Raw genomic sequence first — 56007 nt, forward strand, 5'->3', positions numbered from 1 at the left:
GCGACGGATCGACAAAAGATTATTGACCTGCAAAACCGGAATACGTGAGCTACCATCCGTACGGCCGGCAATCTCAAGCCAGTTCAAGCCGGTCAGATAGCTTGGCGCAGGCTCACCGAATGTCACCACGCGATGCTGGTCAATTTCCTCAATGGAATTCAATTTTCCATGCTTGGAAACATATCCTGCCGATGCATAGACATGCATGTGCACAGTAAACAGGCGACGTTGAATGAGATCCGGCTGTTGCGGCTGACGCAGACGAATGGCGCAGTCCGCGTGACGCATGGTCAAATCCAGCTCCTCATTATCGAGGATAAGCTGCAACTGAATATCCGGATAAAGCTCAACGAATTCCTGAATGCGTTCGATCAGCCAGCCGGAGCCAAGACCAACCGTTGTGGTCACACGCAGGCGACCTGTTGGCTTTTCCTTGCTTTCGGCAAGCTTGGAGCGAACATTTTCGAGCTTCATCAGCACGTCATGTGCCGTCCGGTAGAGCGTTTCGCCCTGTTCCGTCAGAATGAGTCCGCGCGCATGTCGATGAAACAGCGGAACGCCGACATCTTGCTCAAGTGCGCTCACCTGACGCGAAATAGCCGACTGCGACAGATGCAATGTCTGCGCGGCATGGGTAAAAGACCCTGCTTCCGCAGCAGCATGGAAGATGCGCAGTTTATCCCAGTCGAGCGGTGCGACCACCTTCTCCCCCTCTCATTACTCCGCAGCTTCGTGCAGCGGTTCCTGTGCAGCCAACCAGCGCTCTGCTTCCAGAGCAGCCATGCAGCCCATACCCGCAGCCGTGACTGCCTGCCGGTAAATATCGTCTGTGACGTCGCCAGCAGCAAAAATGCCAGCAACATCTGTGGCCGTTGAATCGGGTGCAGTCCAAAGATAACCGTTTGGCTTCTGCTTGAGTTTGCCTTCAAACAAAGAAACAGCCGGCGCGTGACCAATTGCGATGAAAACGCCATGCGCATCATGAACAGTCGTCTCCCCCGTAACAACATTCTTCAAGCGCACACCGGTCACGGTTGCGCCCATCGGCGGCTTGGCTTCAGTGCCGACAATCTCATCGATGACACTGTTCCAGACCACTTTCACATTATCGCGTGACAGCAAACGATCCTGCATGATCTTCTCAGCACGGAAACCTTCGCGGCGATGAACAACCGTCACGCTCTTGGCGATGTGCGAGAGATAAAGTGCTTCTTCGACAGCCGTATTGCCGCCGCCAACAACCACAACATCCTTGCCGCGATAAAAGAACCCGTCACAGGTCGCGCAGGCTGAAACACCACCACCCATGAAGGTCTGTTCGCTTTCAAGGCCCAGCCACTTGGCCTGCGCACCTGTGGCAATGATCAGCGCATCACAGGTGTAAACTGTGCCAGAATCACCGATCAGACGAAACGGACGCGACGTGGTCTCAACTTCAGTGATAATGTCGTAAAGAATCTCGGCGCCAACATTCTGCGCCTGCGTTGCCATCTGGTCCATCATCCAGGGCCCCTGTACGGGTTCAGCATAGCCTGGATAGTTTTCCACATCGGTTGTGATCATCAACTGACCACCCTGCTGAAGACCAGTGATGATGATCGGCTTGAGCATCGCACGCGCTGCATAGATTGCGGCAGTATAACCCGCCGGACCTGAGCCGATAATAATAACGGGCGCGTGACGCTGTGACATAAGGGTAGTTCTCCGGTCCCAAAAATCGATTTAATTCGCGGACGTCAAGCTTGCGAGAATCGCTTTCGCACTCGATTTGGCTAGTGCCCTGATATTGTGTCCAAGGTAGGTCCACCAACCCGCATTTGCAAGGTTGGCTGCATGTTTGCCGCCCTTCGCCCACAGCTTGTGACCTTTCGGAACGGCTATACGCCACACCCGCATTGCAGCGGGCAGTTTCCCGCGTTAAACACGCTGAATAAATCACTGCTTTCAAAAAGCTGGAGCCTACCGCTATCTATAAGACAGTCGCCAATATCTGCGCGCGTTTCGGCCTCGTAATGGCTGTGGCAATGCTGCTGCCAGCGGCCGTCGATCTGCGCGACGGCAGCGATGACTGGCTCGTTTTCGTGCGTTCTGCCGCAGCAACCGGCGCTTTGTCTGCCCTGATTCTGCTGGCCACGCACAATCACAACACCCGCTTCACACCGCGGCTTGGTTTTTTGCTGACCGTCTGCCTGTGGGTGACTGGCGGCTTCCTCGGTTCGATCCCGCTTTATTTCTCCCATCTGCCAATCAGCTATGCCACCGCTTTCTTTGAAGCGATGTCAGGCATCACATCAACCGGTGCCACTGCTCTGACAGGTCTTGATGACATGCAGCGCGGCATCATTCTGTGGAGATCACTTCTTTGCTGGATCGGCGGTATCGGCTTTATCGGGCTTGCGCTTTTGCTGCTGCCATCGCTGCGTGCAGGAGGGCTTGCGCTTTTTCATATGGAGAATTCCGACAAATCGGAAAAAATTCTTCCACGCATGAACCAGATCGCTCTGGGCATCATCACAGCTTATCTAAGCCTGACAACCGCTTGTACAATCGCATATTTCGCAGCAGGCATGAGCATATTTGATGCTGTGAACCATAGCATGACGACGATCGCCACGGCAGGCTTTTCTACGCATGACAGCTCTTTCGGATTTTACCACGACAACCACCTGATATTGCTTATATCAACTGTGTTTATGGCCTTATCAGCGCTACCGTTTATTCTTTACATTAAAGCTTTCATGCCACGTCGAACGGATTCGCTCATTGACCCCCAGGTGAAGCTGTTTCTGGCCATTGTTATTGGTTTCAGCTTTATTCTGGCAATTGTGCTGCGCCTTGGTTCACATATTCCATTTGGAAGTGCTCTGATCACGGCATCTTTTAATTTTGTATCCGTCATTTCCACGACCGGCTTTACAACGGAAGACTATTCGCTGTGGGGACCGCCGGCAATCGGCATTTTCTTTCTTGCCTCGTTCCTTGGCGGCTGCGCTGGCTCCACTTCCGGCGGTATAAAAATGAATCGCCTGATCATTTTGTGGAGTCTGACGCAAGCGAACCTCGTGCGGCTGATCACGCCCCATGCGGTCATTAAAATCCGGTACGGTTCATCGGAAGTGTCCGGCGAGATCGCCCAGAACGTTCTGCTCTATCTGTTTCTTTATATCGCTTCTCTTGTCATCGGCGCCGTCTTGCTGGCGTCCCTCGGACTGGATTTTATTTCCGCCTTCACCGGCGCGTTGACTGCCCTGTCAAATGTCGGGCCCGGTCTGGGCGATACAATCGGACCAGTGGGCAACTATTCCACCATTCACGATCCCGCGCTTTGGGTGCTTTCATTCCTGATGCTCGCGGGGCGTCTTGAGCTTGTCACCGTATTTATCCTGTTCACACGCACTTTCTGGATGCGCTAACAGCGCTTTAAGCAGTTTACATCCGGTCGTTTCTTTTGGTATGAGCAGGATTACATTGCGCTATAGCGGCGCTGAGTGTTTTATTATTACGCCTGAATGAAATTTCATTGCGCGCGGAGTTTTATATGCCGATCAAGGCCGATCTGGACGAAATCGATTGGAAAATCCTTCGGGAGCTCCAGAATAACGGGCGCATCACCAATGTCGAACTCGCTGAGCGGGTTGGAATTTCCGCCCCTCCCTGCCTGCGCCGCGTCCGCAAACTTGAGGAAAGCGGTGTCATTCGTGGTTACCGCGCCATCCTTAACGGCAATGCACTCGGTCAGGATCTCGTCGCTTTCTGTTCGGTGGGCCTGCACCGTCAGGCGGATGCCGATTTAAAAGCCTTTGCAGAGAAAACCAAGCAGTGGCCGCTGGTACGCCGCGCGTGGATGGTGTCGGGTGAATCCGACTTTTTGCTGCATTGCGTTGCGCGCGACCTTAACACGTTCCAGACCTTCGTCATCGAAGAGCTGACGGCTGCGCCCAATGTGGATTCGGTCCGCACAGCCTTGACCATTCGTCCGGTTAAGGACGAGCCACTGATGATTCTCTAAATCTATTTGGCGTTAAACACCCGCTCGTAAACCGCGCTGATTGCTTGCGCTTCTTTTTCGAGCGGAAACGCTTCACGCACGTGGGCCAGCGCGTTTTCGCCATCGCGTTGAGCCATAGCCGGATCGGCAAGATAAGGTTCAATAGCATTGCGCAAAGCATTGCCGTCACCTGCCGCAACAAAACTGCCCGTACCTTCCACGATCATTTCGGCATAGGCACCGGCATCGCTTGCAACGACAGCCGTTTGTGAAGCCATGGCTTCCAGCGGCGTGAGGCCAAAACCTTCGTTGCGCGATGGCGCCACATAGAGTGTAAGCCGCCGATACCAGATGCGCACATCCGGCACCTCACCAAGAATGCGGATGCGATCCTGCAAACCAGCAGCCGTAATACGCGCTTTCAAATCATCTTCGAATGCCTGATGTTCAGTCGTCGTACGCCCGGTAATGATTGCCGTCCAGTCAGGATATTTTGGCAACAGCGCAATCATCGCATCAACGAACAAATCCGTGCCTTTTGAATGACGCACCCGGCCAAAACAGCCAACTGCATATTTACCCGGCAGCCCGGATGCGCTGAACTGGTCATCATCGCCGAGCGGCGGATGAAACCGTTTAAGATCAACGCCATGCATGATCACATCATGCGGCACTTCGAGAAAACGTCCCGAACGACCACTGGTCGCAATCACCGCATTCATGCGGCGAATCAGCCATTTGGTGAAAGCTTTGTGATGTCGCTGTGCAGCAGACGTAAACACCAGCCTGAGCTTCATGCGCAGCACATCGCGCATGAAGATGCCTGCCAGCATTTCGATATTGCGACGTGCGTGCCAGATACGGAAACGTCGCCTCGCAGGCCTTTTCCAAAAGGAGAAAAGCGCTGACCAGCCTAAATGCGGCAGGCTGTCAGGCAGTCCCGGCCCCATTGTCGCAATGCCCAATCCCTTCGCGCGCTGCAAAGGGATAAGTTGCACGATGGTTGAGGTCACGCCCGAAAGGCGACGCTTGAAATTAGGCGCAACGACCTCAACCTGATCAACGGGAACCGTTACCTCAGACATCAAACAAACTTGAAACTGATGATCTCGTAAGAACGCGAGCCGCCCGGTGCATTGACTTCAATCGTGTCACCTTCACCCTTGCCGATCAGCGCGCGCGCGATTGGCGAGGAAATCGAAATACGGCCTTCCTTGACGTTGGCTTCCTGATCGCCAACGATCTGATAGACCTTCTCTTCTTCGGTGTCTTCATCGATCAGCGTGATGGTTGCGCCAAACTTGATTTTATCGCCGGAAAGCTTGGTAACGTCGATCACTTCGGCGCGGCCAACCAGATCTTCAAGCTCGTTGATACGGCCTTCATTCAGGCTTTGGGCTTCTTTTGCAGCGTGATACTCAGCATTTTCAGAAAGATCGCCATGCGCGCGCGCTTCAGCAATCGCCTCAATGATCCGAGGGCGCTCAACTTGCTGACGCGTGCGCAGTTCTTCCTTGAGGTTTTCGAAACCGCGAGGGGTCATCGGGAACTTTTCCATACCCAGTCCAGTCCTTTCCATCGCCCGTCGCACTCCCCTCCGGGATTAAATGCGACGGCAGTTTGATTGCCCGCCTGATCTTGCCTCACACATTGAAGCAAAATCACCGTCCGAAAGGTAAAAATACCCGCCGGCACACAAAAGAAAACGGTCCCCGAAGCACAGGCTTCGGAACCGTTCAAAGTGATGTTGATGAAACTATAGCATTTTCACAAATCATTTCACGAACAAAAATTTTAGCCTGTTAATTGTGCGGGAAACATTGCGCTATTTTGCAGAAATCGGCCAGCTTGCAGGCCACTTTTCAGGCCCACCCGCATAATTGCCGTCACAATCACCTTTCGACCGCTCTTCAACAAGCACAAAGCGCACCTTGCCTTCGCCATCATCGGTGGCTTTCCAGACATCATAGGTTCCGCAATCACCCAAGCCCCTGCCCTTGAAAAACGCGGTCACTGTCTTGCTTGCCTGCGACCAGTCGATATTCCATGACTGATCGACCGTGCTTGGCCCATCATCCGAAATGGTTGGCAACGCGATTGGAACCACCTGATTCTCATACTGGCTATAGAAGACATAAGGCTGATTATAAGCTCCCGGCGAGCCGCATGGCATTGCAATCATGCTCAACCCATCACCTATCTTCGCTTTAAAACCGCCACCTGTGTCAAAGGATGACCCGCCAGACGTGCCACATACACCTTTTTCATCGGTAAAATCTGGCCGGATTTTCTTTGGCAACTGTTCGGGAGTTGTGATCAGCGAGACATCGGGCGCAGGCGGCGCAGGCTTTTTGCCTTTGGCCTGCAGGGCCGCGACTGTGCCATTTCGCGCCTGCTGCTCATCAAGATAAATAAGACCACCGACAAAACCGGACAGCGAATAGCTGTAAGTCTTATTTCCAAGTTGCAGCGTCAATTTCTGCCCCGCCTTCATGGCATCCATCAGCTTGGCAACATCCGCCGCATTATCATAATCGAACTGATCATCATTGGGCTTGAGTGCGGAAACAGCGGCGGAAAGAGCTGGCTTGCCATCAACCGCAATGACGAATTGCCCGGAGGCAGGCTTCGAATCAAGATTGGACAAGCGTAACAAGGGCTGCGCGCCGACTGCACTGCTGCGATACAGATTGAACGAGGGGGCGCCTTGCGTTGTACTGTTAAGCGTAAGCGTGCAATTGGACGCATAATCACACAGAACCCAGCTATCGCGAATCTGTTTGAAAGCGGCCGAGGCTGAACCGGGATTTGCAAAAACGAGAGCCAGTGCAGCGCCTGTAAGAACTGACCTATGATTAAATAGACAAGAAAACATGCTGCCCTTCCGAAAAAGCTTTGCCACACTCGCAACAAGAGGAAATCCCTTGCCGCAGCGTCAGGCTAATGCCTATAGCATATCCACGAAGGGATGATGAGCCAAGCTGTCATCCTTGTTTCTTATAGACATGAGGCACTGATGACACGCGTACAGGCTAATATGCTCCTTCTTCTGGCGGGCGTCATCTGGGGCATGGGCTTTGTCGCGCAATCAACTGCCATGGCAAGCATCGGCCCGTTTCTGTTTATCGGTGTTCGTTCTGCCATTGCCGCATTGTCGGTTTTGCCATGGTCGATTGCTGAAGGCAGGCGCTCGCCGCATAAGCTTGATCGTTCGAATTATCTTTATTTCATGCTTGTTGGCGCAACGCTCTTTACTGGTCTTGTGCTCCAGCAAATCGGCCTGATTACCACCTCTGTCACCAATGCCGGTTTTCTGACCGGGCTGTATGTCGTGATGGTGCCGGTGCTCGGCGTCATCATTTTCAGAAATTGGCCGCATCCCATTGTCTGGCCAAGCGCGGTGGCATGTCTTGCAGGTATTTTTCTGCTTTCCGGCGGGCAGCTAAGCGCCCTCAAACACGGAGATTGGCTCATCATCATCGGCGCGATATTCTGGGCGATGCAGGTTCTGCTGATCAGCCGGGCCAATCGTTCCGGGCGCCCCATCACGCTAAGCTGCGTTCAGTTTGCCACTGCGGCCGCCGCTGGCCTTCTGATTGCCGTTGCTATCGAAGACATCAACTGGAATGCCATCGCCCTGACATGGAAAGAACTGCTGTTTACCGGCGTCTTCTCATCTGGCGTCGCATTCACGCTGCAAGCCATCGGCCAGCGCTACACGACGTCAGCGCAGGCTGCGATTTTCCTGTCTTCCGAAGCAATCTTTGCAGCAATGTTCGGCGCAATCTTCCTCGGGGACCGGCTGACCTTCATCGGCTTCATCGGCTGCGGCCTGCTATTTACCGCAATGCTGGCGGTGGAACTGGTCCCGATGTTCTGGAAGCGCAAAACGGAACCAGCTCTGAGCGCAGCAGAGTAATCAACCCCGGAAGATGAGGGCCGCACCACCGGCAATCAGCGCAAAGCCAAGCAGGTGATTCAAGGTGAAGGCTTCTTTGAGATAAAAGACCGAGAACAAGCTGAAGATCACCAGCGTGATGACTTCCTGCATCGTTTTAAGCTGTGCGGTCGAATACACTTCATGCCCGATGCGATTTGCAGGCACAGCCATACAATATTCAATCAGCGCGATACCCCAGCTGATAAGAATGACCGTTACGAGCGGCGTGCTGGTAAATTTCAGATGCCCGTACCAGGCAAAAGTCATGAAAATATTGGAGCCAATCAGAAGCAGAATCGGCAGAACGCTTGGTGACATGAGTGCTGACATGAAAAAAACTTTGGGGACCGGAAGGACACTGTCGCGGCTTGGCCCGAAACCGCAAGATACTGTTAGCAGAGTGTTATAGAGATTTCGCCAATCTTATGACCATGAGACGCCTGATTATCGCCACAGCCCTTAACAGAAGCGCTGACTGTTCGTTTACGCTTATGGTCTAATATGTGTTGGAGCCAGTTCCAAACTGAAAGGCATGGACATGAGTTTTGCGTTGTCCAACCGCTTTCGTCGCTATGCACGCCCGGCAAGCTTTATATTGCTGGTGCTTATGGCTGGCTGTTCCGGTGATCGTCCTCCCCGCCCGCAGGCTGACATTGGCAGCGCCGATATCATTGTGCCGCCTGCCCCGGTTCCTTCCGCCCAAAGCCCGCGCGAAGCACGCGTCGTCGGACTTGCCGAAGAAATCGAAACCAATGCCAACGAGATGACGACCCATAGCCAGCCACACTATGCTGGCGATTATGGCTTTGCTTCGCCTATCCAGAACCCGGTCAGTACGGCTGAAAACATTTACACCCTATCAAATTCAGAAGCCGCCTGCCGCACCCGGCTCAAGCGGCTTGGTGTCGTCTTCACTGAAAAGTCGCCCATCAATCAAGGCGGCACATGTCGCATCGACAACCCGATTGAAGTCAGCGGCTTCAACAGCGGTTCCATCGCCTTCAAACCCGCAGCCACGCTCAATTGTCAAGTCACTGAAGCCTTTGCACGCTGGATCAAGGGCGACCTGCAACCTTCGTCCCGCCTGCGTTACCTCTCAGGCATTAATACCATTCACAACGCGGGCGGCTATTCCTGCCGTACCATGAACCACCGTCGCGGCGCCAAAATGTCGGAACATTCCCGCGGCAACGCCATCGACGTCACGAAAATTGTTCTCAACAATGGCAAAAGCATAGCCGTGCGCAAACCCGGCTTCTTCTCCTTTAGGGAGAAAGGTCTGCTCAACAGCGTTCGCTCCGATGCCTGCAACTATTTCACCACAGTTTTAGGCCCCGGTTATAACCGCGAACACGCGGACCACTTCCACTTCGACCTCATGCAGCGCCGAAGTGGATATCGCGCCTGCAAATAGCAACAGGCCCTGTTGGTGTCACTCTGCCGGAACCGGCGTTGGCTGTCCGCTCTTGTCGAGCGCCACCATGACGAATTCGCCATGCGTCACAAGATCCATCTCCTCGGCGAGATAGCGCTGCGCCCATGCTTCAACACGCAGCGTAATTGATGTGCGTCCAACACGGATGATTTCCGTATAAACACACAGAACATCACCGATTTTGACCGGCTTTGCGAAAGACATTTCACGCACGGCAGCAGTAACCACACGTCCCTTGGCGCGTTCAGCAGCACGAATGCCACTGGCCGTATCCATCTGCGCCATAACCCAGCCACCGAAAATATCACCAGCCGAATTGGTATCTTTTGGCATAGCCTGCGTGCGCACAGTCAGCATGCCCTTAGGCGCATTGAAATCGTTCATCGATAGGTCCCTTGCGAGTCTGAAAAGAGTCGGCTGCGAGTATGCTGCAAGCCTGTCGCAAGGGAAAGTGCATCATCAACACCTCTGCCATGCAAATCAAAGACAACAGCGATTTGGTGCGCATCCCGAAAAGCGTGAAACGACTTTCGGACAAAGATGTGCGTTAAAACAAAGCATTAGAGCGCTGATCTAATTCAATGAGATCCAAACATGCCCTAAAAGATAAATTTTTAACTATTAAACATAACAGCATAAAACTAAATATCATTAAGTAAATTTATAGCTTTAATGGTATATATACATGCACAGAGATTGAACATGGGGCAAATAATGAGATTTCTTATTAAATCAACTATTGCTACATTAGCCATTCTGTTTGCAACAAATGCGGAAGCCTCCAACGGTCTTGCAACCGCAAATATAAACCTGCGCACGGGTCCCGGAACGCAATATCCGTCTATGGGGCGCATTCCAAACGGTGTCATCATCGGCGTCGCAGGTTGTACGAGTGGCTACGGCTGGTGTCGCGTCAATTATCGCGGTCTCGATGGATGGGCTTCCTCTCGCTATATCGCTGTTCAGACAGGCGGCGGAGGCTACACCACCAACGACAATTTCGGATCAACTGCCGCAGCCATTGGCATACCACTGATTGCAGGTCTCGTAATCGGCTCAGCCATCAATAATGATGGATGGAATAATGGCCCCAATTGGGGTCCACGTCCCGGTTGGGGGCCGCGCCCCGGTTGGGGCCCTGGCCCAGGCTGGGGACCGGGTCCGTATCGTCCGGGTCCAAACTGGCGCGGACCAAACCAGTGGGGACCACCGCGTCCACACTGGGGCGACCATCCTGGCTGGCGCGACCATCCCGGTTATCATCCTAATTTTTATGGTCCCGGTGATCGCTGGCGCCCACGCGGGCCACGGTGATTGCCACCTCCTGACAGCCTGATGTCAGGAGCAACATAAAATTGCGATATGGCGCACCGGATTTGTTCCATATTTGATCCGGGCGCCCTTTTCATTTGTGTTGCGAAATTCCATATTGGGAGCATGGCCTCCTCAAAAGACAAATACACTCAGGATTCACATGACGAAACGCGCGGTTTTGGCGAGGCGCCACAACGCGATTTGTCAGGCACACCCTTTTCTGGCTCAATCTCCGATTGGGCCAAAGAGATTGGCGATGAGGCAGACAAGCCTCAGCCCAAAGCAAAGGCTGCGAAGGCACCGAAAAAAGTGCCTGAGCGCAGCAAGGAATCATCGCGCAGTGCGCGCGGCACCTCCATGGGCGGCGCCGCTTCGGCGAAAGAACGCGCCGCCGCCGGTCTCAATCCTGTCGCTGGCCTTGATATCAGCCTGGAAGAGGCCACAGCGCTCAACCCGACCGGGGCGACCGCGACCGTTAAAGCGTTGTCCGACCTCATCGAATCCGGCAATCCGCTGTTTAAGAATGGTGAGTTGTGGACACCGCACCGCCCAGCCAGACCGCCAAAGTCGGAAGGCGGCATTGCGATCCAGATGGAATCGAGCTTCGAGCCATCCGGCGATCAGCCAACGGCCATTCGCGATCTGATCAGTGGTTTGGAAGATCAGGACCGCACGCAGGTGCTGCTTGGCGTCACCGGCTCGGGTAAAACCTTCACCATGGCGAAGGTCATTCAGGAAACGCAGCGCCCCGCGCTCATTCTCGCGCCGAACAAGACACTTGCAGCGCAGCTTTATGGCGAGTTCAAAAGCTTCTTCCCGAACAATGCCGTCGAATATTTCGTTTCCTATTACGATTACTATCAACCGGAAGCCTATGTGGCGCGGTCCGATACCTATATCGAAAAGGAATCGACCGTAAACGAACAGATCGACCGGATGCGCCATGCCGCAACCCGCGCCCTGATCGAGCGTGATGATGTGATCATCGTGGCGTCTGTCTCCTGTATTTACGGTATCGGTTCGGTCGAAACCTATACGGCCATGACGTTCGAGATGAAGATTGGCGACCGGCTCGACCAGCGCCAGCTTCTCGCCGATCTCGTGGCGCAGCAATATAAACGACAGGACATCAATTTTGTGCGCGGCTCATTCCGTGTGCGTGGCGATACGATTGAAATCTTCCCGGCCCACTTGGAAGACCGGGCATGGCGTATTTCGCTGTTTGGCGATGAAATCGAAAGCATCGCCGAGTTTGACCCGCTGACCGCCCAGAAAACCGGCGATCTGCAATCGGTCAAAATTTATGCGAATTCGCACTATGTAACACCCCGCCCAACACTCAATCAGGCGATCAAGTCCATTCAGGAAGAGTTGCAGCACCGCCTCGCAGAACTGACCCGCGCCGGTCGTCTGCTGGAAGCGCAGCGTCTTGAGCAACGCACGAATTTCGACCTTGAAATGCTCGAAGCCACCGGCGTTTGCAACGGCATTGAAAACTATTCGCGCTACCTGACAGGGCGCAAACCGGGCGAACCGCCACCGACACTGTTTGAATATATCCCGGATAACGCGCTGGTTTTCCTCGACGAAAGCCATGTTACGATTCCGCAGATTGGCGGCATGTATCGCGGCGACTTCCGTCGTAAAGCGACGCTGGCCGAATATGGCTTCCGCCTGCCTTCCTGCATGGACAACCGCCCGCTGCGCTTTGAGGAATGGGACGCCATGCGTCCGCAGACCATTGCGGTTTCGGCAACGCCGGGCAAGTGGGAAATGGAAGAAGCGGGCGGCGTCTTCGCCGAGCAGGTCATCCGCCCAACCGGATTGATCGACCCGCCGGTCGAAGTCCGCCCGGCGAAAAATCAGGTTGATGATGTGCTGGGCGAAATTCGCGAGACTGCACGCAAGGGCTATCGAACGCTCTGCACGGTGCTGACCAAGCGCATGGCCGAAGACCTGACCGAATATCTGCACGAACAGGGCGTTCGCGTGCGTTACATGCACTCGGACATCGACACGCTGGAACGCATCGAAATCATCCGCGATCTGCGCCTTGGCGCGTTCGACGTGCTGGTGGGCATCAACCTGCTGCGCGAAGGCCTTGATATTCCCGAATGTGGTTTCGTTGCCATTCTCGATGCTGACAAGGAAGGTTTCCTGCGTTCGGAAACCTCACTTGTCCAGACCATCGGCCGTGCGGCGCGTAATGTTGACGGCAAGGTCATTCTCTACGCCGACAACATCACCGGCTCCATGCAGCGCGCGATGGATGAAACCAGCCGCCGCCGCGAAAAGCAGGAAGCTTACAATCGTGAGCATGGCATAACGCCTGCTTCGGTAAAGAAGAATATCTCGGATATTCTGAATTCGGTTTACGAGCAGGATCACGTCCGCGCCGATATTTCAGGCTTTGCCGAAGAAGGTGCGATGATGGGCAACAATCTTGCCGCCCATCTGGAACATCTCGAAAAGCAGATGCGCGATGCAGCTGCTGATCTCGACTTCGAAAAGGCAGCGCGCCTGCGGGATGAGGTTAAACGCCTGCGTGAAATGGAACTCGCCATTGCCGACGACCCGATGGCGCGGGAAGTGGAGCTTGAAAGCCCTGTGACCGGTCGCACAAAAGGCCGTCACAACGCGGGTCGCAAGGTGCACCGCACTGTTGGCGACGAACCAAAGAAGTCACTCTTTGCGAAGCCATCGCTCGATAATATGGGACCGGGCACGGACATGGCCAAGCCGCTGTTCCGCAAGAACACGCTGGATGAGATGACCGTCAAGCGCACAGAAAAGCCGGCAGGGGCCAACGATGCAGCCATCCGCCGCGAGCGTTCAGGTATCGGTTCTTATGAAGACCCGGCTGAAACTGCCCGCAAAAAGCATCGCCCCGGCAAGACTGGCCGACCGGGACGGTGAATCAAGGGCGTTCAGTGCTTAACGGCACTGCCCGCCATTCGTGATGCGGTAGCCAGCACGTTCTGCTTCACAGCGGTTCGGGAATGTCTGCCTGTCATTGCCCCTGCGCGCGCAAACCGGCATATATTCTCGGGTGCAGGCGCCAGCACCCGGCCCCGGACGTCCCGGTCTGTTACCCTTATGCGGAGGACGGTTTGGCCGCTCTCCTCCCCAGCCGGAACCTTGCCCCGGCCTCGAACGACATTGTCCGTTTCCGACAATCCGATAACCGTCGGCACGCGCCTGACAGGCATTGCCAAACGTCTTGCGCGAAGACCCACGTTCACCACAAACCGGCGCATAGATCATTGGGCACATTTGCGGCTGCGATGGTCCGGGGCGCATGGGCGGGCGGTGATCGGGGCCTCCTTCCGCTACGCAACCTGTGAGAAACAAGGCACCCGCCAAGATGCTCAATCGGCTGATTCTGTTAAGAAGCATTGCTCCCTCCTCTCCTGTTAACGACTAAAATGGCACAGCGAAGAGGAAGAACAAGGATATATTCGCATATATTCCGCATCCGCACATGAAAGTCATATCGACAAGTCAGAAACTTGCTTTACTCTGTCTATAGCTTTCGGGGATCAATGGCGGAAAGGCTGCATGAAGCGTTCGCATCTGGTTATGGCAACTGTCACAATTTTCCAGCTTCTTTGCTGGCCGGACGCTATCAAATCCGTTTCTGCTGAAAATAGGCCGGAAACCGAAATCTATGGTCCTCCCATACCGTCTAAGAAGGCGGAGCCCACGGTTGAACGAATCTGCGAGCTGATTGAAACGAATGCTAAAAAACGCGGTATTCCCAAAGACTTCTTTGCACGGCTAATCTGGAAAGAAAGTCGTTTTGACCATCGCGCTGTGAGTCCGGTTGGTGCACAGGGCATTGCACAGTTCATGCCCTATACGGCCAAAGAGCGCGGACTGGCCGATCCCTTCGACATCGAACAGGCAATTCCTGCCTCGGCAGGCTTTTTGAGTGAACTGAAAGGCGCCTTCGGCAATTGGGGCCTTGCGGCGGCGGCTTATAATGCAGGCCCCACGCGTGTTTCCAACTGGATGCGCTCCGGTGGCTTTTTGCCACTTGAAACCGAAGATTACGTCTTGGATCTAACGGGCGCACCGGCGGATAACTTCGCATCAGGCAATGAAATCAACAATCGCCCACTTGATGCCAAGCTCAGCTTTGCGCAAGCATGCCAGCGATTGCCAATTATTCGCACGGCAACCATTCCCATGTCGAGCATCAAGCCGAAGCCTTGGGGCATTCAGGTCGCAGGCAATTTCCGGCGCAGTGTCACGGTCAATCAATGGAATCGTCTGCGCAAACAATTTCCAAGCGTGCTGTCTGGGCATAATCCGGTCATCAGCCGTGTTCGTACTCCCATTGCCCGACGGGGTATTTATGCGGTACGCATAGGCGCTGATAATCGCAGCGAGGCGGATAACATTTGCACTAAACTACGAGCAGCAGGCGGCGCATGCATAGTTTTGCGCAATAAATAAGCAACAAGGCATACTATACCATAGTATGATTTTATATATTTCCCCTCTCTCGCACTCTTTTTGTATTAAATTAGCGGTATTCTGGTAATTTTTGAAAAATTTAGCAATGATACCCTTTCGAAGAAAACTAATCGCATTTTGCGAAAAGAATTTGCTTGCCAAATAACGCATCATAGATCAGTCTTCAAATGTCCGGGCAATTTGAGCACAACGGAAGACTTGAAGAACGGCGCGCCGGAACCGCTAGAAGTTTCGGGTTGGGGGGTTACTCTCCAGCAATGATCGTTTCTTTTCCTAAGTCGATAACTGCCTGCATGACCCTCTGCCGGGTGTGTGGTGCGTTCGGCAGAAGTAGTAATTCCACTGTCTCTCATAAAGCAGTGGCGCCAAGGAAAAGGAACGGATCCCATGGCACAGACCGGACAGGTCAAATTCTTCAACTCCGAAAAAGGTTTCGGATTTATCAAGCCTGATGATGGCGGCGCAGACATCTTCGTGCATATCTCTGCTGTACAGGCTTCGGGTTTGGCAGGACTTGCTGACAATCAGAAGGTTTCCTACGAGACGGAACCGGATCGTCGCGGCAAAGGCCCTAAGGCAGTAAACATTTCGATTACTGACTAAGCTCGAGTCTTACTGATCAAGAATTTGATCCCCGGCTGACGCCGGGGTTTTTTATGGAATCATCACAGAGCCAAACGCGCGAAATATTACCGCCACTGCATCTAATTTACCGATTAACCGCGATTTCCGCGCCCTATGAACATTGTTCAGCCTCCATTCATGTCGACACTATTAACTTGTTATTCATGATTGATGCTCCGTGCCCATTCAACCGGACGCATCGTAGAGATTGCAGTTATGCTTCCGAAGGAGCGAACAATGAACAGGTTACTCAAAGCGGCTATTCTTGGCGTTGCCTCCATAGCAGCAGTTTCAGCGCCATTGGCTGCGGCATCAGCAGATTCCTGGGGCCGTCGCGGATGGGATGGTGGCGGCTGGGATCGGGGCGGATGGGATCGTCCATATTATCGTCACCGCGATCGTGATCGCACCGGCGATGCGGTTGCCGCAGGCGTCATCGGCCTTGCAGCGGGCGCATTGCTTGGCAGCGCGCTAAGCCAGCCACAGCCCACCTATGTGCAGCCGGCGCCGGTTTATGCGCCACCACCACCGCCTCCAGCCTACTATCCAGCCCCGCCTGCACGCAGCGTGCAGTATCGTGTTGGTTATGAACCCTGGAGCCGTGGCTGGTATCAATATTGTTCGGACCGCTATCGCTCGTTCAATCCAAATACCGGCACCTATCGTGGGTATGATGGTCGCGATCACTTCTGCTCGGCCAACTGATCAAGCCCGCAAAATCAAAAAAGCCGCCTCACAGGGCGGCTTTTTTTTAAGGATAAACCAGATCAGGCATATCCGAGATCATTCAGAAACGGATTGTTGCGGCGTTCTTCCCCAAAGCGCCCACCGGTGCCATGGCCACACAGAAAGCCAACATCATCGCCAAGTGGCAAAAGCTTTTCCTTAATGGAGCGAATAAGCGCTGCGTGATCGCCGCCGGGCAAATCGGTACGGCCAATGGAGCCATTGAACAAAACATCACCGACGATCGCAAAACGCGCTTCTGGATTGAAAAAGACCACATGGCCGGGCGCATGGCCCGGACAATGAAACACATCGAATGTGTGGCCCGCAACAGTGACCTTGTCACCTTCTTCAAGCCAGCGATCCGGTGTTACATTGCGTACACCCTCGGTCAGTCCATATTTAAGGCCAGTCGTCGCCAGATTATCCAGCAAAAACTTGTCATCCTTATGGGGGCCAATAATGTCAACGCCGAGATCTTCCTTAAGATCAAGCGCGGCACCCGCATGATCAATATGCCCATGGGTAATCCAGATGGCTTCCACATCGACATTTTGAGAGGCAATCGCTTCCTTAATGCGATCGAAATCGCCACCCGGGTCAATCACCACGCCCTTCTTTGTGTCGCTATCGAAAAGAATTGTACAGTTCTGCTGAAAAGGCGTCACCGGGACGATAATAGCTTGCAATTGCCCCATTCAGGATACTCCATTCAGTCAGCAGAATTAAAAACTGCGGTTAAAGCTGCCCTATTTTAGAGCATAAATTCCATCGGATCGAAGTGCACTCTAAAGTAAGATCGTGCAAGCGCTTTTGCAAACAAAGCGGGCGGCTGAGAGCCGCCCATTTTCCATCTCGCAATAAATTTCCAACGGCTGACGTCTCCACAACCGCTCTATTTACCTGCTCTCAGGTTTGACGTACCCTTAAGCTTTGCTAGCCAGCGAGTTTTTGATCAGCCCGACAATTGCCGTAAGCGCGAGACCGCCTACGCCACCGCCTGCCAACTGGCCAACCACACCATTAAGAACAGAATCCAGCCCGCCACCGGATAATAACGGCAGAAGCTGACCAAGGATAACCCCACCAATGCCACCGGCAACAGTATTACCAGCAGTACCGAGGCTCAGGTTTTTGACGGCACCGGCAATATTGCCACCGACTGCCCCCGAAACAAGCTGAAGAATGATAGGCAGTAGAGATTCCATAATCGTCACCCCATCTGAGTTAAAAGCCGGAATAACGCGAATCCGACATACAAAATCTTGGGCCGAAATGCTTCAAAGTCAAACACTAAGCATCCATATAGTAAAAAAGCGGCTTAAACGCCGCTTTTTTCTGTTTAAAACACCGCTATTCAGCCGCTCTTCGCTTTGGCTGAACTTCATTTGTATAATCGTTCATAAGCATATTCGTAATTACGCCAGGTTTAAAATTGTATTTCCCAATTTCTGAAACCGGCGTCACTTCAGCCGCAGTTCCGCACAGGAAGCATTCGCTGAATGTTTCCAGTTCTTCCGGCATAATTACGCGCTCGACAACGTCCAAGCCGCGACGCTTGGCAAGATCAATGATCGTGCGGCGCGTAATTCCATCAAGGAAGCAGTCCGGCTTTGGCGTATGCAGAGCCCCGTCTTTTACGAAGAAAACATTCGCGCCTGTGGCTTCCGCAACCTGTCCACGCCAGTCCAGCATGAGCGCATCCGCATAGCCCTTGGCTTCAGCTGCATGTTTGGAAATCGTGCAGATCATATAAAGACCGGCAGCCTTGGAGCGCGATGGCGCAGTCCGTGGATCTGGGCGGCAATATTCTGCGATATCGAGACGAATGCCTTTCATCTTTTCTTCAGGTGAGAAATAGCTCGGCCATTGCCAGATCGCGATAGCCACATGAATGCGATTGTTCTGCGCCGAAACGCCAAGCGATTCCGATCCACGCCATGCGATGGGGCGCACATAGGCATCCTCAAAGCCCTGCTTCTTGAGCAGTTCGCGGCAGGCATTGTCGATCTCTTCCACGCTATAGGGAATTTCAAAACCAAGAATTCGAGCGGATTCATGCAAACGCTCAGTATGCTCGGTCAGCTTGAAAATCTCGCCACCATAAGCACGCTCGCCTTCAAACACTGCACTTGCATAGTGTAGACCATGGGTCAGCACATGAATCTTGGCATCCTTCCAGGCGACGAATTCGCCATCTTGCCAGATAAATCCGTCACGTTGATCGAATGGAATCGCAGACATTTTACTCTTCCTCAAAATTGGGTAGCGGTTTTCCACCATCCCGTTTGGCTCGAATGAGCCTTTTCCCTAATCTTTTCCAGCCGGTTAAATCGATATTTCCAGTCAATGCGGAAAATAACGCTCGCCATGATACGCTACTGTCCTTATGGGACAGTATTACACCGGCAAACAGCGTAATTATCTCTCCTCCAGCATGCAGCAGCGTAAACTTTATTCCAAAAATACCGCCCCGCACTTCCCAAAAATTATCTTGACGATTGAGTTATGTCAACAATGCTGACATATTTATCGTAACAAGACGGAGCTTCGATGTGAACTCGACGAATGATGTGAATTATATAACCAATCCTTTGACCTCGCTGGAGGCTGCCGATCTCAGCGTCATTGAGTTGCTGTTCTTTTCCTATCGCGATTTCACTGCTGACCCGGATTTGATTCTGGAGAAGATAGGCTTTGGCCGCGCCCATCACCGCGTGCTTTATTTTATCAACCGCAAGCCGGGAATGACGGTCGCTGAACTGCTGGAAGTGCTGCGCATCACCAAGCAAAGCCTGTCTCGTGTTCTCAAGCAGCTTATCGACACCGGCCATGTCGTGCAGGCGACAGGGCTCAATGACCGCCGCCACCGCAGGCTTTATCCAACAAAAAGTGGACGCCAACTCACTCTTGCGCTCACGCTGCCACAGTCGCGCCGCATCGCGAGGGCATTGGAACAATGTCAATCTGAAGAACGGAAAGTAATCGAGCGCTTTCTTTACAACATGGTCAATCCTGAACGGCGCGTTCAGATTGATGACTTCACAGCAGCAGAAGCAGCTGTGGAAACGCTCTCATAGACGCGCCACTTTCCTGTCGGTAAGATGTATCATGTCATGGCGAACCAAAGACAGTTGGCCTGCTAGGGCATGGGTAGAATTAAAGCCAATCACGCGTGATGAAATGATGCGCGCTGATCTGGAACAGGATGGGACCAAACGACGCCATGGCTGAAGAAGAAAAGCACCTTTCGGATGACGCGCCTCATCTTCTTGTTGTCGATGATGACACGCGAATCCGCAGCCTTCTTTCGCAATATCTGACGACCAGCGGTTTTCGGGTCACGATGGCTGGCAGCGCTGCCGAAGCACGCCGCAAGCTTGAAGGCATCGACTTCGACTTGCTGATCCTCGACGTGATGATGCCGGGCGAAACCGGCGTTTCGCTCACTCGGTCGCTGCGCGAACAAAAAACCGTGCCGATCCTCATGCTCACCGCACTGTCGGAAACCGACAGTCGCATTGATGGATTGTCGGCCGGTGCAGACGATTATCTGCCCAAGCCTTTCGATCCGCGCGAGCTGATCCTGCGCATCAACAATATCCTGCGTCGTGGAGCAACCCCTGCCCAGCCAAAGATCGAACAGATTGTTTTTGGTCCTTATACGTTTTTCATCCCGCGCCGCGAGTTGAAAAAAGGCAGCGAAACAATCAAGCTCACGGACCGCGAGCAGGATATCATGGCCATCTTTGCAGAACGCGCCGGCGAAACCATTCCGCGTCATGAGCTGACCGGGCAGGATGGGGATGTCGGCGAGCGCACAATTGATGTGCAGATCAACCGTCTGCGCCGCAAAATCGAACAGGACCCGGCCAACCCGGTTTGGCTACAAACCGTGCGCGGCATCGGCTATAAGCTGAGTATTGAATAATCGACTAGAAGCCAGACTTAAGCGCGGAGCCTCGCAAATTTCAGAGCGTGACCAAAAACATGCAACAAGCAGAACCGTCTGGAGTTGTCTGAGACGATGAAGTCACCCTGGAAATCGATAACGCGCTGGTTTGCGCGCAAAATGCCCAAAGGGCTTTATGCGCGCTCGCTCATCATCATCATCGCACCGATGGTGCTGCTTCAATCCGTCATCGCCTATGTCTTCATGGAACGGCATTGGCAGATGGTGACTGAACGGCTTTCAACAGCCGTTGTCCGTGATATTTCTGCAATCATCGACATTTTAGAAACTTACCCGCAGGAGCCTGGATACGACAACCTGATCCGTATCTCACAGCAGCGTCTTGGCCTCAACATTTCGATCCTGCCGCCCGATCCGCTACCACCACCGGGACCAAAACCGTTCTTCGCCATTCTCGATTACTTCCTGAGCGAAGAAATCACCCGTCAGATCAATCGTCCGTTCTGGGTGGATACGGTTGGCGATTCCGATCTGATCGAAATTCGCATCAAGCTCGAAGATAAAGTGCTTCGTGTCTTTGCCCGCCGCAGTCAGGCCTATGCATCGAATACCGGTATCTTCCTCACCTGGATGATCGGCACAGCCCTTGTTCTTCTGATCATTGCGATTGCCTTCCTGCGCAATCAGATCAAACCCATCCAGCAGCTTTCACAGGCGGCTGAAAGTTTTGGCAAAGGCCGCCCGATGCCGGAGGGCTTCCGCCCCCATGGTGCGGAAGAAGTCCGTCGCGCTGGCATTGCTTTCATTCAGATGCGCTCGCGCATTGAGCGACAGATTGAACAGCGCACAGCCATGCTTTCTGGCGTCAGCCACGATCTGCGCACCATTCTTACCCGCTTCAAGTTGCAACTCGCCCTCACCGGCAATGCCATCGACACCGAACCGCTCAATCAGGACATTGCCGACATGCAGACGATGCTTGAAGGCTATCTGGCTTTTGCGCGGGGCGAAGGTGCAGAAGAGGCGGCAACCTATGATGTGCGTTTGCTTTGCGACAAACTTTCCAATGAAGCGCGACTGCGCGAACGCGGCTTCAAATATTCCATTGAAGGCGACAGCGAAATCCATGTTCGACCGAACGCCTTTTCGCGTCTTGTCAGCAATCTGGTGTCCAATGCGTTCCGCCATGCGCAGAATGTCGAACTTGCACTCACGCATGAAGATGGCTGGCTGAAAATCATCGTGGATGATGACGGCCCCGGCATACCGGAAGATCGCCGCGAAGACGTTTTCAAACCCTTTGTGCGCCTTGATGAAGCACGCACACAGGATTCAGGCGGCACAGGCGGGCTTGGCCTCGCCATCGCACGCGATATTGCAAGAAGCCATGGCGGCGATATCGAACTGGAAGATGCCCCCACCGGCGGCTTAAGAGCAATTATCCGCATTCCGGCCTAGAGCATTTCCAGCAAAACTGCGAAGCAGTTTTGAGATAAGATGCGCGGCAGAAACTGTTAAACTTTATTGAGCACCTGTGCTGCGAAATAACCAAGAGCTGTCGCGGCAAGACAGGCAGCAAGCGAAATACTGATGTTCAAAAGTGCGCGCCCCGGCATGCCAAGACGCAACAGTTCGAAAGTTTGCACACTGAATGAGGAAAAGGTTGTAAAGCCCCCACAGACGCCAACCATAAAGGCAAGACGCCAGATCTCATGCACTTCAATACGACTGGATGCCATCGTCATCGCGCCAAAGAAAGCAATGGCAAATGAACCGATGATGTTGACCGCAATCGTGCCCCAGGGCAGCCCCTGACTTACCGGCGCAAGCCAGATGGTCATCCAATAGCGCAATATGCTTCCCAGAGCTCCGCCTATGGCGACGACAATCGTTCCCTGCATCTGCTTCATTCCTGTCCGTTGCTTATGCGATCAATCGCACACAACAGGCGACATGCACAAATCACAGAAAGACGATCAGTATAGTTTAACGCCGTCTGGAACTCTTTTATCAATTGCAGCCAGGACCACTTCGCCATTCTCATCAGGCAGACCGAGCGTAAGAACTTCGGACATGAAAGGCCCAATCTGGCGCGGGGGGAAATTGACCACGGCCAGCACCTGCCGACCAATCAGCGCATCCGGCTCATAATGTTTTGTGATTTGTGCTGACGATTTTTTGATACCGATCTTGTCCCCAAAATCGATCTTCAGCTTGAAAGCTGGCTTGCGGGCTTCAGGAAATGGCACAGCCTCAACAATCGTTCCTGTGCGAATATCGACCTTCTCGAAATCTGCCCAGCTGATCGTTTCAGTTCCGCTCATCTTATCCCCCAAAGTGAATCCCGGTCAAAAAACCGGGATTAAATTTATGCGCGTCCGACTGTTTCGAACAAAACGCTTTCCAGTGCTTCACGCGCACTGACACCCGACCACACAACAAATTGAAAGGCCTGAAAATAGTTTTCGCATGCTTCAAGCGCCGCTGAAAGCAACACTTCCACCTGACGGCTGGTGGGTTCTGCACCGCCGGCAAGCAGCAGCGACTGGCGATACATGATCGCGCCTTCCTGCTGCCAAAGATCGAAATGGCCCATCAAAAGCTTTTCATTGATAAGCGACAGCAACCGCATCACTTCATTGACCCGCGGTTCGGCAACCTTGATGTCAAAGGCACAGGCCAGATGCAGAGCTTCAAAATCCTCCATCCAGGAGAACGAGATATGGTAGTCGGTCCAGTTGCCCGCCACCGAAATTGCAATTTCGTCGTCGCCAGTCCGCTCGAACGTCCAGTCGTTTGAATTCGCAACATGCTCGATCACATCCACCGGATGTGCTTCGCGTGCAAATTCAAGCTCAAGAAGGCTCATGTCCGTTTCCTGTTCTGGGAAGCGCCTCAAAAGACACCTCCAAATTCCCGGCGCGCAAGTGACTGCTCGCCCGCACCTCCCCCCACGCAAACAAAGCGCAGAAAAAAGCACGAATTGATCGGTTGAGGAGTTCGCACGCTTACTCAGCATGCAACACCTCAATGGCATACGCACATACGCAACTGATACTGGAAAGCAGCCTGAAAGACGCGAAAACTAAAACGACAGCCCCTCGCCGCTGCCTACATGACCCCATTACGAATCATGTAGTGTTTTCAGTCTATTGATGCTGAATCTGAACGCCAGCCCCTTTTCTGAAAAGAGGCATTAAAGCATGTGGAAATATGGGAAGAGCGAACCGCAACCCCTGCCTTAAGCGACTCTAAGACAAGGGTTTTTGGCACTTATAGCCTGTTAATAAAAAATTATGAATTATCTTTGGATTTTGCTGTTTGAGCAGAGTTTTTTGGCGTTTTCGCAGTCGAATCAACTTCGAATTTAGCAAGACGCGCTTCCAATGCTTCGATTTTGGCAAGCAGGGCCGCATTTTCAGCGCGCGCTTTGATCGCCATTTCACGCACCGCTTCGAAGTCTTCCCGCTGCACAACATCGAGCGTATGAAGCACACGTTCGCTCTGTGAGCGCAGTGCAGTCTCGACTTCGCGGCGCACGCCTTGCGCAGCACCTGCCGCATCCGTCACAAGCTTGGCAAGTTCGTCGAGAACCCGGTTTGATCCGCTGGTCATGGCATTCTTTCCTATCTTCGATACGGTCTTGTTGAAAACCTCAATTGGAAATAGGGCTGTCTCGGTTGTGATGCAAGTGAAGCTGTATAAACGTGATGACTTGACCACTCAGATATCGTCGCGCATGTTCCGCCGGAAAATGGAGTTATTTTATCATGGAGACTTTGCAGCCAGCCTCTGGCCTTGCTTTTCCAAATATTGATCCAGTGATCTTTTCGATCGGTCCGCTGGCCGTGCATTGGTATGGCCTTGGCTATGTCATCGGCATTATGTTTGCCTGGTGGTATGGCAAAAAGCTGCTGCGCAACCACCGCCTGTGGGCCAGCAACCAGCCCCCCATGCAGCCTGAAGCGCTTGATGATTTTGTGATTTGGGCAGCGCTTGGCGTCGTGCTTGGCGGACGTTTGGGCTATGTGCTTTTTTATAACCTCCCCTATTATCTCACCAATCCGCTGGCTATTCCTGCGGTTTGGGATGGCGGCATGTCTTTTCATGGCGGCATTCTCGGCACAACAATTGCCATGATCCTTTTTGCACGCTCACGCGGCATCAGGGTCTGGAGCATGTTCGATGTTGTCGCTGCGGGTGTACCAGTCGGTCTTGGCGTGGTGCGTGTGGCGAACTTCATCAATGATGAATTATGGGGCCGCGTCAGCGATGTGGCATGGGCTGTACGCTTCCCGAATGGCGGCGGCCTTCCGCGCCATCCAAGCCAGCTCTATGAAGCATTTCTTGAGGGGCTGGTCCTGTTTTTCGTTCTGTTCGTGCTTGTCTGGGCCGGTAAAAAACTCAAAGCACCCGGCTTTATCGCAGGCACATTCGTTCTCGGCTATGGTCTGAGCCGCATCATCGTCGAGTTTTTCCGCGAACCCGATGCACAACTTGGCTATCTCTTCGGCGGCTGGCTGACCATGGGGATGATCCTTTCCCTTCCGATGGTTCTGATTGGTCTATGGGCGATGTGGCGCGCCAATCGGGCGGCAGCAAAACATGCCTGAGGCATCGTTAAAACACCGGCTGAAACGGCTGATCGGCACCACAGGGCCGATCAGCGTTGCCGACTATATGGCTGCCTGCCTTGGCGACCGGGAATCTGGCTACTATACGACACGCGAACCTTTTGGGCGCGATGGCGATTTCATCACCGCTCCAGAAATCAGCCAGATGTTCGGTGAACTGATCGGCATCTGGTGTGTTGGCATTTGGGATGCTCTCGGTCGCCCTGATAACGCCGTGCTCTGCGAGATTGGTGCCGGTCGCGGAACGCTGATGAGTGACATGTTGCGCACAATAGCAAAGCTTGCGCCGCAAATGTCTGGTTCAATGTGCATTGCCATGGTTGAGACCAGTCCAAGACTGGTCGAAAAGCAAAAGCAGAAACTTGGCCGTGAGAACGTGGAATGGTTCAAACAATTCTCTGATGTTCCGGACGGCCCACTCATCCTCATTTCCAACGAATTGTTCGATGCAATTCCGTTCAGACAATTCGTAAAATCGAATGGCCGTTTTGTCGAACGGCTGATCGCACTGAATGAACAGGACGAGTTTTACTTCATCAGCGGCACAGGCGGCATTGATGAGGCACTGCTGCCCACAGGCCACCAGACAGCACCCGAAGGCACAATTTTCGAAGCAGCCCCTGCCCGCACCGCCTTGGTGCAAGAAATTGCACAGCGCATTGCCACCTCGCGCGGGGCCGCACTTTCTATCGATTATGGCCATCTGCAATCGGGCTTCGGCGACACACTGCAAGCTATGCTGAAGCATGCCTATGATGATGTTTTTGCCCATCCGGGAGAAGCAGACCTCACCAGCCACGTCGATTTCGACATGCTGGAAAAAACCGCGCGCAATTGCGGTTGCAAAACCGCAACCATGACGCAGGGCGATTTTCTGTTGGGCATGGGTCTTGTTGATCGCGCCGGACGTTTGGGGGCTGGGCGCGAGGGCGCTTTCCAGAATAAACTGCGCCAAGATGTCGAGCGCTTGGCTGCGCCCGACCAGATGGGAACGCTTTTCAAAGTGCTGGCTATTGCCGACAAACAAACAAAAATCTTCCCCTTTGAGACTGCCTGATAAATCACATCGTCAAAAAGCTGCGATTGACAAGCAATCAAGCCTCCCCCACCATCCAGCCGTTTGAAAGAGAAAGCTCATGACCGACAAGCCGCAACCGCTTCGCTCCCCTCTGCTGGACGGCATCGCCGGTTCAAACGGCAAGCGCATTGCGCATGGCTTTTTCACCCGCAAAGGCGGCGTTTCAGATGGCATTTATGCAGGGCTGAACGTCGGCAGCGGCTCCAATGACGTGCCGGAACGCGTGAGCGAGAATCGCCGCCGCGTGGCCAAGACACTTGGCGTCGCATCCGATCATCTCGTCACAGTGCATCAAGTCCACTCACCTAATGTTGTCTACGTCACCGAACCTCTCACGGCGCCACGCCCAAAAGCCGATGCAATGGTGACCAATGTTCCCGGCATCGCGATCGGCGCATTGTCGGCTGATTGTGGCCCGGTGCTGTTTGCCGATCATGAAGCAGGCGTCATTGGCTCGGCCCATGCCGGCTGGCGTGGTGCGTTTACAGGTGTGCTCGAAAACACCATTGAAGCGATGATCAAGCTGGGTGCCAAGCGCGAAAATATTATTGCCGTTCTTGGTCCAACAATCGGCCCAGACAATTATGAAGTCGGACCGGAATTCTATGCCGAATTCATAAGCAAAGACCCATCTTATACCAAATATTTTGAGCCTTCGCACAAAGAAGCACACAAGCTTTTCGATCTCTGGACTTTCATCACCGACCGCCTGACCCGCGCGGGTGTCAGGGCAGAATCATTGCGTCAGTGTACCTATGCCGATGAAGAACAGTTTTATTCCTATCGGCGCACAACGCATCGTAACGAGCCTGATTATGGCCGTCAGATCGCCGCCATTGCCATTGTAGACTGAGGAGAACCGCATGGCCCTTCACTTCGAGCCGGAAGAATTCGCTGCACGTCGCGACCGTCTGATCTTGAAGATGGAGGAAGAGAAGCTGGATGCTTTGCTGCTGTTTGCGCAGGAAAGCATGTACTGGCTGACCGGCTACGACACCTTTGGCTTCTGCTTTTTCCAGTGCCTTGTCGTCAAAGCCGACGGTTCAACCGTATTGATGACCCGCTCCGCCGACCTCCGGCAAGCGCGCCATACATCCAACATCGAGAATATCGTCGTCTGGACCGATCGCGACAATGCAAACCCGGCCATTGATCTGCGAAACATTCTCACCGAGCTTGATCTGCTGGGCACGCGCATCGGCATTGAATACCAGACCCATGGACTAACCGGCGCCAATGCTCGCAAACTTGATGATCAGTTACAGAGCTTCGCTAAGCTCTACGATGCCTCCGGCATAGTGGACAGTCTGCGCCTTCTCAAAAGCCCGGCCGAGATAACGCTTATCAAACGTGCGGCAGAGTTAGGCGACGATGCGCTGGATGCCGCACTGAAACTTATCAAAGCCGGCGCAAGCGAAGCCGATATTCTTGCTGCGATGATGGCCGCCAACTTTGCAGGCGATGGTGACTATCCGGCCAATGAATATATCATTGGCTCCGGCGCCGATGCTCTGCTCTGCCGTTACAAAGCCGGTCGTCGCACGCTTTCAGCCAATGATCAGCTCACGCTTGAATGGTCCGGCGTTTATCGCCATTACCATGCGCCGATGATGCGCACGATTATCGTCGGGCAGCCCCGCCCTGAACATCTCAAGCTTTATGATGCCGCACGTGAAGCACTCGAAGCGGTCGAACAGGCGATGACACCTGCGTCAACATTTGGCGATGTGTTTGACGCACATTCGCGCACGATGGAAGCCCATGGCCTCACCCGTCACAGGCTCAATGCCTGCGGCTATTCTGTAGGCGCGCGCTTCACACCATCCTGGATGGACCCGCAAATGTTTTATTCAGGAAATCCCGAAAGCATACAGCCAGATATGACGCTGTTTGCACACATGATCATTATGGATTCCGACACGGAAACGGCCATGACGCTGGGGCAGACTTATCTCACAACAAATGGTGCTGCTCTGCCTTTATCCCGCCATTCTCTTGATATGATTGCCAAATAGCGCACAATCGGCGATAAATCTGACGGGCGCTGGAATAGTCTGCGCTTTCAGGAGCATGAAGCCGAACATGAACAAGGCACGTCTTTTCATGATGTTGTTGCTTGCTGGACTGCTTGCCGCCTGCAACAGCACCGAATCTGCATTGAACGTGCAGGGAGCCACGCCGCAACCTGCACAAACCACACCGGCAGCGCCGACCCCGGCCGCCACGACACCCGCGACGGCGCCCACAGTGCCAGCGCGTTCCGCAGCCTTAAAGCCGGGCAAGCTTTATATTGCCCCGATCATCGGCGCGCCTGTCACAGTCGTCACGCCGCTCACTCATCGCATTAATGATGACGCGCGTGCAAAAGGCATTGAGCTTGCAGGCAATAATGGCGCGGATGCCGCCTATGTCATGAAAGGCTATTTCTCGGTGCTGTCTGAAGACAATCAGACAACCGTTCTCTATGTCTGGGATGTTCTCGATGCGGCAGGCAATCGCCTTCATCGCATTCAGGGACAGGAAAAAGTATCCGGTTCGGCGGCAGACTCATGGAGCGTTGTTCCACCTTCGGCCATGCAGTCAATCGCTGACAAAACCATACAGGAATATTCAAACTGGCTTGCGGCAAATCGCGCATGAAAAAGCAGTTCGCCGACAAAATACTGAAATCTTTTACTGAATCCAGTGGGCAGCCCTGTGGGAAAGCACTTTAAGAGAGCTTTTTGCAGCAATTGTGACCTCACAGGACTTGCAATGATGGTGACTCTTTGCAATAGGCCGCTCATTCAAGAAAACCTTGAAAGCTGCAGTATTTGGCACCTCTAAAAAAGAATACGCGGTTTTATAGTTTTTAAGAGTGGCATAAGCGTAGCCGAACGTGTTTCGGTTCACGCTGACACAACAGATCACGTCCGTTTCACGGACTTTTTGCGACAGAACGAAACTGCTCCGGCTTCAGAGGCAAAAAGAATGAAACTTTTCGCAGGCAACTCCAACCGGGTTCTTGCCGAATCCGTTGCTCAATATCTCGACATTCCATTGGGCAAGGCGACTGTTCGCCGTTTCGCCGATCAGGAAATCTTCGTCGAGATTCAGGAAAACGTGCGCGGCGAAGACGTATTCGTTCTGCAATCGACCTCCTATCCGGCAAACGACAATCTGATGGAACTGCTGATCATGATCGACGCCTTCCGTCGTTCATCAGCACGCCGCATCACTGCTGTGCTTCCTTATTTCGGCTATGCGCGCCAGGATCGTAAACCCGGCCCACGCACGCCAATCTCGGCAAAGCTGGTTGCCAACCTCATCACCGAAGCCGGTGCAAACCGCGTTTTGACACTGGATCTTCATGCAGGTCAGATTCAGGGCTTCTTCGATATTCCGACCGACAACCTCTATGCGGTTCCGGTCATCGCCCGCGATGTGAAAGCAAACTATCCGACCGGCAATTGCATGGTCGTTTCGCCTGACGTTGGTGGTGTGGTTCGCGCCCGCTCGCTGGCAAAGCGCATCGATGCGCAGCTTGCAATCGTTGATAAGCGCCGTGAGCGTCCGGGGGAATCGGAAGTCATGAACGTCATCGGCGATGTGACCAGCAAAGATTGCCTGCTGTTCGACGATATCGTTGATTCCGGCGGCACGCTGTGTAACGCAGCAGAAGCTCTGCTCGCCAAGGGCGCAAAAAGCGTCACCGCTTATATCACGCACGGCGTTCTCTCGGGTGGCGCAGTTGCCCGTATCGCTTCATCGAAGCTGAAAGAACTGGTTATCACCGATTCGATCCAGCCAACGACCGCGATCAACGACGCACCGAATATTCGCGTCCTGTCGATCTCCAGCCTGATTGGTGAAGCGATTGCGCGCACCGCGGCTGAAGAATCGGTTTCAAGCCTGTTCGATTAATTTAATTGCGATGCCGAGACATGCCGCAAGCAACAGCACAAGCGGCATGTTAAGCCTTAAAACGAGAAGCAAGAATGCCGCCGCGCCTGCAATCAGGACGGCGGCATTGTCTATTGTGCTGACATCTGGCAGCGGCAGCGTGAAAGCACCGAGCGGCACTTCTTGAACCTGTGAAAACAGGACGTGCAGCGAAAACCAGAGCGCGAGATTGGCAATCACACCAACAACCGCAGCCGTGATTCCACTCAGCATAGCTGACAGCCAGCGCAGCTGACGCAGGCGCTCCACAAATGGCGCACCAGCCAATATCCAGAGAAAGCACGGCACGAAGGTAAACCAGAGTGCAATCAGCCCGCCCACAAGCCCACCGGCCAGTGGCGGCAATCCTGACAGATTGGCCGCTCCTACAAAGCCGACGAAAACCAGTACAAGGATCAGCGGCCCCGGCGTGGTTTCTGCCAGTCCCAGACCGGTCAGCATTTCACCGGGTTTCATCCAGCCAAAATGTTCAACGGCCTGCTGTGCTGTGTAGGACAGTGCTGCATAAGCACCGCCAAAAGTAACGACTGCCAGTTTGGAAAAAAATGCAGCTTCCGCAGTGAAGACATGCATGCCGCCAAAGGCCAGATAAAGCCCGACCAATGGCACCAGCCATAACCCACCCCAGATGAGGGTTTGCAGCGAAAATTCACGCAATGCATTGGGGGCGGCTTGCGCGACGTTATTGCTCGCAGCACCGCCCCGCAACCAGTGTCGTAAACCACCGGCAAGTGCTGCCAACAGAACGACAATTGGAAATGGCAGTTTGAGAAGCGCAATTGCTACAAAGGCGGCAATCGCGATCATATAGCAAAAGCCGGAGGTGAGCGTGCGCTTCGCCATCCGGTACAGCGCTTCAAACACCACGGCCAGCACTGCTGCCTTGAGACCAAACAGAAGCCCCGCAACAATATCCACATGTCCAAAGGCAACATAAAGCGCCGATAAGGCCAGCATGACGGTTGCACCGGGCAGAACAAACAAAAGCCCCGCCAGCAAGCCACCGCGCCAGCCTTTGATCGCCCAGCCTGTATAAGTCGCGAGCTGCATGGCTTCCGGCCCCGGCAATAACATGCAGAAATTCAGCGCATGGATCAGTCGCTCCTGATCCAGCCAGCGCTTTTCATCAACCAGAACCCGCTGCAACATGGCAATCTGCGCGGCAGGTCCGCCAAACGACAAAAGCCCTATCTTGCCAAATGTCATGAACAGTTCTCGGAAGTCAGGCTGCGGCTTTGTCGTCATCTTATCTCTCTGCATGATCCTGCAAGCAGTTGCTGAGGATCATTACAGGTTCATGACGGTTTGCACAGAACCACTTTATTCCGCCGCAAGCGCCTCATCCGCCTGATCATCCGGCGCATTCGGATCGCCGGGTGCCGTCTCGCACTCAAGATCAGGGAAGTTCACGATGCGCAAACCTTTGAAATCATTGCGCACAACCAATAATCCGCGCTCTTCGAAGTAGGTCAACAGGCGTCGGGCGCGACTTAGCGAGTGAGTGCCATAAGCTCGCGCCAGTGCCGCATCAGACGGGCATATCGCCCCCGTTACTGCTGCCTGTGCGACAATCAGAAACACACCCTGCACATCATCGGTAAGGCTTTCAGAAAGCGCCAATGCCTTCTGCCATGTCTCACCAGTCGCAACATCGCTCTCAATGCTCGCTTGCGCAACCGCAAGACGGCGGCGGAAAGCAGGCAAAGCGAGCGGCTCGCCAGGAACTCGATGAATCCGGCAGCGCACCAGAAAATCCTGATAAAGCACAGCAACAGAGCGGAAAGAAGCATCGGGATCGTCAACGATCTCGCGCATGACCTTCTCAAGCAAGCTATCACGCTCGGCTTCCACAATGCCGGGGAACAACGGTGCCTCAACAGGCTCTGCTTCCGGCTTTGGCTTGGCCACCTGTGCCAGAATTTCTGCCGTCGATGGTGGCGGAGGTGGTGGCGGCGTGCGGCGCACAACGGTGCGGATTTCTTCCGGCGCTGGCGTAAAAATCAGATCGCGCGCATCCTCCGGCGCATCGGGCAGCGGCATCAGCTTTGGCGACGACGAACGCGCAGAAGTTTCAACCTTACCGATTTTGATCGGCAGCGGACGGCGCGACAAGGCCGGTCCGAGCGCCACAAAATGCCCGCGTTGCAAATCACGGAACATTTCCGCCTGCTTGCGTTCCATGCCGAGAAGATCGGCGGCGCGCGCCATATCAATATCGAGGAAGGTCCGCCCCATCAAAAAATTCGATGCTTCCGCAGCCACATTCTTGGCAAGCTTTGCAAGGCGCTGCGTGGCAATCACACCGGCGAGACCGCGCTTACGACCACGACACATGAGGTTCGTCATCGCACCAAGCGAAAGCTTACGCGCTTCATCTGACACTTCGCCAGCGGCAGCAGGCGCAAAGAGCTGCGCTTCATCCACCACGACGAGCATCGGATACCAATAATCGCGCTCCGCATCGAACAGACCACCAAGAAAAGCCGCCGCCGCACGCATCTGCTGCTCGACGTCCAGACCTTCGAGATTAAGCACCACCGAAACACGATGCTGGCGAATGCGGCTTGCAATGCGGGTGAGTTCAGATTCCGAACGGGCAGCATCGACAACCACGTGGCCGTAAAGATCGGCGAGCGTTACGAAATCGCCTTCCGGGTCTATGATGCATTGCTGCACCCACTGTGCGCTCTGCTCAAGCAGGCGGCGCAGCAGATGCGACTTGCCGGACCCGGAATTGCCCTGCACCAGAAGACGCGTTGCGAGAAGCTCTTCAAGATCAAGCACGGCCTGCTTACCACCGCCAAGCGCCACTGCCGAGGCAGAACCACTTCCAGCAACAGCACCCATGTCGATACCGACCTGCATCTCGTTTCCTTTGTTCCGTGGATGTTGTGACGACTCGGCAGGCAGAACCCGCGATCAGTCTGCCATGCGCTTAACATTTTTGACGCGGCCAATGCCACCCGTTAAGACAAAAGCCCACAGAAGCTGTGGAACGCCTTGCATGAAAAGCCCCTTTGTTCTATAGCACCGCCATCCGCGTAGACACCCTTGGAGGCAACGCGGAATGAAGCCGCCCGGCCTTTCACCCTGTGAAAGGCATATCGGGCTGTTTCATGTTGTTCGTCGTTGCATGATCCCGAAAAGTGGAAACCGGTTTTCGGTCAAGATCATGCACAGATAAAACGGCAAGCGACACTCCAGTAACTTTGAAAGGAAATGCCATGAGCGATACTTACGTGCTCAAGGCCGATCTGCGTACACGGGTTGGTAAGGGGTCCTCCCGCGAACTGCGTCGCAACGGCCAGATTCCAGCAGTCATCTATGGTGACAAGCAGGAGCCACTCGCAATTGCTGTCTCGTACAAGGAAATCTTCTACAAGATCCATGGCGGCGGCTTCAAAACCACGGTTGCTACGATCGAAGTAGACGGCAAGAAGATTCAGGTTCTCCCTAAGGATTACCAGCTCGATCCAGTCCGCGACTTCCCTCAGCATGTTGACTTCCTCCGCGTTTCCGCGAAGTCGGTTGTCCATGTTAACGTTCCTGTTCACTTCAAGAACGAAGAAGCAGCACCGGGCATCAAGAAGGGCGGCGTTCTGAACGTTGTTCGTCACGACGTTGAACTGATCGTTCCGGCAAATGCTATCCCTGACGCACTCGAAATCGACCTGACCGGCCTTGAGCTCGGTGACTCGGTTCACATTTCGGCTGTTAAGCTTCCTAAGGGCGCAACCCCTGCTATTCAGGATCGCGATTTCACGATCGCTACCATTGCGACACCTGCCGGCCTCAAGTCGGAAGAAAACGCTGAAGGCGCAGAAGAAGCGAAGGACGGCGAGTAATCGCTGTCCGCATAGAGGGGTCAGACAACCATGCTGCTCATCGCAGGACTTGGCAATCCCGGCCCTCAATATGCGCATAACCGACATAATATCGGTTTTATGGCGGTGGATGAAATATTCCGCCGCCATCGCTTTTCCAACTGGCAGAAGAAGTTCAAGGCCGAGATCGCCGACGGCGTGATTGACGGCGAGAAAGTCCTTCTCATCAAGCCAATGACTTTCATGAACAATTCCGGCCAGTCGATTGGCGAAGCCATGCGCTTCTACAAACTGACATCTGCCGATCTCGTCGTGATCTATGATGAGCTTGACCTTGCGCCTGCAAAGCTGCGCATCAAGACAGGCGGCGGCTCCGGCGGTCACAACGGCATCAAATCTATCGACGCCCATGTGCAGGCGTTCCCCGGCGGCAAAGACTATCGTCGTGTGCGCCTTGGTATCGGACATCCCGGTGCAAAAGAACTTGTCCACAATCATGTTCTGGGCGACTTCGCCAAAGTCGATAATGAATGGCTTGATAAGCTGTTTGGTGCAATCGCGGACAATATTGGCCTGCTCGCCAAAAAAGAAGACAACAGCTTCATGAACCGCGTGGCTGTTGCCATGGGCGACGGCAATCAGCGTCCCAACGGCTTCAAGGCTGACCCTGCGCAGGCAGCAAAAGCACCGCCGAAAGCCCAAAGCCACATTCGGCAGGCACGCCAGAGTGCAGCGAAGCCGCAGATTCCAGCAGGCGGACCAATGGCTGAAATGCTCAAGAAACTCTTGGGCAACAAGGATTAAACTGCGACTTTTACGCGGTGCTCTTGACGCTTCATAGTTACATGTCGCATAGCGACAAAAGATTTATCCAAGTCGCATAGCGACACCAATTCTATTCTAGTCTGACAGGTAAGATCATGGGTTTCAAATGCGGCATCGTCGGCCTGCCTAATGTCGGCAAGTCCACGCTTTTTAACGCGCTGACCAAGACCGCTGCGGCACAGGCTGCAAACTATCCATTCTGCACCATCGAGCCGAACACCGGCGAAGTGGCCGTCCCCGATCCCCGCCAGAATGGTATTGCGAAAGTAGCAGGCTCGAAGGAAATCATCCCGACCCGCATCAACTTCGTTGATATTGCAGGCCTGGTGCGCGGTGCATCCAAAGGTGAAGGTCTGGGCAACCAGTTCCTCGCCAATATCCGCGAAGTCGATGCAATCGTGCATGTTCTGCGTTGCTTTGAAGATGACGACATCACCCATGTCGAAGGCCGCATTGATCCTGTGTCGGATGCTGAAACCGTTGAAACGGAACTGATGCTCTCGGACCTCGAAAGCATCGAGCGCCGCATCGTTCAGATCCGCAAGCGCGCAGCATCCAAGGACAAGGAAGCAACCACCGTGCTGCCCGTCATGGAACAGGCACTTGAACTGTTGCAGAACGGCAAGCCTGTTCGCCTGATGCTCAAAGACATTGCACCAGATGATCTGCTGATCCTCAAGGGCCTGAACCTACTCACCTCGAAACCAGTGCTTTATGTCTGCAATGTCGCTGAAAGCGATGCCGCCAATGGCAACGAGCACAGCGCTGCCGTCGCCAAAATGGCTGCTGAACAGGGCGCTGAAAGCGTCATCATTTCCGCTGCAATCGAAGCCGAAGTCGCGCAGCTTGCTGATGAAGAAGCCAAGGAATATCTCGACGCCATGGGCCTCGAAGAGCCGGGCCTCGACCGTCTGATCCGCGCTGGCTACAAGCTTCTTGACCTCATCACCTATTTCACGGCTGGCCCCAAGGAAACGCGCGCATGGACCATCAAGCGCGGCACCAAGGCTCCGGGTGCTGCTGGTGTTATCCATACGGATTTCGAGCGCGGCTTCATTCGTGCGCAGACCATCGCCTATAAAGATTACATCAAATACAATGGTGAAGTCGGTGCCAAGGAAGCAGGCAAAGCGCGGGACGAAGGCAAAGAATACATCGTCCATGACGGCGATGTGATGCTGTTCCGCTTCAATACCTGATACGATCAGGCCACCGTGAAAACGGTGGCCTTTTTTCTACGCATGTCTCCCAAAAATGGGAACCGGTTTGGGAATTTAAGACATGCGCAGGCAGAGAAACAGAGTGGCAACGCCACTCTGGTCGGGAGGAGACCGGATTGACTGATAAAACACCCAAATATGCCTATGAGGACTTTACCCGAGGGCTGAAATTGCCTTTTGGCCCTCGCACCATCACCAAAGAAGAGATTATTGAATTCGCGCGCGAGTTCGACCCGCAGCCCTTCCATCTTGATGAGGAAGCAGGCAAGGCAAGCGTGCTCGGCGGTCTCGCTGCTTCGGGCTGGCACACCGTGTCGCTTTTCATGCGCATGATCTGGGATGCCTACCTGAAAGATTCGACCTCACAGGGCAGCCCCGGTATTGAATTCAACCGCTGGAAGCGGCCTGTTCTTGCGGGTGATACCCTGAGCGGACTATCGACGGTGCTTGACCGCCGCCGCTCCAAATCCATGCCGCATGTGGGCTTTCTCACTGTGCATAACGAGATCGTCAATCAGCGTGGCGAAGTTGTTTGCGAGCTACAGCACACGGCCATGATCGGCCTTCGCAATCCTGAACGCGAAGGAGACGAAGCATGAGTTTCATTGAAGATCATCTCGGCGAAGAGCTGACCATCGGCAGCTATACCTTCAGCGCCGAGGAAATCATCCACTTCGCATCAAAGTTCGATCCGCAACCGTTTCATCTCGACGCGCGAGCCGCCAAGAACAGCGTTCTGGGTGGTCTTTGTGCATCTGGCTGGCACACCACCGCAGTTTTTATGAAGCTGAACGTGGCATCTATTGTTGAGGCAACCAAAGACGCTATCAAGCGCGGCGAAGTTCCGCCAACATTTGGCCCCTCACCCGGCTTTGAGAATCTCAAATGGATACGCCCGGTCTATGCAGGTGACACGATCACCTATAAGCGCACCGTCCATGCGATCCGGCCTCTCGGCTCACGTCCCGGCTGGTCAATGCTGAGCATGAGCAGCAGCGCCTATAACCAAAACGGCGACAAAGTTTTATCCTTCGACAATGCCGCCATGGTGAAGCTACCTGCTTAAAATAAAAGCAACGGTGATTGACGCATAAAACCGTTGCTTTTGCTAAACTCAATCGCCTTCAAATTCGACAAGCGTGCGCACTGGTACACCAAGCGCTTCAAGCTTTTTGCGTCCACCAAGGTCTGGCAGATCAATGATGAAGCAAGCGGCAACGATCTCGGCACCCATCTGGAGAAGCAGCTTGGCCGCAGCTTCTGCCGTGCCACCCGTTGCGATCAGATCGTCCACCAGCATGATGCGCTCGCCCGGCACGATGGCATCGCGGTGCATTTCCATTTCATCAATGCCATATTCGAGGCTGTAGGCGATACGCACGGTATCACGCGGCAGCTTACCCTTCTTACGGATCGGAACAAATCCAGCCGAAAGCTGATGCGCAATCGCGCCGCCAAGAATGAAGCCACGCGCTTCGATACCCGCCACCTTATCAACCTTGTTTCCGGCATAAGGATAGACAAGTTCATCGACAGCGCGGCGGAAAGCCTGTGCATCCCCCATCAATGTCGTGACATCACGGAACTGAACACCGGGTTTTGGATAATCAGGAATCGTTCTGATCGCGTCTTTCAACGTGGCTTTAAGGCCGGATTCCATGTTCAGTCCTTTCAATACGACAAATTTAAAGGCTTTTTCAGATTACCTTCAACCACGATATAGCGGCTGCGCCAAGCGTAATCCCTATATTCGAACGATCTTTCACGATCAAAACAAAAAGGGCGCCTTTTGGCGCCCCTTCAACTGTTATGACAAGCGATCAGTGCTTCACATTCGACCAGATCGAACGCTTGGCAATATAAACAAGACCAGCAAACAGCACGAGGAAGATAATGACCCGAAAGCCTGTCTTCTTGCGCTGTTCAAGATGCGGCTCTGCGGCCCACATCAGAAACGCAGAAACGTCACGCGCATACTGATCCACCGTCTGCGGAGAACCATCATCATACGTCACCTGATCGTCGCTGAGTGGCTTTGCCATGGCAAGCGACTTCCCCGCAATGAAGTACGGGTTGTAATGCGTGCCTTCCGGAATATGCATGCCAGCTGGTGGCTGTTCATCATAGCCGGTCAGCAGCGCATGAATATAATCCGGGCCTCCTTCAGCATATTGCGTGAATACGTCGAAGATAAAGGTTGGAAAACCTCGTTCAACGGCACGGGCCTTGGCAATCAGCGAGAAGTCAGGCGGAACTGCGCCATTATTAGCCGCAGCTGCTGCATTCGCATTGGGAAACGGCGATGGAAAATGATCCGTCGCAATTGCCTTTCGGGTGAACATTTCACCGTCCGCATTCGGACCATCGGTGACTTCATATTCGGCAGCGAAAGCCTTCACCTGATCCGGCGAATAACCGAGAGCTTCCAAATTGCGGAAAGCTACCAGATTCATCGAATGGCAGGCCGAACAGACTTCCTTGTAAACCTTGAGGCCACGCTGTAGCTGTCCCTTGTCATAGGTGCCAAATGGCCCCGAAAAGCTCCAGCTTTCCTGCTTCGGATGATGGATCGGATAATGCTCGGGCTCACCCTCGCCACCGCCAGCAGCAAAAGCGCCACCCAGCGTCACACCAAGAGCCACGATCGGAGCAATACCGAAGACAGCGAAATTCTTGAGGATGTTTTTCATTTTTACGTCCTTCATCTCGCGCTTCAGCCCTTGATTTCCACTGGGGCAATCTCGGCCTTGCCTTCGCTCTTTTCAAGAACCGCCTCGGTAATCGAGTTCGGCAGACGCTTCGGCGTCTCAATCAAGCCAAGAACCGGCATGATCACAATGAAGAATGCGAAGTAGTAAAGCGTGCCAAACTGCGCCAGCAATGTGTACGTGCCTTCAGCAGGACGCGAGCCCAGCCAGCCAAGGAAGATCGCATTGATGACAAACAGCCAGAAGAACAGTTTGAACCATGGACGGTAAACGGCCGAACGCACTTTCGACGTATCGAGCCATGGCACAACGAAGAGGATCGCAATCGAACCAAACATCACCAGAACGCCACCAAGCTTGGAGTCGATTGGGCCGATGTTGAAGGTGATTGCACGCAGCATCGCGTAGAATGGCAAGAAATACCATTCAGGCACGATATGCGCCGGTGTCTTCAGCGAGTCAGCCTGAATATAGTTATCCGGGTGGCCGAGGAAGTTCGGCATGTAGAAGACAAAATAGGCGAAGAAGATGAAGAAGACGAGCGCACCAAAAGCATCCTTGATGGTTGCATAAGGCGTGAACGGCAGCGTGTCCGTCTTCGACTTCACTTCAATGCCGGTCGGGTTTGTCTGACCCGTCACATGCAGCGCCCAGACGTGCAGGATAACAACACCCACAATCATGAACGGCAGCAGATAATGCAGCGAGAAGAAGCGGTTAAGCGTTGGGTTATCAACCGCAAAGCCACCGAGCAGCAATTGCTGGATCGGCTCACCGATCACCGGAAAGGCCGTGAAGAAGCCCGTGATAACCGTCGCACCCCAAAACGACATCTGTCCCCATGGCAGCACATAGCCCATGAACGCGGTTGCCATCATCAGCAGGAAGATGACCACGCCGAGAATCCACAGAAGCTCACGTGGCGCCTTGTAAGAACCGTAATACAGCCCACGCGCAATGTGCAGATAAACCGCAATGAAGAAGAAGGATGCACCATTGGCGTGCATATAGCGTAGCAGCCAACCGGAATTGACATCACGCATAATCTTTTCGACGGAAACAAACGCAATCGACGTTTCAGCTGCATAATGCATGGCCAGCACAATGCCGGTAATGATCTGCGCAATAAGCATAAAGCTTAGGATGCCACCGAACGTATACATATAGTTTAGATTACGCGGCGTCGGATAGGCAACAAAGGAATCATAGACAAGACGCGGCAAAGGCAGCCGCTCGTCGACCCATTTCTCGATGCCGGTCGAGGGCGTATATGTGGAGTGATGACCACTCATGTTTTATCTCCCCAAGATCTGTTTTAGCCGATCCTGATGACCGTATCGGAAGTGAATGCGTATTCTGGAATGTGCATGTTTTCCGGCGCCGGACCGCTGCGGATACGTCCTGCAGTGTCATAGGTCGAGCCATGACATGGGCAGAACCAGCCACCGAACGACCCGGATTCACCGAGCGGCACGCAGCCAAGATGGGTGCAAACACCGACCATAACGATCCAGTTTTCCTTGCCTTCACCCGCCGAACGGGCGACATCCGTCGCTTCTGCATCCAAGGGAAGATTGGCATTACGCGCAGCAATGTCTTTCAGATCGCTCAAGGCAGTTACCTTGGCGTCTTCAACTTCCTTAGCAGTACGATTGCGAATGAAAATCGGCTTGCCGCGCCACTTGACGGTCATGGACGCACCTTCTTCAAGAGAAGAAACATCCACTTCAATGGACGCTGCTGCGAGTGTCGAAGCATCGGGGCGCATCTGGTCGATAAACGGCCATGCCAGTCCGCCGACACCGACGACACCAGCCATTCCCGTCGCAATATACAAAAAATCACGCCGTGTCGGCTCAGCCGTGTCGTGTTCGCTCACGTGCCAATTCCTTTTTAACCTGGATATCCAATTGAAAACTCCCCTCGTCCACGTTGCACCTGCGCGAAAGCGATCCTACCCTTTGCGCTCGCACGCAAACGGTAGTCCCGCAAGTACTTGCAGAACGAAACTCCCTCCATCTCAGCGTTCAGGTTTAGGCAGGTTGAAAAGTCTTGTCCAGACGCCAAGCCTAAGGGACGGCACCATGTCGCAGGGTACGGAATTGGTGTGCATTGAAATCCTGCCAAACAAAAACAGCCGCTCAATTTTCCCTTTGTACGAATGTTTTTGTGGCGCTGAAAATGTCGAAACTAATGGTCTACGCCCAGAAAACCGCCTGATTGCCGCTCCCAGAGCCGCGCATAAATCCCGCCACGCGCAATAAGCTCATCATGCGTACCTTCTTCGGCAATGCGCCCCTTATCCATAACGATGAGACGATCCAGCGCCGCGATGGTCGAAAGACGATGGGCGATTGCAAGAACCGTCTTGCCCTCCATGAGCTGACGCAGATTTTCCTGAATAGCGGCTTCTACCTCTGAGTCGAGCGCCGATGTCGCCTCATCCAGAATAAGGATCGGTGCATCCTTCAGGATTGCGCGCGCAATCGCGATACGCTGCCGCTGCCCCCCTGAAAGTTTGACTCCACGTTCGCCAACAAAAGCATCGAAGGATTTGCGTCCGTTAAAGTCCTCAAGTCTTGCGATGAACTCATCCGCTTCCGCCTGACGCGCGGCTTCCGCAAGATCGTCATCTGTCGCATCATCACGCGCCAACATGATATTATCGCGCAACGAGCGGTGCAGAAGTGCAGTTTCCTGACTGACAACCGCAAAGGCACGCCGGAGCGAAGCTTGCGTGACGTCACGCACATCCTGCCCATCAACAAGGATAGCCCCCTTCTCGACGTCATAGAGTCGAAGGATCAAATTCACCAGCGTGGTTTTTCCAGCGCCAGAGTGGCCAACCAATCCGATCCGCTCCCCCCCCTTAACGGTGAAGTTGATATCATCCAAAACACCTCCGGCTTTGCCATAATGGAAAGTCACATGCCGAATATCGATGCGCGCATCGGTGATGTGCAATTGCTTTGCATCGCGCTTGTCTACCAGACCAAGCGGTGCAGACAAAAGCTCCATCGAATTCTCAATGAGACCAAGCTGGCGCAGCATACCATTCAGCTGCATCATGAGGCGTCCGAGCAGCATGTTAAGACGCAGCACCAGACCGAGCGTGAACGACACCTGCCCGACCGTAATTGCGTCTTTCGTCCACAAGTCGATGGTGATGACGGCAACCATCACAATCATCACACCCGACAACCCGGTCATGGCGAGACGCACACCGGAAAGTGACCGGAGAAAGGGGAAGATAGCCGCCAGATAACGCTTAAAGCCATCACGCATATAGCGCTCGTCATCATCGACGGTGTTAAGCTTGATTGTCTGAATATTGGTATAGCTGTCAACGATACGGCCATTGATCATAGAGCCTGCTTCGGCAGATGCTTCCGCATTCTCGCGGATGCGTGGCAGGTAGTGCCTTGCGATCAGACCAAAAGCCACGATCCAGACGATGACCGCGGCCGCAAGCCGCCAGTCAAGCTGGCCAACCAGAACCAGCGTGGTGATGCTGTAGATCGCCATGAACCAGACGACCTGAATGAGACTGTCAATCAGATCACCGGCCGCTTGCCCTGCTTGCCAGACCTTGGTCGCAATGCGCCCGGCAAAATCATTCTGAAAGAATGCATAGGACTGCCGCTGAACATAGGAATTCGCCTGCCAGCGGATCATATTATAGAAACCCGGCGAAAGTGTCTGACCTTCAAGCAGGGTATTTATGCCCGTGACGACAAAGCGGATGACAAGAACTGTGATACCCATGAACAAAAGTTCTGGACCTGCGGCCTGAAGCAGCGCCGACCAGCTTCTTTCAACGCCTGTGCGACTTGACTGATCAAGAATATCGACAAGCCTGCCGGTGAAGTAAAAAAGCCCTGCCTCAACAAGAGGCAGCAGACCGCCAACAACCAGCGAGGCTGCAAGCGGCCATTTGGCCTGCCGCGCGTAGTGCCACAAAAAAGCAAGTGTTGTTGAAGGCGGCCTGAGCTTGTCCGGTTCGCGGAAGGGATCAACCCAACGCTCGAACAGGCTATAAACCGCTTTCATCAATTGCGTATTCCTTACTTTGACATTTCCGCTTCGGCCTGCTCATCAAAGCCAAGGAATCCACCCGACTGACGTGCCCATAGTCCGGCATAAATACCGCCAAGCGCAACAAGCTCCTCATGCGTCCCGTCTTCGACGATTTTTCCCTCATCCATCACAACGAGACGATCAAGGGCAGCGATGGTCGAAAGACGATGCGCAATCGCGATAACCGTCTTGCCTTCCATAAGCGTGTTGAGGCTGTCCTGAATGGCCGCTTCCACTTCTGAATCAAGCGCAGAGGTTGCTTCATCCAGAATAAGGATCGGCGCATCTTTGAGCATCACACGCGCAATCGCGATGCGCTGACGCTGACCACCGGAAAGTTTCACACCACGCTCGCCGACATGAGCATCCAAGCCACGTCGACCTTTTGCATCGGTCAACAGCGGAATGAATTGATCAGCCTCCGCAAGGCGGATTGCCCGCGCGACCATGTCGTCCGTTGCGTCAGGGCGGCCATACATGATGTTTTCACGGACCGAACGATGCAGCAAAGATGTATCCTGTGTCACCATGCCGATGCTGGCGCGAAGCGAATCTTGCGTTACCTTTGAAATATCCTGCCCGTCGATCAGGATGCGGCCTTTTTCAAGATCGTAGAATCGCAGCAGCAGATTAACGAGCGTGGATTTACCTGCCCCCGAGCGTCCGACAAGACCGATCTTCTGTCCTGCTTTGATGTCAAGCGACAGACCTTCAATGACACCCTTGCCTTTGCCATAATGGAAGCCGATTTTATCAAAATCAATTACACCGTCACGCACTCTCAGCGCAGGCGCGTCAGGAACATCCACCACAGCATGGGCGCGCGAGATCGTCGTAATACCATCTTCCACAGTGCCTATGTTTTCAAACAGCGCCGACATTTCCCACATGATCCATTGCGACATACCATTCAAACGCAGCACCAGGCCGATGCCCACTGCAACGGCCCCAACGGAAATCGCTTCGTTCATCCACAGACTGATACCAATCGCCCCCACTGCAAACAGCAATATGCAGTTCGCAAGATAGAGCGTGAAATGGAACAGGGTGATCATGCGCATCTGACCATGCACAGTGGTTAGAAAACCATCGAGGCTTTCTTTGACGTAAGCCTCCTCACGGCTTGAATGCGAGAACAGTTTGACAGTCGCAATATTCGTATAGCTGTCAACAATGCGCCCGGTCATAAGCGAGCGCGCATCAGCCTGCTTTTCCGAAATCACCCGCAAACGCGGAATGAAAAAGCGCAGCAGGATGATGTAAACGCCGAGCCAGACCGCAAACGGGATCATCAAAACAATATCCGCCGAAGCCGCAATAAACAGCGTACCGGCGAAATAGACGATGACATAATTGAGCACATCAAGCAGCTTCATCACCGTTTCGCGCACGGCAAGAGCGGTCTGCATCAGCTTGGTTGAGATACGTCCGGCAAACTCGTCCTGAAAGAACGACATCGACTGGCGGATCAAATAGCGATGCATCAACCAGCGCACACGCATCGGATAGTTTCCGAGCAAGGTCTGGTGAATAAGCAGCGAGTGAATGAGCACTACGCCCGGCAGTCCCACCAGCACGACACCTGAAATCAATGAAAGCCGCCAGCCCTCATTGCTTAAAAAGGTCTCGCGTGACTGGTGCGAAAGCCAGTCAACAATATTGCCCATAAAGGCAAAAAGCGACACTTCTATAATGGCAATCAGTGTCGTAAAAATTGCCATGCCGATAATCCATGGCCATGCGCCACGGGTATAATAAAGGCAAAAAGCGACCAGCCCGCGCGGAGGCTCGCGCGGCGGTTCTTCGGGATAAGCTTCGAGTCGATTTTCAAACCATGTAAACATGGCGATCCTTGTACGGGCACCTTATGAAATTGCCAAGAGAGAGCGAGAACAAAAAGGGAATATTTTTGTGATCAACCAAAGCATCGTTTTCCTTCAGCTTATCACAGCACAGATGTGTTGATGTCAAAGCAAGAGCGGGTTACGGTACTTGCAGCCATCGGATTTGTGAGCTACCCGCTCTATATGGATTTGCGCATCGCCCTTTATCAGCCCGACATTCCCGGCAATACCGGAACCATTCTGCGCATGGCCGCCTGCCTTGGCTTTGCGGTGGACCTAATCGAGCCTGCGGGTTTCGATGTTTCCGATCGCTCATTGAAGCGTGCAGGCATGGACTATCTTGAGCAAGCCGCCCTGACCCGCCATGCCGACTGGCAGCATTTCAACGACTGGCGTCTTCATGCAGGCAAGCGCCTCGTGTTGCTTTCGACCAAAGCCGCGATCCCCTATACGCAATATCAGTTTCAGACGAACGATATCCTGCTGTTCGGAAGAGAGTCTGCCGGCGTGCCTGACAGCATTCAGCATAGCGCCGATGCGCGCCTGATCATCCCGATGATACCGGGTGCGCGCTCCCTCAATCTTGCGGTTTCTGTCGCAATCACAGCAGGCGAAGCTATGCGCCAGAGAAATCAGGAAAAAGAATCCGTTTCAACCGCATAGGCGAATAAGCGGAATCAGTTCCCGAACACGTTTATACATCCAGAAAAAGGTCCTCCCCAATGAAGCCATTGTTCCGCAGCTCTGTTCTTACGGCCTCACTGCTCAGCACTGCAATTGCCGCCCCTGCATTTGCACAAACTGCTGAAACCATTGCGCCGAAGGTTATGGTCATCACTATGTTCGGCGAAGAAGCCAAGCCTTGGCTGGAAGGTGAAAACTTCACGCAGAAGCTGAAGCTGCCGGGCTTGAGCCCTGAATATCCCGAGATTGACTGTACGGCCGAGGGCCTCTGCCACATGACGACCGCCATGGGTTTTGCCAATGCAGCCAGTGCAGTCTCGGCCATGGCGCTGAGCGACAAGCTTGATCTGAAGAACACCTATTTCCTCATCGCGGGCATTGCAGGCGTTGACCCCAAGCATGGCACGCTCGGCTCTGCGCATTGGGCGAAATATGCAGTTGATGCCAACCTCAACCACCGCATTGATATTCGCGAAGCCCCAGAAGGCTGGACCACCGATTTCTTCGGTCTCGGCGCATCCAAGCCGGGCGAAAAGCCAAAATGGGCAGCAGGCACCGAAGTGTTCGAACTCAATGGCAAGCTTGCAGATTATGCGCTTAAAACCACGCAAAGCGTTGAACTTCTCGACAGCGACGATGCCAAGGAATATCGCAAGCACTACACGGAAGAAGCCGCAACCAGCGCTCCGATGGTTACAATCTGCGACACCGCATCTGGCGACACGTACTGGCACGGCACGAAGCTCGGCGAAGCCATGGAACAGTGGGCAAAACTCCTGACCGACGGCAAAGCCGACTACTGCACGTCACAGATGGAAGACAACGCGACACTCACAGCGCTTAAGCGTGCAGCCGATGCGGACAAGCTCGACTTCAACCGTATCGCGCTTCTGCGCACGTCTTCCAACTTCGACCGTCAGGGCAAAGACCAGACAGCATCAGAGTCGCTCGCTGCAAAGTCGGGTGGTTTCCCGCTCGCCACAACCAATGCCTATCGCGTTGGCAAAGCGTATGCTGACAGCATCATCAAAGACTGGAAGTCGTGGGAACAGGCACCGCAGACAGAGGCCAAGTAGTCCGGTAACGGTATAACGACTCAAAAACAAAACGCCCTTCGGCAAAAACCGAAGGGCGTTTTCGCAAATGCCGCATTTGAATCTGGTTTCAACGGCTTGAGCAGCTTTGTTGAATCAGATCTCTAATCTGACGTTGGCAGGCGGCGCATGGTAAATTCGATGACATCATCGGGCCGCTCACACCAGCTCTCGATTTCTGTCCAATATGCAGCCTTGGGAAAACTCTCGAACCATTCGCGCGCTTTATCGCGTGCGGCTTGCCGCGGCAAAGCAAATGTCTCACGGACAAAGCCATCCCGTGGGAGCCTGCTTTTATTCGCGCGGCCTTTTTCAAGCTGCTTGCGCAAGCCTTCCAGCGGCGGTTTGGGCGGTGATGCGCTCATGCAGTTGCCTCCCGTACAAAGGGTTAAAATCCCCTGCCCCATAAGATAGGGAAGCGACGACTTCATGACGAGTCTTTTCTTGGGGAGAGAAATTCGCCTTCGCCCACCATACTGTCTTCGCACTTTGCCAAAAGGCAGGACTTTGCTAAGTCATCTGAATTAAATTACTCAAGAAATTGCGCGAGAGGTTACCTGAAATGCAACGTGACGAAATTCCGGCGATCATCCCGCATGATATCGAAGAGAAAAAACTGGCCGCTCAAAACTGGTTTGAAGAACTGCGCGACCGTATCTGCGCAAGCTTTGAACAGCTTGAAGACGACTTGCAGGGCCAGCTTTCCGATCAGGAGCCAGGGCGCTTTGTTCGCACACCATGGCAAAAGGACGAAGGCAAAGGCGGCGGCGGTGTCATGTCCATCATGCATGGCCGCGTTTTTGAAAAAGTCGGCGTGCATGTCTCAACGGTTCATGGCGAGTTTTCTCCTGAGTTCCGCAAGCAGATACCCGGTGCCGAAGAAGACCCGCGCTATTGGGCCAGCGGTATTTCATTGATCGCGCATCCGCAGAACCCGAATGTGCCGGCCGTCCATATGAATACACGCATGGTTGTCACAACCCGGCAATGGTTTGGTGGTGGCGCTGATCTGACGCCTGTGCTTGACCGTCGCCGCACGCAGGAAGACCCGGATACGCTTGCCTTCCACAAGGCGTTTCGCTTCATCTGCGACAAGCACAAGGACATCGCCGACTACGAGCGTTTGAAAGAATGGTGCGACGAATATTTCTATCTGCCGCATCGCAATGAGGCCCGCGGTATTGGCGGTATCTTCTACGACTGGCTGCATTCATCTGAAGAACAGGGCGGTTGGGATAAGGATTTTGCCTTCACCCGTGATGTGGGCCGTGGGTTCTCGGTTGTTTATCCGCATCTGGTGCGCCAGAATTTTAACAAGGACTGGACACCGGAAGATCGCGAGGAACAGTTGATCCGCCGCGGACGCTATGTCGAATTCAACCTGCTTTATGATCGCGGCACGATCTTTGGTCTCAAGACCGGTGGCAATGTGAATTCCATTCTCTCGTCCATGCCACCCGTGGTAAAGTGGCCGTAATAAGTTAGACAAAGGGCGGGAATTTTCCCGCCCTTTCTTCATACATCGAATGCCGCGTGAAAGGTCACTTCACCGGATGGCATATCACCTTTCATCAAAAGACATTGGAAGTACTTGGCTGGAACACCTTTAAGCTTCAACCGCTCGTCAGCTTTGAAGTCAAAGTGCTGATAATAGGCCGGATCTCCAACCAGAACACAACCGCAAGCTCCATCGTTCTTCAAACGCTTCAGACCTTCACGAATGAGCGCACGACCAATCCCCTTGCCTTGTTTGTCCGGCTGTACGGACACTGGTCCTAATCCATACCAGTCGCTGTCAACACCATCGATACTGACCGGCGAGAACGCCACATGTCCAATGATGTCGTTTTTCTCTTCTGCGACCAGCGATAAGGTCAGAGCCGACGCGGCACGAAGAGCATCAATGATTGCCGCTTCTTTCTGAGTGCTATACGGCATCGTGCGAAACGCCTCAGCAGTCAGATGACGGATTGAAGCAATATCCTGCGGTTGTTCTGTGCGGATATACATTCAGCACCTCTTCATCGATTATTGGCTTGTGCGCGAACGTTGATGCGACCTTTGAGGGAGATACGATAAGCACTTCCCCCACGCGATTCGATCAGCCGTTTTCGCCGCAATTGCTGGAAAATTGCCATCGTGCAATCAGAAAGCACATAGCCTTCACGCGTATAGCATTCGATTTCGCAGATACGTCCGTCTTCGCGCAGATGGCGAATGTAACCGCCCTGCGCCAGCACGTGAAGCACGCGCTGTTCAATACGTGAGATATTCATTGTTGTTATGCCTGGATGGAAACCATGACAAGCATCAGCGCATGCGGGTAAACCAAGCTCCCCCACAGCCAATGCCATTTCCGTCCCTGAACATCTGCGCTTTCCTAAAGGCGCAGCAATTATTCGGAACGATCAGAGGCTTCCGACAATCTCTAGCATCAACAATTCCTTCTAAAGCGCATCCCCATTCGTGGAGCACAAGCAACTGGAGGAAAAAGCCCTCCAGAAGATTATTTAAGAACGCCGTAGTTCAAAGTCAAATCGCTCAGGCTTTTGGCTGATTGCGAAGCTGTTCAGCTTGCGCATAAAACTTCTTTTCCCACTCATTGTGGTTATCCAGCCCTTCCTTGATGAAGGGCGTAAAGATCGCAAGATTCATCAACGCCCAGTTGACAAAACGGGCGGGGAATTTCAGCGGCTTCACGAAATCGACGAACAGCACCACGCGCGTATGCTCGGTGTGGTTCCATGCCTCATGCTCATAGGCATCGTCGAAAATCAAAACCTTGCCTTCCTGCCAGTGGCAGACCTGCTTATCCACGCGGATTGCAAGCTTATCGGCGGGCTCCGGCACGATCATGCCCATATGCAGACGCAGCACGCCATTATAAGGACCACGATGCGGCGGCAGGTGCTTGCCCGGCTCGAAGATCGAGAACATGGCTGTCGTCAGACCCGGAATATGCTGTACCGCGTTCCATGTGTTGGGACAGGCCTTAATATTCTGTTCCGACTTCACACCAAAGCCCAAAAGGAAGAATGTCTTCCAGTGATTATCAGTCGAAATCGTTTTTACGTCTGACGAAATGTCCTGAAACGAAGGCAGCTCGCTCTGACGCAGCAGAACCTTTTCAAGCTCTTTGCGAATAGCTGGATAAGCTTTCTCAACCTCTGCCGCCCATGGGAACGTGGCATTGTCATAGACAGGCGGATTGCCGAGCTTCGCATATTTCAGATTGAGCCGTTCGGCCCAGGCAACGATACCCATGAAGAAGCGCGTGATGGCACCCGGACGCTCCATAGGCGCAATACCCTCAGTGCCAAAATTCTGCTTGGGATCAGAAGATGCATTCCGCGAAGTCGATGGTTCAGTGTTGGACATTCCGCTGCTCTTTCAAAACAAACCTAAAAAATTTCAGCCATAACTCAATGAAACTATGGCTGAATTTTACAAGTCATCAGCCGTTCATTTTATTGCGATCAAGTTTGTCCAGAAGCGCGTCGCGGTCAAGACTAAAACCGGAGTCAATCCATAGAGTTTCGAGATCACGCAGCACTTCGCCAAGCCCCGGCCCCTTCTCGACACCGAGCGCCAGAAGGTCGCCGCCGGTCACAGGAAAGACCAACGGTTCATATTTCTCAAGCGCATCAAGAAGTCTTGAATAACCGCCAGCGCGGATCATTGCTTCATCACTGGCAGCGGCTTCCTGTCGTGCAGACGCATAGGCCAGACGAATACGGTCCGCGACCGCCTGCGAACTGCCGCGATAGATGAGTTTCTTCAGTGCCTGTTCAGATGTTTCCGACTTGATAGCATCGGCGCGTGCCCACGCTTCAAGTCGGGCACGCTCGGCATTTGACATTTTGAGCCGCTTGCCAAGCTCTGTCATGCGAGCCGCATCGGGTGGCACAATGCTTTCAAGACGCAGCAAAGCATCCACGTCCCAGCCAAGATCAGCTTCCGCGCGAACGAGTCCGTGAATGGCATCAATACCCCACTTTTCACTCTCCGGCAGAATGGCGGTCAAAACGCCGGATTGGCGCATCCACAACATCGCACGCGAAGGATCGGGCGCGGACAGCAGCTTCTTGAGTTCCGACCAGATACGCTCGGCTGAAAGCTGGCTCAGCCCGTCTTTCAATCGTGCACTCGCCCGCAATCCATCGGCTTCAGGACGCCCCGAACCATACCATGCAAAAAAGCGGAAGAAGCGCAGAATGCGCAAATAATCCTCACGGATACGCTGTTCAGCATCGCCGATAAAGCGCAGCGTCTTGGTTTCAATATCAGCAAGACCGCCGACATAGTCGATCACATCGCCATCGGCCGTCGCATAAAGCGCATTGATCGTGAAATCACGCCGCTCGGCATCAGCCTTCCAATCGGTCCCGAAAGCCACTTTCGCATGACGACCGTTGGTCTCAATATCCTTGCGCAGGGTCGTGACTTCAAAAGGCTGCCCCTGCACCACAACGGTAATCGTGCCGTGCTCAATGCCCGTAGGCACAGGCTTAAAACCTGCCTCTTTGGCAAGCCTTACTGTTTCTTCCGGCAAATGCGTGGTCGCCAGATCAACATCACTGATCTTCGTGCCAAGCAATGCATTGCGAACCGCACCACCAACAACACGTACTTCACCACCATCACGGTTGAGCGCAGCAAAAAGCGCCTGCAACGGCTTGGAACAAAGCCAGCTTGCCCGATCTGAAATATTCAATGTATCGCTCAACGGTAGAGCCTTTCATAAAGTCCGCGAATAATGCCTGCGGTCACGCCCCAGATGAATCGCTCGTGATAAGGCATCGCGTAATAAAAGCGTTCGGCGCCGTTGAACAGCCTGCTTTCGCGCCGGTGATTGTCCGGGTTCATCAGGAAGGACAGCGGCACTTCAAAAATATCTGCAACCTCGTCCGGGTTCGGATGGACATCGAAAGGTGTGTTGACGACCGCCAGAACCGGCGTAATCGAAAAGCCGCTGCCAGTCAGATAGCGCGGCATTGCCCCAAGAATTTCAGCGCGTTCAGACACAAGGCCAATCTCTTCATTGGCTTCACGCAAGGCGGCATTCTCCGCTGTCCCATCCTCCGGGTCGATGGCCCCGCCCGGAAAGGCGATCTGGCCTGAATGTTTGCGCAAAGTGTCCGTACGCCTTGTCAGCAAAAGCGTTGCTTCCGAACCGCGATCGACGACCGGCACAAGCACGGCAGCATCGCGCATTTTTGCTGTGACCATAGACTGCGTAAAATCGGGATTAAGCAAATGATCACCCGTCAGGTCATTGTGATCGGGCTGCCAGTGGCGAACACGCTCGGCAAAATCATTGGCCGAAAACCTGGAATAGGAATGTACCAAACGATCCGTCATTGAAGCGCTTCCGCAGGCATGATCGGAAAAACTGTGCCGCCCGAGCGTATTGCAAACATCACAATGCCATTCACTTCAATTTCTTCACCCAATGCCACAAGATCATACATCACAGACCGCGCAACCAGCGCCTCAAGCCGTCCACGCACCTTGATATAAGGCTTCAATCCACCACTTTCATCTTCCACGACAAAGCGTAATGGATGCTCGGCATCCACCTCAACCACATCGCCGACATTTGTGCGGAAGGTCAGTTTCCGATCGTCTCCCTCTCCCGAAGCCTGCATTTCAACGGCTATGAAATGCGCGTCTTCGACGCTGATTTCAATTTTCTCCACTGGCGTTACGAGATAGGTTTTTCCGTCTTCATCCTTGCACAACACCGTTGAAAACAAGCGTACAAGCTGTTTACGCCCGATGGGTGTGCCCATGTAAAACCATGTCCCATCGGCTTTGATCTCCATATCAAGCACACCGCAAAATTCCGGGTTCCAGCGCTCTACTGGCGGAATTCCGCGTTCTTTCGTCGCCGGTCCGCTTTGCGCATCCGCATGGGCACGCGCAATAAGGGCCTCCAGTCCGCCCATTCCTTCAGTAGCGGGCTTTGCGCTTTGCAGCCTTTCGTTCCCTTCAGGGGTGCTTTTTGTCATCCGACTCGGTTATTCCTGCTCGAATGTAATTTAAATACCGGAAGTCATGAAATAGTCACCGTTTCACGGCTTGTCAGCATATATAGTGATTTAATCAATCATATGCAGGTGCGGATATTTTTGCGAGGTCCTTATGAGTGTTGTTGTTACGCCCGAAGCCGCCAATCCCGATCAGATCGTCGCCGAAGCTGAACGCGCACTTGCAGATATTGCGCGGATCAGGGAAAGCATCGGCACCGTTATCTTCGGCCAGGAAAGCGTCATTGAGCGTACCCTCGTAGCAGTACTCGCAGGCGGTCACGCTCTGCTCGTTGGTCTTCCCGGCCTTGCAAAAACCAAGCTCGTCGAAACGCTGGGAACCGTGCTTGGCCTTTCGGGTCAGCGTATCCAGTTCACACCCGACCTGATGCCATCCGACATCATCGGCTCGGAAGTGATGGAGCAGGATGCCGATGGTCGCCGATCTTTCCGCTACCTCAAAGGCCCGATCTTTGCGCAGCTTCTGATGGCCGACGAAATCAACCGCGCCTCGCCGCGCACCCAGTCTGCACTCTTGCAGGCCATGCAGGAATATCACGTCACGGTCGCTGGGCAGCGCTATGACCTTCCAGCTCCATTTCATGTGCTTGCAACACAGAACCCGCTGGAACAGGAAGGCACCTATCCACTGCCGGAAGCCCAGCTCGATCGCTTCCTCATGCAGATCGATATTCTCTATCCCGAACTGGATGCCGAACGCCGTATCCTTCTGGAAACCACTGGCGTTGCAGAAGCAAAAGCTTACGCAATTCTTGATGCCGAGCGTCTGCGCCAGATGCAGGCGCTGGTGCGCCGTATGCCTGTTTCTGAAAGTGTGGTGGATGCAATTCTCAAGCTGGTTCGTTCGGCGCGTCCTGACGCCGATAATGAACATGCAAAAAAGCACATTGCCTGGGGTCCGGGCCCGCGTGCCAGTCAGGCACTGATGCTCTGCGCCCGTGCACGCGCACTCTATGAAGGCCGTCTTGCCCCATCCGTTGATGATGTCAAAGCACTGGCCGAGCCAGTCCTGCAACACCGCATGGCGCTCAATTTCGCAGCACGCGCCGATGGCATGCATGTGCGCGATGTCATTGCCAATCTGGTGAAGGCAGCAGCCTGATGACAGTTGGCGCGCAGGTTTCAGCTTCAGACCGAAAGGATACGCTGGCGCGTGCGCGTGTGCGCGCTGCAAGCATTCCCGATCTGCTGGTCGAAGCCCGGCGCGTCGTCAACACCGTCATGAATGGCTGGCATGGACGGCGCAAACGCGGCCCCGGAGAAAACTTCTGGCAGTTCCGCCCCTATGTTGAAGGCGACGCACTGGCGCGCATCGACTGGCGGCGTTCAGCCCGCGACGACCATACCTATGTTCGCGACCGGGAATGGGAATCAGCCCATACGGTCTGGTTGTGGTGCGATTTCTCCTCCTCCATGCTCTACCGCTCCAATCTGACACCTGTCTCCAAAGAAGCGCGTGCGCTGGTGCTCACACTGGCATTAGCCGAGCTGCTCTCGCGGTCAGGCGAACGCATCGCCTTTCCGGCCCTGCTGCCCCCTTTCTCCGCCCGCAATGGCGCCGAACGGCTTGCAGGCGCATTAATGCATGAAGCATCCGAAAGCGCTCTGCCCGACATCAACCAGATCCGCCGTTTTTCCGAAGTGGTACTTGTTTCAGACTTTCTGCATCCGTTTGACGAATTGACCGATTTGCTCGATCAACTTGCGCGGCGCGGTGTGCGTGCGCATCTTGTTGAAGTGGCCGATCCTGCGGAAGAAACATTTCCCTATGCGGGACGCACAGAGTTCCGCGACCCTGAAACAGGCAGCACCCTTGTTGCCGGTCGCGCAGAAACCTATGCCGACGACTACCGGCGCTTATACATTGCGCGGCGGGAGACCTTGTCTGATTTCTGTAAACGGCTTGGCTGGAGCTATACTGTGCATCGCACAGATCGGCCAGCGACCGAAGCGCTGTCACGATTGCATGATGCGTTAAGTGCATCCTCTCCTGGTGGAGCACGCGCATGAATTTTCTGCCTCTCGCTTTTGGATCACCGCTGATCCTTGCCGGCCTTCTTGCCCTGCCGGTTATCTGGTGGCTGCTGCGCATGACGCCACCGCGCCCGCAGGAAGAAAGCTTTCCGCCGCTCAGAATTCTGGCGCAGGTTTTCAAACGCGAGGAAGTGCCGTCCAAAAGCCCCTGGTGGATGACGCTGCTGCGCCTGCTGATTGCAGCACTTGTTATCTTCGCTCTTGCCTCGCCCGTGTGGAACCCACGCGCTGTCACACTTTCCGGCAGCCAACCACTGGCCATTGTCATGGATAACGGCTGGGCTTCCGCAGAAGAGTGGCCACAACGCGTCAATGCCGCAGAAAAGCTGATTGCAGATGCGCAAGCCGCAAATGCGCAAATTTATGTGCTTGGCACGGCCGAACCTGCCAATACAGACATTGGCCCTTATGATGGCAGCCACGCGACCGAGCGTCTGCAAGCCTTGCAGCCTCGCCCGATCCCCGTTGACCGAAAAGCTGCATTGGATCGTCTTGCATCAAGCATACCGCAAGGTGAGAAAATCCGTCTGGCTTTCATGAATGACGGCTTGGCGCAGGCAACGGACAGTGAAGCTTTCACAAAGCTCAATCAAAATAATCAGCTCGCTTCCGTTCTCTGGTATGCAGCAAATCTCAATCGTGTTGTAGCGCTGACTTCCATTGAAAATCAGGCCGATACGCTTGAAGCAAAAGCAACCCGCCCCGAAGGCATAACCATGCCGCGCACGCTCACAGCTTCCGCTTATGATGATAAGGGCCGCCGCATCGCCGAAACGCGTTTGTCCTTCGAAGCAGGGAGCAATGAAGCCGTTGCTCGTTTCAATCTGCCGGTGGAATTGCGCAATGATTTCCACGTGATCCGCATTGACGGGACCAATCAGGCAGCTGCCGCACGTCTGATCGATGCCGGTTCCGAGCGCCGCACAATCGGCCTTCTGGCCAGTGGCGATGGCGATCTGGCCCAGCCGCTTTTATCACCGCTGCATTATATTTCGCGCGCGCTTTCCCCCTATGCCAATCTCATCGAACCGCGCTCGGCAGATTTGATGACCACCGTGCCGGAAGTGCTCGACGCCAAGCCATCAGTCCTCATCATGGCAGACATCGGCACCTTGCCAAAGCCAGTGGAAGACCAACTCACAAGATGGGTCGAGGATGGCGGCACACTGGTGCGGTTTGCCGGGCCGCGCCTTGCAGGTGCCAATGAGAATGATCCACTGCTGCCCGTTCGCCTGCGCAAGGGCGAGCGAGCACTCGGTGGCACTTTGTCGTGGTCAGAGCCACAAAAGCTTCGTTCTTTTTCTGATAAAGGCCCTTTTGCCGGACTGAGTGTGCCTGATGATGTGACCGTCTCGCGGCAGGTTCTGGCTGAACCGTCCTTTGATCTCAATGACAAAGCCTATGCAACACTGGCTGACGGAACACCTCTTGTAACCGGCGAAAGCCGTGGGCGAGGCAACGTAATTCTTTTCCATATTTCACCCGATGCATCATGGTCGAGCTTGCCGATATCCGGGGCTTTTGTCGATATGCTGCGCCGCATTGTATCGTTGTCGCAACGCGCTGGCGCACAA

General features: G+C 53.9%; 60 protein-coding genes (2 of these 60 cut by a window edge). 30 read left to right on the plus strand and 30 right to left on the minus strand.

What is annotated here, in order from left to right; all coding sequences use genetic code 11:
• Both ABE530_RS06005 and trxB read right to left on the minus strand, forming a co-directional pair.
• Window positions 1-702 carry the 5' portion of a LysR family transcriptional regulator gene (locus ABE530_RS06005; RefSeq protein ID WP_265985528.1) on the minus strand. The gene continues 204 nt to the left of window position 1, outside the view, so 702 of the gene's 906 nt are visible here — the first part of the coding sequence; it begins with the start codon at window positions 700-702; its stop codon lies off the left edge, out of view.
• 15 nt (window positions 703-717) lie between these two features.
• Window positions 718-1692 carry a thioredoxin-disulfide reductase gene (trxB, locus tag ABE530_RS06010; RefSeq protein WP_499693956.1) on the minus strand — a complete coding sequence of 325 codons (975 nt, stop codon included), beginning with the start codon at window positions 1690-1692 and terminating at the stop codon, window positions 718-720.
• Window positions 1693-2012: 320 nt separating this feature from the next.
• Here trxB and ABE530_RS06015 point away from each other — a divergent pair, with 320 nt between their 5' ends.
• Together ABE530_RS06015 and ABE530_RS06020 are read left to right on the plus strand one after the other, a co-directional pair.
• Entirely contained in the window at window positions 2013-3413 is a 1401-nt protein-coding gene (locus tag ABE530_RS06015) for a TrkH family potassium uptake protein (protein ID WP_499693957.1), read from the plus strand.
• A 125-nt stretch (window positions 3414-3538) separates the two neighbouring features.
• Complete coding sequence (locus ABE530_RS06020) at window positions 3539-4009, plus strand: Lrp/AsnC family transcriptional regulator (RefSeq protein WP_095447076.1); 471 nt, start codon at window positions 3539-3541, stop codon at window positions 4007-4009.
• A 2-nt stretch (window positions 4010-4011) separates the two neighbouring features.
• Here the strand turns inward: ABE530_RS06020 and ABE530_RS06025 are convergent, their stop codons facing one another.
• The 3 genes from ABE530_RS06025 to ABE530_RS06035 all read right to left on the minus strand — a co-directional run bounded on the left by ABE530_RS06025 (window position 4012) and on the right by ABE530_RS06035 (window position 6863).
• On the minus strand, window positions 4012-5073 hold the full coding sequence (locus ABE530_RS06025) for a glycosyltransferase family 4 protein (protein WP_499693958.1): 1062 nt from the start codon (window positions 5071-5073) through the stop codon (window positions 4012-4014).
• Complete coding sequence (greA, locus tag ABE530_RS06030) at window positions 5073-5546, minus strand: transcription elongation factor GreA (protein ID WP_265985699.1); 474 nt, start codon at window positions 5544-5546, stop codon at window positions 5073-5075. Before greA ends, ABE530_RS06025 begins: the two co-directional genes overlap by 1 nt.
• A 267-nt stretch (window positions 5547-5813) precedes the next feature.
• The gene (locus ABE530_RS06035) at window positions 5814-6863 is read right to left on the minus strand and encodes a DUF1176 domain-containing protein (RefSeq protein ID WP_499693959.1); all 1050 of its coding nucleotides are present in this window, start codon (window positions 6861-6863) and stop codon (window positions 5814-5816) included.
• A 141-nt stretch (window positions 6864-7004) separates the two neighbouring features.
• On the opposite strand from ABE530_RS06035, the gene ABE530_RS06040 reads away from it, so the two are divergent.
• The gene (locus tag ABE530_RS06040; protein ID WP_265985533.1) at window positions 7005-7907 is read left to right on the plus strand and encodes a DMT family transporter; all 903 of its coding nucleotides are present in this window, start codon (window positions 7005-7007) and stop codon (window positions 7905-7907) included.
• Here ABE530_RS06040 and ABE530_RS06045 read toward each other — a convergent pair whose 3' ends face one another.
• Window positions 7908-8258, minus strand: a complete 351-nt coding sequence (locus tag ABE530_RS06045; RefSeq protein ID WP_265985534.1) for a DMT family protein — start codon at window positions 8256-8258, stop codon at window positions 7908-7910.
• 208 nt (window positions 8259-8466) lie between these two features.
• Between ABE530_RS06045 and ABE530_RS06050 the strand changes: the two genes are divergently transcribed.
• Window positions 8467-9342, plus strand: a complete 876-nt coding sequence (locus ABE530_RS06050) for an extensin-like domain-containing protein (protein WP_499693960.1) — start codon at window positions 8467-8469, stop codon at window positions 9340-9342.
• Between the two features lie 18 nt (window positions 9343-9360).
• Here ABE530_RS06050 and ABE530_RS06055 read toward each other — a convergent pair whose 3' ends face one another.
• On the minus strand, window positions 9361-9747 hold the full coding sequence (locus ABE530_RS06055) for an acyl-CoA thioesterase (RefSeq protein ID WP_265985536.1): 387 nt from the start codon (window positions 9745-9747) through the stop codon (window positions 9361-9363).
• A gap of 330 nt (window positions 9748-10077) precedes the next feature.
• On the opposite strand from ABE530_RS06055, the gene ABE530_RS06060 reads away from it, so the two are divergent.
• Both ABE530_RS06060 and uvrB read left to right on the plus strand, forming a co-directional pair.
• The gene (locus tag ABE530_RS06060; RefSeq protein WP_499693961.1) at window positions 10078-10677 is read left to right on the plus strand and encodes an SH3 domain-containing protein; all 600 of its coding nucleotides are present in this window, start codon (window positions 10078-10080) and stop codon (window positions 10675-10677) included.
• Window positions 10678-10800: 123 nt separating this feature from the next.
• Window positions 10801-13593 (plus strand): excinuclease ABC subunit UvrB, encoded by a 2793-nt coding sequence (gene uvrB, locus ABE530_RS06065; protein ID WP_499693962.1) that lies wholly within the window; start codon window positions 10801-10803, stop codon window positions 13591-13593.
• An 18-nt stretch (window positions 13594-13611) separates the two neighbouring features.
• Here the strand turns inward: uvrB and ABE530_RS06070 are convergent, their stop codons facing one another.
• Window positions 13612-14073 (minus strand): Kazal-type serine protease inhibitor family protein, encoded by a 462-nt coding sequence (locus ABE530_RS06070; protein WP_499693963.1) that lies wholly within the window; start codon window positions 14071-14073, stop codon window positions 13612-13614.
• Window positions 14074-14235: 162 nt separating this feature from the next.
• On the opposite strand from ABE530_RS06070, the gene ABE530_RS06075 reads away from it, so the two are divergent.
• The 3 genes from ABE530_RS06075 (at window position 14236) to ABE530_RS06085 (ending at window position 16485) form a co-directional block, all read left to right on the plus strand.
• Window positions 14236-15135, plus strand: a complete 900-nt coding sequence (locus tag ABE530_RS06075; protein WP_499693964.1) for a transglycosylase SLT domain-containing protein — start codon at window positions 14236-14238, stop codon at window positions 15133-15135.
• A gap of 408 nt (window positions 15136-15543) precedes the next feature.
• Window positions 15544-15759, plus strand: a complete 216-nt coding sequence (locus tag ABE530_RS06080; protein WP_265985541.1) for a cold-shock protein — start codon at window positions 15544-15546, stop codon at window positions 15757-15759.
• 258 nt (window positions 15760-16017) lie between these two features.
• Complete coding sequence (locus ABE530_RS06085; RefSeq protein WP_265985542.1) at window positions 16018-16485, plus strand: BA14K family protein; 468 nt, start codon at window positions 16018-16020, stop codon at window positions 16483-16485.
• A gap of 62 nt (window positions 16486-16547) precedes the next feature.
• On the opposite strand, the gene ABE530_RS06090 is transcribed toward ABE530_RS06085, so the two are convergent.
• The 3 genes from ABE530_RS06090 to ABE530_RS06100 form a co-directional block, all read right to left on the minus strand.
• The gene (locus tag ABE530_RS06090; RefSeq protein ID WP_396998181.1) at window positions 16548-17204 is read right to left on the minus strand and encodes an MBL fold metallo-hydrolase; all 657 of its coding nucleotides are present in this window, start codon (window positions 17202-17204) and stop codon (window positions 16548-16550) included.
• Between the two features lie 228 nt (window positions 17205-17432).
• Complete coding sequence (locus ABE530_RS06095) at window positions 17433-17714, minus strand: hypothetical protein (RefSeq protein WP_265985544.1); 282 nt, start codon at window positions 17712-17714, stop codon at window positions 17433-17435.
• Between the two features lie 145 nt (window positions 17715-17859).
• Entirely contained in the window at window positions 17860-18750 is an 891-nt protein-coding gene (locus ABE530_RS06100) for a branched-chain amino acid aminotransferase (protein ID WP_265985545.1), read from the minus strand.
• Window positions 18751-19061: 311 nt separating this feature from the next.
• On the opposite strand from ABE530_RS06100, the gene ABE530_RS06105 reads away from it, so the two are divergent.
• The 4 genes from ABE530_RS06105 to ABE530_RS06120 all read left to right on the plus strand — a co-directional run bounded on the left by ABE530_RS06105 (window position 19062) and on the right by ABE530_RS06120 (window position 21877).
• Window positions 19062-19586, plus strand: a complete 525-nt coding sequence (locus tag ABE530_RS06105; RefSeq protein WP_499693965.1) for a MarR family winged helix-turn-helix transcriptional regulator — start codon at window positions 19062-19064, stop codon at window positions 19584-19586.
• A 31-nt stretch (window positions 19587-19617) separates the two neighbouring features.
• Window positions 19618-19740 (plus strand): hypothetical protein, encoded by a 123-nt coding sequence (locus ABE530_RS06110; RefSeq protein ID WP_396998177.1) that lies wholly within the window; start codon window positions 19618-19620, stop codon window positions 19738-19740.
• A complete protein-coding gene (locus ABE530_RS06115) occupies window positions 19715-20437 on the plus strand; it encodes a response regulator (RefSeq protein ID WP_265985547.1) in 723 nt (240 codons plus the stop codon). The genes ABE530_RS06110 and ABE530_RS06115 overlap by 26 nt, the downstream gene beginning before the upstream one ends.
• Window positions 20438-20533: 96 nt before the next feature.
• On the plus strand, window positions 20534-21877 hold the full coding sequence (locus tag ABE530_RS06120) for an ATP-binding protein (protein ID WP_265985548.1): 1344 nt from the start codon (window positions 20534-20536) through the stop codon (window positions 21875-21877).
• A gap of 56 nt (window positions 21878-21933) precedes the next feature.
• Here ABE530_RS06120 and crcB read toward each other — a convergent pair whose 3' ends face one another.
• From crcB to ABE530_RS06140, 4 genes are all read right to left on the minus strand, one after another.
• Window positions 21934-22320 (minus strand): fluoride efflux transporter CrcB, encoded by a 387-nt coding sequence (gene crcB / locus ABE530_RS06125; RefSeq protein ID WP_265985549.1) that lies wholly within the window; start codon window positions 22318-22320, stop codon window positions 21934-21936.
• A gap of 75 nt (window positions 22321-22395) precedes the next feature.
• Window positions 22396-22743, minus strand: coding sequence for a tRNA-binding protein (locus ABE530_RS06130; RefSeq protein WP_265985550.1), 348 nt, complete (start codon window positions 22741-22743; stop codon window positions 22396-22398).
• Window positions 22744-22787: 44 nt separating this feature from the next.
• Window positions 22788-23288 carry a type III secretion system chaperone family protein gene (locus ABE530_RS06135; protein WP_007875981.1) on the minus strand — a complete coding sequence of 167 codons (501 nt, stop codon included), beginning with the start codon at window positions 23286-23288 and terminating at the stop codon, window positions 22788-22790.
• A 425-nt stretch (window positions 23289-23713) separates the two neighbouring features.
• Window positions 23714-24034 (minus strand): accessory factor UbiK family protein, encoded by a 321-nt coding sequence (locus ABE530_RS06140; RefSeq protein WP_396998174.1) that lies wholly within the window; start codon window positions 24032-24034, stop codon window positions 23714-23716.
• A 152-nt stretch (window positions 24035-24186) separates the two neighbouring features.
• On the opposite strand from ABE530_RS06140, the gene lgt reads away from it, so the two are divergent.
• The 6 genes from lgt (at window position 24187) to ABE530_RS06170 (ending at window position 30034) form a co-directional block, all read left to right on the plus strand.
• Window positions 24187-25032, plus strand: a complete 846-nt coding sequence (gene lgt, locus ABE530_RS06145; protein WP_499694090.1) for a prolipoprotein diacylglyceryl transferase — start codon at window positions 24187-24189, stop codon at window positions 25030-25032.
• Window positions 25025-26110 carry a class I SAM-dependent methyltransferase gene (locus ABE530_RS06150; protein ID WP_499693966.1) on the plus strand — a complete coding sequence of 362 codons (1086 nt, stop codon included), beginning with the start codon at window positions 25025-25027 and terminating at the stop codon, window positions 26108-26110. Before lgt ends, ABE530_RS06150 begins: the two co-directional genes overlap by 8 nt.
• 79 nt (window positions 26111-26189) lie before the next feature.
• Window positions 26190-26984 (plus strand): peptidoglycan editing factor PgeF, encoded by a 795-nt coding sequence (gene pgeF, locus ABE530_RS06155; RefSeq protein ID WP_499693967.1) that lies wholly within the window; start codon window positions 26190-26192, stop codon window positions 26982-26984.
• 10 nt (window positions 26985-26994) lie between these two features.
• On the plus strand, window positions 26995-28146 hold the full coding sequence (locus ABE530_RS06160) for a M24 family metallopeptidase (protein ID WP_265985554.1): 1152 nt from the start codon (window positions 26995-26997) through the stop codon (window positions 28144-28146).
• Window positions 28147-28201: 55 nt separating this feature from the next.
• Window positions 28202-28771 carry a hypothetical protein gene (locus ABE530_RS06165; protein WP_396998166.1) on the plus strand — a complete coding sequence of 190 codons (570 nt, stop codon included), beginning with the start codon at window positions 28202-28204 and terminating at the stop codon, window positions 28769-28771.
• A gap of 330 nt (window positions 28772-29101) precedes the next feature.
• Window positions 29102-30034, plus strand: coding sequence for a ribose-phosphate pyrophosphokinase (locus ABE530_RS06170; RefSeq protein ID WP_499693968.1), 933 nt, complete (start codon window positions 29102-29104; stop codon window positions 30032-30034).
• Here ABE530_RS06170 and chrA read toward each other — a convergent pair.
• Window positions 30017-31318, minus strand: a complete 1302-nt coding sequence (gene chrA, locus ABE530_RS06175; protein WP_499693969.1) for a chromate efflux transporter — start codon at window positions 31316-31318, stop codon at window positions 30017-30019. The two genes, ABE530_RS06170 and chrA, sit on opposite strands and share 18 nt — an antisense overlap.
• 75 nt (window positions 31319-31393) lie before the next feature.
• Window positions 31394-32938, minus strand: a complete 1545-nt coding sequence (locus ABE530_RS06180) for a helicase HerA domain-containing protein (RefSeq protein WP_499693970.1) — start codon at window positions 32936-32938, stop codon at window positions 31394-31396.
• 359 nt (window positions 32939-33297) lie between these two features.
• On the opposite strand from ABE530_RS06180, the gene ABE530_RS06185 reads away from it, so the two are divergent.
• The 5 genes from ABE530_RS06185 to ABE530_RS06205 all read left to right on the plus strand — a co-directional run bounded on the left by ABE530_RS06185 (window position 33298) and on the right by ABE530_RS06205 (window position 37008).
• The gene (locus tag ABE530_RS06185; protein ID WP_265985559.1) at window positions 33298-33918 is read left to right on the plus strand and encodes a 50S ribosomal protein L25/general stress protein Ctc; all 621 of its coding nucleotides are present in this window, start codon (window positions 33298-33300) and stop codon (window positions 33916-33918) included.
• Between the two features lie 30 nt (window positions 33919-33948).
• Entirely contained in the window at window positions 33949-34701 is a 753-nt protein-coding gene (pth, locus tag ABE530_RS06190) for an aminoacyl-tRNA hydrolase (protein WP_499693971.1), read from the plus strand.
• Window positions 34702-34817: 116 nt separating this feature from the next.
• Window positions 34818-35921: a redox-regulated ATPase YchF gene (gene ychF / locus ABE530_RS06195; RefSeq protein ID WP_499693972.1), complete on the plus strand. Its 1104-nt coding sequence runs from the start codon at window positions 34818-34820 to the stop codon at window positions 35919-35921.
• Between the two features lie 137 nt (window positions 35922-36058).
• Window positions 36059-36541: a MaoC family dehydratase gene (locus tag ABE530_RS06200; RefSeq protein WP_265985562.1), complete on the plus strand. Its 483-nt coding sequence runs from the start codon at window positions 36059-36061 to the stop codon at window positions 36539-36541.
• Window positions 36538-37008, plus strand: coding sequence for a MaoC family dehydratase (locus ABE530_RS06205; protein WP_265985563.1), 471 nt, complete (start codon window positions 36538-36540; stop codon window positions 37006-37008). The genes ABE530_RS06200 and ABE530_RS06205 overlap by 4 nt, the downstream gene beginning before the upstream one ends.
• A 48-nt stretch (window positions 37009-37056) precedes the next feature.
• On the opposite strand, the gene ABE530_RS06210 is transcribed toward ABE530_RS06205, so the two are convergent.
• From ABE530_RS06210 to ABE530_RS06235, 6 genes are all read right to left on the minus strand, one after another.
• The gene (locus ABE530_RS06210) at window positions 37057-37602 is read right to left on the minus strand and encodes an adenine phosphoribosyltransferase (protein WP_024899419.1); all 546 of its coding nucleotides are present in this window, start codon (window positions 37600-37602) and stop codon (window positions 37057-37059) included.
• A gap of 160 nt (window positions 37603-37762) precedes the next feature.
• Window positions 37763-38632 (minus strand): cytochrome c1, encoded by an 870-nt coding sequence (locus ABE530_RS06215; RefSeq protein ID WP_265985565.1) that lies wholly within the window; start codon window positions 38630-38632, stop codon window positions 37763-37765.
• A 23-nt stretch (window positions 38633-38655) separates the two neighbouring features.
• Entirely contained in the window at window positions 38656-39942 is a 1287-nt protein-coding gene (locus tag ABE530_RS06220; protein ID WP_265985566.1) for a cytochrome b, read from the minus strand.
• Between the two features lie 23 nt (window positions 39943-39965).
• Window positions 39966-40529, minus strand: a complete 564-nt coding sequence (petA, locus tag ABE530_RS06225) for a ubiquinol-cytochrome c reductase iron-sulfur subunit (RefSeq protein ID WP_265985567.1) — start codon at window positions 40527-40529, stop codon at window positions 39966-39968.
• A gap of 311 nt (window positions 40530-40840) precedes the next feature.
• Window positions 40841-42700: an ABC transporter ATP-binding protein gene (locus tag ABE530_RS06230; RefSeq protein ID WP_499693973.1), complete on the minus strand. Its 1860-nt coding sequence runs from the start codon at window positions 42698-42700 to the stop codon at window positions 40841-40843.
• 14 nt (window positions 42701-42714) lie between these two features.
• Window positions 42715-44571 (minus strand): ABC transporter ATP-binding protein, encoded by a 1857-nt coding sequence (locus ABE530_RS06235; RefSeq protein ID WP_265985569.1) that lies wholly within the window; start codon window positions 44569-44571, stop codon window positions 42715-42717.
• Window positions 44572-44754: 183 nt separating this feature from the next.
• Between ABE530_RS06235 and ABE530_RS06240 the strand changes: the two genes are divergently transcribed.
• Both ABE530_RS06240 and ABE530_RS06245 read left to right on the plus strand, forming a co-directional pair.
• Window positions 44755-45234 carry a tRNA (cytidine(34)-2'-O)-methyltransferase gene (locus tag ABE530_RS06240; protein ID WP_499694091.1) on the plus strand — a complete coding sequence of 160 codons (480 nt, stop codon included), beginning with the start codon at window positions 44755-44757 and terminating at the stop codon, window positions 45232-45234.
• A 59-nt stretch (window positions 45235-45293) separates the two neighbouring features.
• Complete coding sequence (locus tag ABE530_RS06245) at window positions 45294-46331, plus strand: purine-nucleoside phosphorylase (RefSeq protein ID WP_499693974.1); 1038 nt, start codon at window positions 45294-45296, stop codon at window positions 46329-46331.
• A gap of 122 nt (window positions 46332-46453) precedes the next feature.
• Here ABE530_RS06245 and ABE530_RS06250 read toward each other — a convergent pair whose 3' ends face one another.
• The gene (locus tag ABE530_RS06250) at window positions 46454-46714 is read right to left on the minus strand and encodes a hypothetical protein (protein ID WP_265985571.1); all 261 of its coding nucleotides are present in this window, start codon (window positions 46712-46714) and stop codon (window positions 46454-46456) included.
• Window positions 46715-46911: 197 nt separating this feature from the next.
• Between ABE530_RS06250 and hemF the strand changes: the two genes are divergently transcribed.
• Complete coding sequence (hemF, locus tag ABE530_RS06255; protein WP_265985572.1) at window positions 46912-47826, plus strand: oxygen-dependent coproporphyrinogen oxidase; 915 nt, start codon at window positions 46912-46914, stop codon at window positions 47824-47826.
• A 38-nt stretch (window positions 47827-47864) separates the two neighbouring features.
• Here the strand turns inward: hemF and ABE530_RS06260 are convergent, their stop codons facing one another.
• The 6 genes from ABE530_RS06260 to ABE530_RS06285 all read right to left on the minus strand — a co-directional run bounded on the left by ABE530_RS06260 (window position 47865) and on the right by ABE530_RS06285 (window position 52360).
• Window positions 47865-48359 (minus strand): GNAT family N-acetyltransferase, encoded by a 495-nt coding sequence (locus tag ABE530_RS06260; RefSeq protein ID WP_265985573.1) that lies wholly within the window; start codon window positions 48357-48359, stop codon window positions 47865-47867.
• 11 nt (window positions 48360-48370) lie between these two features.
• Entirely contained in the window at window positions 48371-48625 is a 255-nt protein-coding gene (locus tag ABE530_RS06265; protein ID WP_265985574.1) for a YjhX family toxin, read from the minus strand.
• 265 nt (window positions 48626-48890) lie between these two features.
• Window positions 48891-49727 (minus strand): ornithine lipid ester-linked acyl 2-hydroxylase OlsC, encoded by an 837-nt coding sequence (gene olsC, locus ABE530_RS06270; RefSeq protein WP_396998144.1) that lies wholly within the window; start codon window positions 49725-49727, stop codon window positions 48891-48893.
• Between the two features lie 76 nt (window positions 49728-49803).
• Window positions 49804-51075, minus strand: a complete 1272-nt coding sequence (locus ABE530_RS06275) for a CCA tRNA nucleotidyltransferase (RefSeq protein ID WP_499693975.1) — start codon at window positions 51073-51075, stop codon at window positions 49804-49806.
• Window positions 51072-51710, minus strand: coding sequence for a CoA pyrophosphatase (locus tag ABE530_RS06280; protein ID WP_499693976.1), 639 nt, complete (start codon window positions 51708-51710; stop codon window positions 51072-51074). The genes ABE530_RS06275 and ABE530_RS06280 overlap by 4 nt, the downstream gene beginning before the upstream one ends.
• The gene (locus ABE530_RS06285; protein WP_499693977.1) at window positions 51707-52360 is read right to left on the minus strand and encodes a DUF1285 domain-containing protein; all 654 of its coding nucleotides are present in this window, start codon (window positions 52358-52360) and stop codon (window positions 51707-51709) included. Before ABE530_RS06285 ends, ABE530_RS06280 begins: the two co-directional genes overlap by 4 nt.
• A gap of 133 nt (window positions 52361-52493) precedes the next feature.
• Here ABE530_RS06285 and ABE530_RS06290 point away from each other — a divergent pair, with 133 nt between their 5' ends.
• The 3 genes in view from ABE530_RS06290 to ABE530_RS06300 are tightly spaced (each overlapping or abutting the next) and all read left to right on the plus strand, a layout consistent with a single transcriptional unit that may run on beyond the window.
• On the plus strand, window positions 52494-53501 hold the full coding sequence (locus tag ABE530_RS06290; RefSeq protein ID WP_265985579.1) for an AAA family ATPase: 1008 nt from the start codon (window positions 52494-52496) through the stop codon (window positions 53499-53501).
• Entirely contained in the window at window positions 53501-54409 is a 909-nt protein-coding gene (locus tag ABE530_RS06295) for a DUF58 domain-containing protein (protein ID WP_499693978.1), read from the plus strand. The genes ABE530_RS06290 and ABE530_RS06295 overlap by 1 nt, the downstream gene beginning before the upstream one ends.
• Window positions 54406-56007 carry the 5' portion of a DUF4159 domain-containing protein gene (locus tag ABE530_RS06300; protein ID WP_499693979.1) on the plus strand. The gene runs 1245 nt beyond the window's last position, so only the first 1602 of its 2847 coding nucleotides appear in the window; its start codon is at window positions 54406-54408; its stop codon lies off the right edge, out of view. Before ABE530_RS06295 ends, ABE530_RS06300 begins: the two co-directional genes overlap by 4 nt.

Origin of the sequence: Brucella sp. TWI559 (assembly GCF_039674265.1) — a bacterium.
Taxonomy (GTDB): Bacteria; Pseudomonadota; Alphaproteobacteria; order Rhizobiales; family Rhizobiaceae; genus Brucella; species Brucella chromiisoli.

Bases quoted from the DNA above. Each gene is read 5' to 3' on its own strand.
- trxB (WP_499693956.1), bottom strand. From the start codon at position 1,692: ATGTCACAGCGTCACGCGCCCGTTATTATTATCGGCTCAGGTCCGGCG.
- ABE530_RS06015 (WP_499693957.1), top strand. From the start codon at position 2,013: ATGGCTGTGGCAATGCTGCTGCCAGCGGCCGTCGATCTGCGCGACGGC.
- ABE530_RS06020 (WP_095447076.1), top strand. From the start codon at position 3,539: ATGCCGATCAAGGCCGATCTGGACGAAATCGATTGGAAAATCCTTCGG.
- ABE530_RS06025 (WP_499693958.1), bottom strand. From the start codon at position 5,073: ATGTCTGAGGTAACGGTTCCCGTTGATCAGGTTGAGGTCGTTGCGCCT.
- greA (WP_265985699.1), bottom strand. From the start codon at position 5,546: ATGGAAAAGTTCCCGATGACCCCTCGCGGTTTCGAAAACCTCAAGGAA.
- ABE530_RS06035 (WP_499693959.1), bottom strand. From the start codon at position 6,863: ATGTTTTCTTGTCTATTTAATCATAGGTCAGTTCTTACAGGCGCTGCA.
- ABE530_RS06040 (WP_265985533.1), top strand. From the start codon at position 7,005: ATGACACGCGTACAGGCTAATATGCTCCTTCTTCTGGCGGGCGTCATC.
- ABE530_RS06045 (WP_265985534.1), bottom strand. From the start codon at position 8,258: ATGTCAGCACTCATGTCACCAAGCGTTCTGCCGATTCTGCTTCTGATT.
- ABE530_RS06050 (WP_499693960.1), top strand. From the start codon at position 8,467: ATGAGTTTTGCGTTGTCCAACCGCTTTCGTCGCTATGCACGCCCGGCA.
- ABE530_RS06055 (WP_265985536.1), bottom strand. From the start codon at position 9,747: ATGAACGATTTCAATGCGCCTAAGGGCATGCTGACTGTGCGCACGCAG.
- ABE530_RS06060 (WP_499693961.1), top strand. From the start codon at position 10,078: ATGAGATTTCTTATTAAATCAACTATTGCTACATTAGCCATTCTGTTT.
- uvrB (WP_499693962.1), top strand. From the start codon at position 10,801: ATGGCCTCCTCAAAAGACAAATACACTCAGGATTCACATGACGAAACG.
- ABE530_RS06070 (WP_499693963.1), bottom strand. From the start codon at position 14,073: ATGCTTCTTAACAGAATCAGCCGATTGAGCATCTTGGCGGGTGCCTTG.
- ABE530_RS06075 (WP_499693964.1), top strand. From the start codon at position 14,236: ATGAAGCGTTCGCATCTGGTTATGGCAACTGTCACAATTTTCCAGCTT.
- ABE530_RS06080 (WP_265985541.1), top strand. From the start codon at position 15,544: ATGGCACAGACCGGACAGGTCAAATTCTTCAACTCCGAAAAAGGTTTC.
- ABE530_RS06085 (WP_265985542.1), top strand. From the start codon at position 16,018: ATGAACAGGTTACTCAAAGCGGCTATTCTTGGCGTTGCCTCCATAGCA.
- ABE530_RS06090 (WP_396998181.1), bottom strand. From the start codon at position 17,204: ATGGGGCAATTGCAAGCTATTATCGTCCCGGTGACGCCTTTTCAGCAG.
- ABE530_RS06095 (WP_265985544.1), bottom strand. From the start codon at position 17,714: ATGGAATCTCTACTGCCTATCATTCTTCAGCTTGTTTCGGGGGCAGTC.
- ABE530_RS06100 (WP_265985545.1), bottom strand. From the start codon at position 18,750: ATGTCTGCGATTCCATTCGATCAACGTGACGGATTTATCTGGCAAGAT.
- ABE530_RS06110 (WP_396998177.1), top strand. From the start codon at position 19,618: ATGTCATGGCGAACCAAAGACAGTTGGCCTGCTAGGGCATGGGTAGAA.
- ABE530_RS06115 (WP_265985547.1), top strand. From the start codon at position 19,715: ATGGGACCAAACGACGCCATGGCTGAAGAAGAAAAGCACCTTTCGGAT.
- ABE530_RS06120 (WP_265985548.1), top strand. From the start codon at position 20,534: ATGAAGTCACCCTGGAAATCGATAACGCGCTGGTTTGCGCGCAAAATG.
- crcB (WP_265985549.1), bottom strand. From the start codon at position 22,320: ATGCAGGGAACGATTGTCGTCGCCATAGGCGGAGCTCTGGGAAGCATA.
- ABE530_RS06130 (WP_265985550.1), bottom strand. From the start codon at position 22,743: ATGAGCGGAACTGAAACGATCAGCTGGGCAGATTTCGAGAAGGTCGAT.
- ABE530_RS06135 (WP_007875981.1), bottom strand. From the start codon at position 23,288: ATGAGCCTTCTTGAGCTTGAATTTGCACGCGAAGCACATCCGGTGGAT.
- ABE530_RS06140 (WP_396998174.1), bottom strand. From the start codon at position 24,034: ATGACCAGCGGATCAAACCGGGTTCTCGACGAACTTGCCAAGCTTGTG.
- ABE530_RS06150 (WP_499693966.1), top strand. From the start codon at position 25,025: ATGCCTGAGGCATCGTTAAAACACCGGCTGAAACGGCTGATCGGCACC.
- pgeF (WP_499693967.1), top strand. From the start codon at position 26,190: ATGACCGACAAGCCGCAACCGCTTCGCTCCCCTCTGCTGGACGGCATC.
- ABE530_RS06160 (WP_265985554.1), top strand. From the start codon at position 26,995: ATGGCCCTTCACTTCGAGCCGGAAGAATTCGCTGCACGTCGCGACCGT.
- ABE530_RS06165 (WP_396998166.1), top strand. From the start codon at position 28,202: ATGAAGCCGAACATGAACAAGGCACGTCTTTTCATGATGTTGTTGCTT.
- ABE530_RS06170 (WP_499693968.1), top strand. From the start codon at position 29,102: ATGAAACTTTTCGCAGGCAACTCCAACCGGGTTCTTGCCGAATCCGTT.
- chrA (WP_499693969.1), bottom strand. From the start codon at position 31,318: ATGACGACAAAGCCGCAGCCTGACTTCCGAGAACTGTTCATGACATTT.
- ABE530_RS06180 (WP_499693970.1), bottom strand. From the start codon at position 32,938: ATGCAGGTCGGTATCGACATGGGTGCTGTTGCTGGAAGTGGTTCTGCC.
- ABE530_RS06185 (WP_265985559.1), top strand. From the start codon at position 33,298: ATGAGCGATACTTACGTGCTCAAGGCCGATCTGCGTACACGGGTTGGT.
- pth (WP_499693971.1), top strand. From the start codon at position 33,949: ATGCTGCTCATCGCAGGACTTGGCAATCCCGGCCCTCAATATGCGCAT.
- ychF (WP_499693972.1), top strand. From the start codon at position 34,818: ATGGGTTTCAAATGCGGCATCGTCGGCCTGCCTAATGTCGGCAAGTCC.
- ABE530_RS06205 (WP_265985563.1), top strand. From the start codon at position 36,538: ATGAGTTTCATTGAAGATCATCTCGGCGAAGAGCTGACCATCGGCAGC.
- ABE530_RS06210 (WP_024899419.1), bottom strand. From the start codon at position 37,602: ATGGAATCCGGCCTTAAAGCCACGTTGAAAGACGCGATCAGAACGATT.
- ABE530_RS06215 (WP_265985565.1), bottom strand. From the start codon at position 38,632: ATGAAAAACATCCTCAAGAATTTCGCTGTCTTCGGTATTGCTCCGATC.
- ABE530_RS06220 (WP_265985566.1), bottom strand. From the start codon at position 39,942: ATGAGTGGTCATCACTCCACATATACGCCCTCGACCGGCATCGAGAAA.
- ABE530_RS06230 (WP_499693973.1), bottom strand. From the start codon at position 42,700: ATGAAAGCGGTTTATAGCCTGTTCGAGCGTTGGGTTGATCCCTTCCGC.
- ABE530_RS06235 (WP_265985569.1), bottom strand. From the start codon at position 44,571: ATGTTTACATGGTTTGAAAATCGACTCGAAGCTTATCCCGAAGAACCG.
- ABE530_RS06240 (WP_499694091.1), top strand. From the start codon at position 44,755: ATGGATTTGCGCATCGCCCTTTATCAGCCCGACATTCCCGGCAATACC.
- ABE530_RS06245 (WP_499693974.1), top strand. From the start codon at position 45,294: ATGAAGCCATTGTTCCGCAGCTCTGTTCTTACGGCCTCACTGCTCAGC.
- ABE530_RS06250 (WP_265985571.1), bottom strand. From the start codon at position 46,714: ATGAGCGCATCACCGCCCAAACCGCCGCTGGAAGGCTTGCGCAAGCAG.
- hemF (WP_265985572.1), top strand. From the start codon at position 46,912: ATGCAACGTGACGAAATTCCGGCGATCATCCCGCATGATATCGAAGAG.
- ABE530_RS06260 (WP_265985573.1), bottom strand. From the start codon at position 48,359: ATGTATATCCGCACAGAACAACCGCAGGATATTGCTTCAATCCGTCAT.
- ABE530_RS06265 (WP_265985574.1), bottom strand. From the start codon at position 48,625: ATGAATATCTCACGTATTGAACAGCGCGTGCTTCACGTGCTGGCGCAG.
- olsC (WP_396998144.1), bottom strand. From the start codon at position 49,727: ATGTCCAACACTGAACCATCGACTTCGCGGAATGCATCTTCTGATCCC.
- ABE530_RS06280 (WP_499693976.1), bottom strand. From the start codon at position 51,710: ATGACGGATCGTTTGGTACATTCCTATTCCAGGTTTTCGGCCAATGAT.
- ABE530_RS06285 (WP_499693977.1), bottom strand. From the start codon at position 52,360: ATGACAAAAAGCACCCCTGAAGGGAACGAAAGGCTGCAAAGCGCAAAG.
- ABE530_RS06290 (WP_265985579.1), top strand. From the start codon at position 52,494: ATGAGTGTTGTTGTTACGCCCGAAGCCGCCAATCCCGATCAGATCGTC.
- ABE530_RS06295 (WP_499693978.1), top strand. From the start codon at position 53,501: ATGACAGTTGGCGCGCAGGTTTCAGCTTCAGACCGAAAGGATACGCTG.